This is a genomic window from Halalkalibacter sp. AB-rgal2 (assembly GCF_041821005.1).
Lineage (GTDB): Bacteria > Bacillota > Bacilli > Bacillales > Bacillaceae_D > Halalkalibacter.
This window is the reverse complement of the sequence record NZ_JBGUAV010000019.1, coordinates 1-57671: the sequence shown is the minus strand read 5'-3', so window position 1 is coordinate 57671 and position 57671 is coordinate 1. Positions and strand designations below refer to the sequence as shown.

The 57671-nt window shown below is 38.0% G+C and carries 51 protein-coding genes (1 of these 51 running past the window's edge); 12 read left to right on the top strand and 39 right to left on the bottom strand.

What is annotated here, in order from left to right; translation table 11 throughout:
- From ggt to ACERJO_RS14570, 14 genes are all read right to left on the bottom strand, one after another.
- Positions 1 to 618: the 5' end (the start) of a gamma-glutamyltransferase gene (ggt, locus tag ACERJO_RS14635; protein WP_373647963.1), read on the bottom strand. Its footprint begins 1014 nt before the window's first position; only the first 618 of its 1632 coding nucleotides appear in the window; it begins with the start codon at positions 616 to 618; the stop codon falls past the left edge of the window.
- Positions 619 to 656: 38 nt separating this feature from the next.
- Positions 657 to 1511, bottom strand: a complete 855-nt coding sequence (locus tag ACERJO_RS14630; protein WP_373647962.1) for a fumarylacetoacetate hydrolase family protein — start codon at positions 1509 to 1511, stop codon at positions 657 to 659.
- On the bottom strand, positions 1477 to 2697 hold the full coding sequence (locus ACERJO_RS14625; RefSeq protein ID WP_247106380.1) for an amidase: 1221 nt from the start codon (positions 2695 to 2697) through the stop codon (positions 1477 to 1479). The genes ACERJO_RS14630 and ACERJO_RS14625 overlap by 35 nt, the downstream gene beginning before the upstream one ends.
- A 13-nt stretch (positions 2698 to 2710) precedes the next feature.
- On the bottom strand, positions 2711 to 4372 hold the full coding sequence (locus tag ACERJO_RS14620) for a PucR family transcriptional regulator (protein ID WP_247106379.1): 1662 nt from the start codon (positions 4370 to 4372) through the stop codon (positions 2711 to 2713).
- Between the two features lie 10 nt (positions 4373 to 4382).
- A complete protein-coding gene (locus ACERJO_RS14615; protein WP_373647961.1) occupies positions 4383 to 4883 on the bottom strand; it encodes a cysteine hydrolase family protein in 501 nt (166 codons plus the stop codon).
- A 91-nt stretch (positions 4884 to 4974) separates the two neighbouring features.
- Positions 4975 to 6045, bottom strand: a complete 1071-nt coding sequence (locus tag ACERJO_RS14610; protein WP_373647960.1) for an ABC transporter substrate-binding protein — start codon at positions 6043 to 6045, stop codon at positions 4975 to 4977.
- Positions 6046 to 6063: 18 nt separating this feature from the next.
- Entirely contained in the window at positions 6064 to 6858 is a 795-nt protein-coding gene (locus tag ACERJO_RS14605; RefSeq protein ID WP_247106375.1) for an ABC transporter ATP-binding protein, read from the bottom strand.
- Position 6859: 1 nt separating this feature from the next.
- Positions 6860 to 7684 carry an ABC transporter permease gene (locus ACERJO_RS14600; protein ID WP_247106374.1) on the bottom strand — a complete coding sequence of 275 codons (825 nt, stop codon included), beginning with the start codon at positions 7682 to 7684 and terminating at the stop codon, positions 6860 to 6862.
- A gap of 16 nt (positions 7685 to 7700) precedes the next feature.
- Positions 7701 to 8708 (bottom strand): amidohydrolase family protein, encoded by a 1008-nt coding sequence (locus ACERJO_RS14595; RefSeq protein ID WP_373647959.1) that lies wholly within the window; start codon positions 8706 to 8708, stop codon positions 7701 to 7703.
- Positions 8705 to 9751: a ring-opening amidohydrolase gene (locus ACERJO_RS14590; protein WP_373647958.1), complete on the bottom strand. Its 1047-nt coding sequence runs from the start codon at positions 9749 to 9751 to the stop codon at positions 8705 to 8707. Before ACERJO_RS14590 ends, ACERJO_RS14595 begins: the two co-directional genes overlap by 4 nt.
- A 340-nt stretch (positions 9752 to 10091) precedes the next feature.
- Positions 10092 to 11768, bottom strand: a complete 1677-nt coding sequence (locus ACERJO_RS14585) for an ABC1 kinase family protein (RefSeq protein WP_373647976.1) — start codon at positions 11766 to 11768, stop codon at positions 10092 to 10094.
- Between the two features lie 36 nt (positions 11769 to 11804).
- A complete protein-coding gene (locus ACERJO_RS14580) occupies positions 11805 to 12107 on the bottom strand; it encodes a phasin family protein (protein ID WP_247106370.1) in 303 nt (100 codons plus the stop codon).
- A 158-nt stretch (positions 12108 to 12265) separates the two neighbouring features.
- A complete protein-coding gene (locus ACERJO_RS14575) occupies positions 12266 to 12736 on the bottom strand; it encodes a thioredoxin family protein (protein ID WP_247106369.1) in 471 nt (156 codons plus the stop codon).
- A 1-nt stretch (position 12737) separates the two neighbouring features.
- Entirely contained in the window at positions 12738 to 13169 is a 432-nt protein-coding gene (locus ACERJO_RS14570; protein ID WP_247106367.1) for a disulfide oxidoreductase, read from the bottom strand.
- A 280-nt stretch (positions 13170 to 13449) separates the two neighbouring features.
- Between ACERJO_RS14570 and ACERJO_RS14565 the strand changes: the two genes are divergently transcribed.
- On the top strand, positions 13450 to 13770 hold the full coding sequence (locus ACERJO_RS14565; RefSeq protein ID WP_373647957.1) for an antibiotic biosynthesis monooxygenase: 321 nt from the start codon (positions 13450 to 13452) through the stop codon (positions 13768 to 13770).
- A 149-nt stretch (positions 13771 to 13919) separates the two neighbouring features.
- Here the strand turns inward: ACERJO_RS14565 and ACERJO_RS14560 are convergent, their stop codons facing one another.
- The 5 genes from ACERJO_RS14560 to ACERJO_RS14540 all read right to left on the bottom strand — a co-directional run bounded on the left by ACERJO_RS14560 (position 13920) and on the right by ACERJO_RS14540 (position 23392).
- A complete protein-coding gene (locus ACERJO_RS14560) occupies positions 13920 to 18071 on the bottom strand; it encodes a glycoside hydrolase family 3 C-terminal domain-containing protein (RefSeq protein WP_373647956.1) in 4152 nt (1383 codons plus the stop codon).
- A 366-nt stretch (positions 18072 to 18437) separates the two neighbouring features.
- Entirely contained in the window at positions 18438 to 20006 is a 1569-nt protein-coding gene (locus ACERJO_RS14555) for an alpha-L-rhamnosidase-related protein (RefSeq protein ID WP_247106363.1), read from the bottom strand.
- A 29-nt stretch (positions 20007 to 20035) separates the two neighbouring features.
- A complete protein-coding gene (locus ACERJO_RS14550; RefSeq protein WP_247106361.1) occupies positions 20036 to 20887 on the bottom strand; it encodes a carbohydrate ABC transporter permease in 852 nt (283 codons plus the stop codon).
- A 40-nt stretch (positions 20888 to 20927) separates the two neighbouring features.
- The gene (locus ACERJO_RS14545) at positions 20928 to 21809 is read right to left on the bottom strand and encodes a carbohydrate ABC transporter permease (protein ID WP_247106359.1); all 882 of its coding nucleotides are present in this window, start codon (positions 21807 to 21809) and stop codon (positions 20928 to 20930) included.
- A 266-nt stretch (positions 21810 to 22075) separates the two neighbouring features.
- Positions 22076 to 23392 (bottom strand): ABC transporter substrate-binding protein, encoded by a 1317-nt coding sequence (locus ACERJO_RS14540; RefSeq protein ID WP_373647955.1) that lies wholly within the window; start codon positions 23390 to 23392, stop codon positions 22076 to 22078.
- 357 nt (positions 23393 to 23749) lie between these two features.
- On the opposite strand from ACERJO_RS14540, the gene ACERJO_RS14535 reads away from it, so the two are divergent.
- Complete coding sequence (locus ACERJO_RS14535) at positions 23750 to 25477, top strand: sensor histidine kinase (RefSeq protein ID WP_373647954.1); 1728 nt, start codon at positions 23750 to 23752, stop codon at positions 25475 to 25477.
- Positions 25478 to 25480: 3 nt separating this feature from the next.
- Positions 25481 to 26965 (top strand): response regulator, encoded by a 1485-nt coding sequence (locus tag ACERJO_RS14530; RefSeq protein WP_247106355.1) that lies wholly within the window; start codon positions 25481 to 25483, stop codon positions 26963 to 26965.
- Positions 26966 to 27088: 123 nt separating this feature from the next.
- Here the strand turns inward: ACERJO_RS14530 and ACERJO_RS14525 are convergent, their stop codons facing one another.
- Both ACERJO_RS14525 and ACERJO_RS14520 read right to left on the bottom strand, forming a co-directional pair.
- Positions 27089 to 29704 carry a YhgE/Pip family protein gene (locus tag ACERJO_RS14525; RefSeq protein ID WP_373647953.1) on the bottom strand — a complete coding sequence of 872 codons (2616 nt, stop codon included), beginning with the start codon at positions 29702 to 29704 and terminating at the stop codon, positions 27089 to 27091.
- 179 nt (positions 29705 to 29883) lie between these two features.
- A complete protein-coding gene (locus ACERJO_RS14520) occupies positions 29884 to 30465 on the bottom strand; it encodes a TetR/AcrR family transcriptional regulator (protein WP_247106352.1) in 582 nt (193 codons plus the stop codon).
- 211 nt (positions 30466 to 30676) lie between these two features.
- On the opposite strand from ACERJO_RS14520, the gene ACERJO_RS14515 reads away from it, so the two are divergent.
- Together ACERJO_RS14515 and ACERJO_RS14510 are read left to right on the top strand one after the other, a co-directional pair.
- Complete coding sequence (locus tag ACERJO_RS14515; protein WP_247106351.1) at positions 30677 to 31585, top strand: ABC transporter ATP-binding protein; 909 nt, start codon at positions 30677 to 30679, stop codon at positions 31583 to 31585.
- 3 nt (positions 31586 to 31588) lie between these two features.
- Complete coding sequence (locus tag ACERJO_RS14510; RefSeq protein WP_373647952.1) at positions 31589 to 32545, top strand: ABC transporter permease; 957 nt, start codon at positions 31589 to 31591, stop codon at positions 32543 to 32545.
- Between the two features lie 142 nt (positions 32546 to 32687).
- On the opposite strand, the gene ACERJO_RS14505 is transcribed toward ACERJO_RS14510, so the two are convergent.
- Together ACERJO_RS14505 and ACERJO_RS14500 are read right to left on the bottom strand one after the other, a co-directional pair.
- Positions 32688 to 33455 carry a sugar phosphate isomerase/epimerase family protein gene (locus tag ACERJO_RS14505; RefSeq protein ID WP_373647951.1) on the bottom strand — a complete coding sequence of 256 codons (768 nt, stop codon included), beginning with the start codon at positions 33453 to 33455 and terminating at the stop codon, positions 32688 to 32690.
- Positions 33456 to 33670: 215 nt separating this feature from the next.
- Positions 33671 to 34603 carry a DMT family transporter gene (locus tag ACERJO_RS14500; RefSeq protein ID WP_247106346.1) on the bottom strand — a complete coding sequence of 311 codons (933 nt, stop codon included), beginning with the start codon at positions 34601 to 34603 and terminating at the stop codon, positions 33671 to 33673.
- Positions 34604 to 34746: 143 nt separating this feature from the next.
- On the opposite strand from ACERJO_RS14500, the gene ACERJO_RS14495 reads away from it, so the two are divergent.
- Positions 34747 to 35517 carry a helix-turn-helix domain-containing protein gene (locus ACERJO_RS14495; RefSeq protein ID WP_247106345.1) on the top strand — a complete coding sequence of 257 codons (771 nt, stop codon included), beginning with the start codon at positions 34747 to 34749 and terminating at the stop codon, positions 35515 to 35517.
- 120 nt (positions 35518 to 35637) lie between these two features.
- The gene (locus ACERJO_RS14490) at positions 35638 to 36432 is read left to right on the top strand and encodes an SDR family NAD(P)-dependent oxidoreductase (RefSeq protein WP_373647950.1); all 795 of its coding nucleotides are present in this window, start codon (positions 35638 to 35640) and stop codon (positions 36430 to 36432) included.
- A gap of 456 nt (positions 36433 to 36888) precedes the next feature.
- On the opposite strand, the gene ACERJO_RS14485 is transcribed toward ACERJO_RS14490, so the two are convergent.
- From ACERJO_RS14485 to ACERJO_RS14465, 5 genes are all read right to left on the bottom strand, one after another.
- Positions 36889 to 37563, bottom strand: coding sequence for a DUF1129 family protein (locus ACERJO_RS14485; RefSeq protein ID WP_373647949.1), 675 nt, complete (start codon positions 37561 to 37563; stop codon positions 36889 to 36891).
- Entirely contained in the window at positions 37563 to 37892 is a 330-nt protein-coding gene (locus ACERJO_RS14480; RefSeq protein WP_247106340.1) for a PadR family transcriptional regulator, read from the bottom strand. The genes ACERJO_RS14485 and ACERJO_RS14480 overlap by 1 nt, the downstream gene beginning before the upstream one ends.
- Before the next feature lie 206 nt (positions 37893 to 38098).
- A complete protein-coding gene (locus ACERJO_RS14475) occupies positions 38099 to 38281 on the bottom strand; it encodes a hypothetical protein (RefSeq protein ID WP_373647948.1) in 183 nt (60 codons plus the stop codon).
- 98 nt (positions 38282 to 38379) lie between these two features.
- A complete protein-coding gene (locus ACERJO_RS14470) occupies positions 38380 to 38544 on the bottom strand; it encodes a hypothetical protein (protein ID WP_373647947.1) in 165 nt (54 codons plus the stop codon).
- A gap of 230 nt (positions 38545 to 38774) precedes the next feature.
- A complete protein-coding gene (locus ACERJO_RS14465; RefSeq protein ID WP_373647946.1) occupies positions 38775 to 39764 on the bottom strand; it encodes an alpha/beta hydrolase family protein in 990 nt (329 codons plus the stop codon).
- Positions 39765 to 39925: 161 nt separating this feature from the next.
- Here ACERJO_RS14465 and ACERJO_RS14460 point away from each other — a divergent pair, with 161 nt between their 5' ends.
- Positions 39926 to 40822, top strand: coding sequence for a cupin domain-containing protein (locus ACERJO_RS14460; RefSeq protein WP_373647945.1), 897 nt, complete (start codon positions 39926 to 39928; stop codon positions 40820 to 40822).
- A 103-nt stretch (positions 40823 to 40925) separates the two neighbouring features.
- On the opposite strand, the gene ACERJO_RS14455 is transcribed toward ACERJO_RS14460, so the two are convergent.
- Positions 40926 to 41282: a hypothetical protein gene (locus ACERJO_RS14455; RefSeq protein ID WP_373647944.1), complete on the bottom strand. Its 357-nt coding sequence runs from the start codon at positions 41280 to 41282 to the stop codon at positions 40926 to 40928.
- A gap of 147 nt (positions 41283 to 41429) precedes the next feature.
- Entirely contained in the window at positions 41430 to 41660 is a 231-nt protein-coding gene (locus tag ACERJO_RS14450; RefSeq protein WP_247106333.1) for a helix-turn-helix domain-containing protein, read from the bottom strand.
- A gap of 163 nt (positions 41661 to 41823) precedes the next feature.
- On the opposite strand from ACERJO_RS14450, the gene ACERJO_RS14445 reads away from it, so the two are divergent.
- Both ACERJO_RS14445 and ACERJO_RS14440 read left to right on the top strand, forming a co-directional pair.
- Positions 41824 to 42156, top strand: coding sequence for a helix-turn-helix domain-containing protein (locus ACERJO_RS14445; RefSeq protein WP_247106331.1), 333 nt, complete (start codon positions 41824 to 41826; stop codon positions 42154 to 42156).
- Positions 42157 to 42194: 38 nt separating this feature from the next.
- Positions 42195 to 42665, top strand: coding sequence for an ImmA/IrrE family metallo-endopeptidase (locus tag ACERJO_RS14440; protein WP_247106330.1), 471 nt, complete (start codon positions 42195 to 42197; stop codon positions 42663 to 42665).
- Positions 42666 to 42749: 84 nt separating this feature from the next.
- On the opposite strand, the gene ACERJO_RS14435 is transcribed toward ACERJO_RS14440, so the two are convergent.
- The 4 genes from ACERJO_RS14435 to ACERJO_RS14420 all read right to left on the bottom strand — a co-directional run bounded on the left by ACERJO_RS14435 (position 42750) and on the right by ACERJO_RS14420 (position 47996).
- A complete protein-coding gene (locus ACERJO_RS14435) occupies positions 42750 to 43280 on the bottom strand; it encodes a hypothetical protein (RefSeq protein ID WP_247106329.1) in 531 nt (176 codons plus the stop codon).
- Between the two features lie 88 nt (positions 43281 to 43368).
- Positions 43369 to 44058: a hypothetical protein gene (locus ACERJO_RS14430; protein WP_373647943.1), complete on the bottom strand. Its 690-nt coding sequence runs from the start codon at positions 44056 to 44058 to the stop codon at positions 43369 to 43371.
- Positions 44059 to 44496, bottom strand: a complete 438-nt coding sequence (locus tag ACERJO_RS14425; protein ID WP_247106327.1) for a hypothetical protein — start codon at positions 44494 to 44496, stop codon at positions 44059 to 44061.
- Positions 44493 to 47996, bottom strand: coding sequence for an AAA family ATPase (locus tag ACERJO_RS14420; RefSeq protein WP_373647942.1), 3504 nt, complete (start codon positions 47994 to 47996; stop codon positions 44493 to 44495). The genes ACERJO_RS14425 and ACERJO_RS14420 overlap by 4 nt, the downstream gene beginning before the upstream one ends.
- A gap of 255 nt (positions 47997 to 48251) precedes the next feature.
- Between ACERJO_RS14420 and ACERJO_RS14415 the strand changes: the two genes are divergently transcribed.
- The gene (locus ACERJO_RS14415) at positions 48252 to 49154 is read left to right on the top strand and encodes a sensor domain-containing diguanylate cyclase (RefSeq protein ID WP_247106325.1); all 903 of its coding nucleotides are present in this window, start codon (positions 48252 to 48254) and stop codon (positions 49152 to 49154) included.
- A 137-nt stretch (positions 49155 to 49291) separates the two neighbouring features.
- On the opposite strand, the gene ACERJO_RS14410 is transcribed toward ACERJO_RS14415, so the two are convergent.
- The 5 genes from ACERJO_RS14410 to ACERJO_RS14390 all read right to left on the bottom strand — a co-directional run bounded on the left by ACERJO_RS14410 (position 49292) and on the right by ACERJO_RS14390 (position 56532).
- On the bottom strand, positions 49292 to 50383 hold the full coding sequence (locus ACERJO_RS14410; protein WP_373647941.1) for a glycoside hydrolase family 88/105 protein: 1092 nt from the start codon (positions 50381 to 50383) through the stop codon (positions 49292 to 49294).
- Between the two features lie 59 nt (positions 50384 to 50442).
- Positions 50443 to 52077: an extracellular solute-binding protein gene (locus tag ACERJO_RS14405; protein ID WP_373647940.1), complete on the bottom strand. Its 1635-nt coding sequence runs from the start codon at positions 52075 to 52077 to the stop codon at positions 50443 to 50445.
- Between the two features lie 32 nt (positions 52078 to 52109).
- A complete protein-coding gene (locus ACERJO_RS14400) occupies positions 52110 to 53009 on the bottom strand; it encodes a carbohydrate ABC transporter permease (protein ID WP_373647939.1) in 900 nt (299 codons plus the stop codon).
- A gap of 45 nt (positions 53010 to 53054) precedes the next feature.
- On the bottom strand, positions 53055 to 54026 hold the full coding sequence (locus tag ACERJO_RS14395) for an ABC transporter permease (protein WP_373647938.1): 972 nt from the start codon (positions 54024 to 54026) through the stop codon (positions 53055 to 53057).
- 244 nt (positions 54027 to 54270) lie between these two features.
- On the bottom strand, positions 54271 to 56532 hold the full coding sequence (locus ACERJO_RS14390) for an AraC family transcriptional regulator (protein WP_247106320.1): 2262 nt from the start codon (positions 56530 to 56532) through the stop codon (positions 54271 to 54273).
- 811 nt (positions 56533 to 57343) lie between these two features.
- Between ACERJO_RS14390 and ACERJO_RS14385 the strand changes: the two genes are divergently transcribed.
- A complete protein-coding gene (locus tag ACERJO_RS14385; RefSeq protein WP_373647937.1) occupies positions 57344 to 57544 on the top strand; it encodes a helix-turn-helix domain-containing protein in 201 nt (66 codons plus the stop codon).
- Positions 57545 to 57671 lie beyond the last annotated feature (127 nt).

The following is a 57671-nucleotide window of genomic DNA, read 5'->3' as shown; positions in this document are numbered from 1 at the left end:
GATTTCCTCCAGTGTGCTTCCTAGATCGTGTAACGTCATAACCTCACCCGTCTGAAAAGGCTGACAATAATCATTTAAAAACGTTTTCTTAAACTCACGATAGTTTTGTAGGTTCGTGCTTTCATTGTATACATTACACGTTGTCCAATAGTGTTGACTTGGTGTAACTGGAAATCCATTTTCTGCATACGAAATAGCCGTTTTAAATAAGTCGGACCAACGTGCTGTTCCTTGCAAGTGCTTCTGTGAATAATAAAAGACCTGTTCCCAGCCACTAACCGCACCAGGAACCGTATTAGCTGCTAAATAACCTCGTGTCGGTATATCTTGGTAGTTTCGTTCGTGATAAAATGGAATCGTTGCTTTTTCTCCAGAACGACCGCTTGCATTTAAACCACGCATGCATTTTGACTTCGCATCATACATAAGCCAAAAGCTATCACCACCGATTCCGTTCATATGCGGATAAACAACTGCTAGTGTCGAAGCAACAGCAATCGCTGCCTCCCATGCATTCCCTCCTTCATGTAGCACACGTACTCCTGCTTGTGATGCTAGGTAATGAGGACTTGTCACCATTACTTCCGGTGCCATCGTCGTCGGTCGGTATGCTTTCATCCTCGATGACCTCCTCTTTTTGGACTTTTTCAGTGCCCTTATAGCTGCTCAACAGTATTTACTAACGGCTTCGTTCCGGTCATATGAGCTTCAATCACATCACCATCTCTTATAACGACAGCACCTGGAGTCCCCGTTAAAATCACATCACCTGGCAATAGTGTCATCACCTTTGAATGAAAGGCGACGATGTATGCTGGATCATAACGCATTTGCTCCACTTTCCTTTCGTACGTAACATTGCCATTCAGTACAGTTGCTACACATAATTGTTTCACATCTTCCACTTCATTAACTAATAAAAACGAACCAAAACTAAAAAACGTATCAAAGCTTTTAGCACGTGTTAAATAACGGTGGTTCTCAGCATGGATATCTGCTTCCGTCATATCTAACGCAGAGGTGTATCCGAGTATATAATAGCTTGCTTCTGATTGATCAATTTCTTTACATTGCTTGCCAATGATAATGGCTAACTCTGCTTCGGCTGTTGTATTCGTTGACCCTTTTGGGATTTTAACTGCATCATCCATCCCAATAATCGTCGTATCCGGCTTCATAAAGCTAACAGGATCTGAATAGGTAGAAACATGCTTAGGCTTCTCATCTAAATAATTCATTCCGACTCCCCAAATCTTTCGAGGTCGCCGATAAAGCGGAGCAAGCTGTGCTTTATTGCCCTCAACCTTGTCATAACGCTCTAGCCTCTGACACCCTTCTTGCTCATACCAGCTAGTCAAATCATCAATCACTTCTGTAGTAATTAATTCAAACACCGTATTCGGCCATTGTAACTGTTCATATTGATTGATCGTCTCAATTAAGACATATCCATCCTCTACAGCAATCGCAGCTTGCTCATTTCCTTGATATAAAATGGTCGCTAATTTCAATGGTGGATGCTCCCTTCTGTACCTTTTCATGATATTCCTTTACCCAATGGAGTAAGCGTAAATCTTGATGTGTAGATCCAATAAAGGAAAGGCCAACCGGTAGTCCATCAATGCTCATAGCAGGAACTGATACTTGCGGCGCACCTATTAAGCCACTTACACATGTCATTAATAACGTTCGCTTCCTTTGTTCTTCTAACTTCTCTCCTTTTGCTCTTAGAAGAGGGGCAATCGATGGAGCTGTTGGCATCATAAGTAAGCTGTCCTCACCAAGAAGTCGAACAAATTGATCCTTTAATTTTCTCTGTTGCAATACTGCCTGATCATACTCTTCTTTCTTAATCGTCTTTGCCCATTTGAAACGTTGATCAATATCTGTACCAAAAGTAGGCTGATGCTCCTCAATCCATTGACCATGCTCACGCCATATTTGATAGCCTTGTAGCGTTCTAAATGTGTTTAACCAAATCTCCATTCCTTCAGAGGCCAAATTTATAGAATCTATCGTTTCAACGAATGGCTTCATCAGTTCTTTTTGCTTAGAAAATGCGTGCTGACATTCACTACTACATAGCTCAATGATATCCTCTGGTATGATAATACGTCTAAAGGAAGGCAAACTATAATCTTGATTCATTAAAATTGTACCGATTTTGTAAAGCAACTCTGGCTCCCTCGTCATCCATCCAACTGTATCAAAACGCTTCGCAAGTGGAATGACTCCTTCTACTGAAATGAGACCATGAGTTGGTCTGAAGCCGTACACACCGCAATAACTTGCCGGAATTCGAATCGAGCCACCTGTATCTGTTCCGAGAGCAAAATCGACTTCACTTGCCGCAACAGCGACAGCTGAACCACTTGATGATCCTCCAGGTATTCGATCGATGCTCGTTGGATTAAATGGGGTCCCATAATGAATGTTTTCTCCATTCAAGCTAAACATCAGTTCATCTGTATGTGTCGTTCCTTTTAACATCGCCCCCTCTTCTAACATGCGCTTTACTGCAAATGAATGCTCAATAGATGATGAATGTGTTCTTTCCCAATCTGGATTCCCCGCACCTGCAACGATTCCTTTTACTGCAAAGACATCTTTCACAGCAAACGTCATTCCTTTTAAAGAACCTTCTTCGGCTTCATACAAGTTCAAATAATTCTTTTTAAATGCATTCCATTTGTCCATCTCTTCTCCTCCTCTATGAATACATTCTCTGCGCAAGTGATTTCACTTTTTTCAATTGCGACTGATTCATTTTTCGTAGCTTAAGTGCCACCTGCAGTTCAAGGCTCACCTCAGGATCATCAATATCTACATTTAATAATGCAGATATCTTTTCCATCCGATAAACAACCGTATTATAATGCGTATAAAGTGTTTCAGCTGTCACACGAATGTTTCGATTCGCTTGGAAATAAGCCTCTAGTGTTTCAATATAGTTGACTGATTTCTTTGATGCCTGTTCAAGAACTCCGAGCATTTCTTCTGTATATTGAATCACCTCAGTCCCTTCCGGAATTAAATAGAGCAAGCGATACAAATGTAAATCTTGATAATGAATCACCTTTTTATCCGTTGTATATTGCTGACGAATCGTGTTCACTTTAACCGCTTTATGATAGCTTTCTTGAATATTCTTTATATCATTTACGTGGTCACCAACACATAACGTATAAGACTCCTGCATATTCTTATAACTTATAAATCGATCGACTTCCTTTTGAATAAGACCAAAGCTTCTTTCTAGTGATTTTTTCGTATGATCAATAAGTAAAAAAGTAAACTCTCCTAGTAAAATTGTTCCATATAACTGTCCCTTTATCGCTTTTGATAACGTCGACACCATGTATGAAAGTTCCTCTTTCATAGCTCCTTTATCTTTCCCATCCATGATAAACACTTGATACCACTTTCTCTCAAAGTCTAAATCAAGAGACTGTGTTCGAATTTCCATATCTACATCAGATGTCACCTCACCCAATAAGACATCTTTCAAAAATTGATCCATGTACCTCTTTTCAATCTGCTTCCTTGCCGCAATATTGGCAAGCTCCATATTTAACATCGTACTCATTTTTTCTATCGTTAAACAGTCCACTTCTGTTAATTCATAATTCGTTTCAATACATGCAATGAAAGCAGTATGACTAAGTGTCGTTTCCGACGTTAATGGGATCGATATACACGAAAATGGTTCATCACGAATTTTAATGCTTCTTATCCCACTACCCGTCTTCGCCTCTAAAGCTTGAACAGCTTTTCTTAACTCAAATTCTTCTAAAACATCCTCAAATAATGGTGCGATAATCGTTCGATCAAAATCATAAACAACGACTGGATTCCCCATCAATTCTTCTAAATGATAAATAACGTCCCTTATGTCCTTGCCTGCTGCCATTTGCTTCGTACATTCTTGAACACGATTGTATAATGTCATTAAATGCTCAGATTCTTGATAGAATACTTCCTCCATCGCGACTCTTACAATATCAGAAAATACTGCTGTAGGTAGAATTTCAACAACTGGAAAATGAAGCTCATTGGCCTTTTCGATAAAGCTTTGTGGGATTTCATCAATAAAGCGTTGTACCTTAATTCCGATCCCAGCCACATTCTTTCTCTTTAATTGAGATAATAAATCAACAAGCTCCTCCACATGATCTCGGAAAGGATACCCCGTTGTCATCATAAATTCTTGTGGTCGGACAAAATTCAACACATCCGGTGAACCAACAATATTGACACGACTTATGACTTGATTGACATTTGAATGCCCTGCGACAAGCCTGGCTCCTTCTAACGGCTCAAGCTCTAATAACCCTTTAATCGTTAGTCCTCTACGATTCATCACCTCTGACACTATTATCACCTCATCTATCGATTATCGAATGGCTATTTCCCCGAAAAAGACGAAGACACTTTTCACTTGACATGACTGAAACAAAATGCCTATCAATATTTCTCAATGAAGGTTCATATGCATCTGGGAAAGCATACACTGTTGCATCGCTTATAACGACTACATGGTAATCACGTTGATGAGCATCACGTGCTGTTGATTCCACGCATGTATTCGTATTAATCCCTGTCATAACCATTGTGTCAATATGTAACGATTGCAACAATTGATCAAATTGTTCATTCATATACGCACTATATCGATGCTTCCCAACGAAATAATCATCTTTATCGGATTGTAATAGATTGTAGAATTCACATCCCCACGTTCCTGCTCGATAGCTATTAGGATGCTGCTTTGCCTTTCTTCTCTGTATCCAAGCCCTGTTCCCATCGTTTTCTTTCGAATGAATCACTTTCAGAAAAATAATCGGAGTCTTTTCCTTTCTTGGTTGTTCAATAATGCTTGACACAAATCATACGGATAATAGGACACTGGGTTACCTCCTTCTTTATAGAGTAAATGGTTCAAAGGGCTTTTCCCCCTTTGAACCTTCTACCTCTTTACTGTTCAAAATATTCGTTAGTATAATAACGGTCAACCTCATAACGCTCAGAAATTAAATCACTCATTTCCAATATATCAAGTGTATCCTCCATATTCTCTTCTGACATCCATCCGTAAGGCTGTTCATCAAATAAAGCAATCTCTTCAAGTAATTCAAGCTGCATAAGTGCTGTTTCTTCATTCATAGCATCTGGGAATAGTTCCATGACAAGCTCTACCGCCTCGTCCTTGTTTGCTAATGTATACTCAAATGCCTCATCAATCGCCGCTAAAAAACGTTTAACTGTGTTAGGGTTTTCTTCTAAAAATGAATCATTTCCTATTAACGTTAAACCAACGAGGTCATAACCAAAGTCAGCTAAATAAAGTGGTGTTAACTCTACACCCAACTCCCGTTCAAATAGTGGATATTCATTTGTTGAGAAGATGGCAACAGCATCTACTTCTTTGTTTAAAAATAATCCATTACGCGCTGAGCTTTCTACTTGTACTGAATCAACTAAAGATTCATCAACATCGTTACTTTCTAAGAAAAATGGATATATATTTGTAAACGTAGATGCGATTGACATCCCAATACTTTTTCCTTCAAGATCTTGTGGACTTTCAACTGGTGTATCAGGATGTGATGCGATCATAATCGGTGAACGATTCATATAAGATGCAATCATTTTAATCGGCATACCTTCGACTAAACCTTGTGAAGGCTCGACTGTTGACGTAATACCAAAATCATCCTGTCCTTGAGCAACAGCTTGCATCGTACTTGTTGAACCATTTCCTTCTAACACATCAACATGTAAGCCATATTTTTCAAAAAATCCTTTTTCCTGAGCCACAAAAAATGGGGAAAATTCTCCTTTAAAGCGCCAATTCAATCGTAAGGTCACGTCTGTAACTTCCGGGTCACCAATTGTCATTCCATCTTCTAATTCTTCTTCATTCGTCCCCTCCCCTACTGTCTCTATCGCTTCCTCGGAATCATCCTGATTATTACCTTCTCCACAAGCTGCTAAAATAGCCATCATACACAATGATAATAGTAAGAATTTTGTGAATTTTCTCATTATAATTTCTCTCCTTTTTCAAGCTTCTGCTAGAATACCTTGCGATTGGAAGATTGAACGAATGTCATGAACATGCTGGTTAAAATGAGGATTGGAACGTGATTCACTACTTCTAGGTCGATTAAGTTCAACCGGTAATTCCTTCAAAATCGTTCCTGGCCTTCCTGACATGACAACGACTTTATCTGATAGAAAGACAGCCTCCTCAATACTATGGGTAATAAAGATCGTTGTAAATCCGTACTTATCTGAAAGCTTCAACAAATCATACATCATTTGCTCTCTCGTCAAGGCATCCAGTGCTCCAAACGGTTCATCCATTAAAAGAAGCTTAGGATCTTGAATAAGCGCACGGCAAATTGATACCCGTTGTCTCATCCCACCTGATAACTCATGTGGATATTTATCTTCAAATCCTTTTAAACCAACAGACTCTAGTAATTCTAACGCCTTTGCTCGATTCGTTTGCTTGTTCGGTCGATCAAACCATGTTATTCCTTTCAATTCAAGAGGGAATAACACATTATCTATAATCGACCTCCATGCTAGTAACACATCCTTTTGAAAGACGACCGCGACACCTCCAGCTATTTTTCCAAGTGGCTTCTCATTTAATAGTACATGTCCTGAAGTAGGTCGATCCAAGCCAGCAATAATTCTCATAATCGTGCTTTTTCCACAGCCACTTGGACCTACAACCGACAGAAAATCACCAGGTTCAACAGAGAGATAGATGTTTCTTAATGCTTCAACTCGTCCTGTTCTCGTTTGAAACACTTTGCCAACATTCGTTAGCTCTAGTTTTGTAGCCATATTACTTCCCACCCCCTGCCTTGTTCTCGTGATACCAAGGCATTAATATCCGTTCAAATAAGTGCACGATACAGAATAACAATATCCCGATAATTGCTAGTGTCAGAAGTGTCGCAAACACTAGCGTCGTATCTAACCGAGCATTCGCCGTTAATTGTAAATAGCCAAGACCGTGCTCTGATGCAACAAATTCTCCAACAATCGCCCCAACGACCGCTAACGTAATCCCAACTTTAAAGCCACCAAATAAATGTGGTAATGCGTTTGGCAAGCGGAGATAGAAAAAGATTTTCCATTCTGAAATACCGATCGATTTCCCTAAATCATGCATATCTTTATCCAAGGAACGAAATCCAACGACGGAATTAATCACAACGGGAAAAAATGAAATTAAGCAGGCAAGTAATATTTTGGTCGTTAACCCGTAGCCAAACCATATAACAAGAATTGGCGCAATTGATACCATTGGTATACATTGAATACCGATTAATATCGGATATAACGAATTTGCTAAATAGCGAGAATACACAATCGAGATCGCTAACGGTATACCGATCGCCAAGCTTAACCCAAACCCAAGTAATACCTCCGTCAACGTCGTCAATGAATGAGAAAACAATACTTGAAAGTCACTAACAAAGCGTGTCCCTATATCGATTGGTGACGGCAAAATATATCTGGGGATATCCATTACGATCGTTAGTAATTGCCAGATGCTCGCCATACCTAATAAGGTCAGTACTGCCCATACAAATTGTGGAATGACCAAAACTCGGTTACCTTTCTCTTGTTGTTTCATCATCGCCACTCCCGTTTTTGTTTCCATTTTTCACTTCCTCCTTTCATCGAATCATTTTCTCCATTAATTTAATAGGATTAGGAGCCTCAGCTAATAATTCACTTGGCCGTTTCAAATCATAGGCTGGTCGATAAGACAAGTGCTGGAGCTGTTTGTTCACTCTTTCTATTTCAGGAACAGTTGATAACCATTGAATGATATTCTCCACCTCCTCTGGTTCATAGAAGCGTAAGATATAGGCTAGTAATTGACCATATTGCAGCATATTCCCACTTCCAAGTGGATTAAAATGATCACGCAAATTATCGGAACCAATTTGAAGCTTTACACCAGCATTTGCTAAATCCTTTACTCTTGTTAATGACCTTGTCGCTATTGCAGTCGGACAAGTAGTTACCGTCATACCAGAATAAGCCACTGCCTTGATCGTTTCCATCGCTATTTTTTCTTCGACGTTTGCCAGTGAGCAGCAATGAATGGCTGTTACCTTTGAGCCTAATCCTTCTTCAGTCGTCACTTTTGCTAAATATGGAAGATTAAAATCATCGATCCTACCCGTTTCATCTGTATGAAATTCAATCCAATCTAAATCAGAATAAGTAGCGAGTTGGATAATCTTATCAATATGCTGCTTGCCGTCTTGATCCATACTCGTATGACCACCAATTCCTTGAACACCAAGATTTATTGCTTCCTTTAATAACACCTCTGTTTCCGGATAACGATCAAAACCTTCCTGATTAAAGGCAATCAAATCAAGGACGATTCGATTCTTCCACTCCTCTTGAACTTCCTTCAATGCTTCAACAGCTCGTAATTCAAACAACGGATCAACATCAACATGAGTGCGGACATAAACCGTTCCATATTGATGCATTTTCGTTAAAGCTTTCACGGCAGCTTCTTTGATTTCATTTTTCGTCATTAACACTTTAGCTTCTCGTGTCCACTCGGCACGAGTAGAAGCTGGAGCATCTTTATAACGAAAAGGTGGTGATAAAAACCCTTTATCAATATGCGCATGATAATTCATCCAACCGACAAAACTCATAACTCACCGCCCGTAACTCGTACGACCGGAGCAATTAAGTTCGAACCTTGTGGACCTTGATGCTCAGAACCTGCAGAACATAAAATTCTCGTTTCACCAACATAACTGCCAACGACTGCATTCGCTACTGCCTTCGCCAAGATGCCTGAGTGCATCGCTAATGCATCAGTATGCATCGTATGTCGCCTTCCGCGAACAGTTGAAAGAGCATCTGCTCCAGCATTGACAAACACTTGAACAATATCTTCCATTTTATCTTCCGACAATGTCGATCCAGCTTGTATCCCTGCGTTCTCAAACGATTTCCTAAGCCCAACTAAATCTAGCGCATCCTCCATCACCCCTGATCCTATATACAGGTCACTAGAAGAAGCGGTCGAATTACCCATCACAATAACCCGTGCTGATACTTGCTCATGTCCTGCTGATACGGATGTTTTAACTGAATAAAGAGAATGGTCTCGATTCAAGCTTTCTTGTGATATGCAATCTCGTTCAACCTCTTCTAATGCTACAGCAGAGCCTAATGCCGAAGCTGCCTTCGATAAACTTCCTCCAACACCCCAAGGACACTTCACCTCTACACATTTCACATCGTCAATGGAATCAATATCGGCCTCTTCCATCGCTCGCTTCACTGCTTCAGTCACGTAATCAACTTGCTTTAACGTACCAATTTCATTCTCATCGAGAATCGGTGTCGATGCGACACCAAAAGCAAAACGCTTCTCATTAGATTGATTCACTTTGTCGCCTTCTTCTTGAATAAACAACGTATAATGTGGAGTCATTAGCCCTCCAGTCTTGCCAATCATCATCATCGGAATTTGCTCAATTACATCCTCGTGACTTATCGATAAAAACGATGATAATAATCCTTGAAAAGCCAAAGTGGCATATCCTCTTGAATACCCATCTCCTTCTGTTTGCGCAATAATCGCCTTAATCGTCTCTGCTTTGATTTTCTCTTCTTTTAATAACGTTTGTAATGCGGAAACATCTCCTGGATGCTCCATATCACAACGAATTAATTGATAGTTCATTTGCTCCACCTCTGTTTTTGTGAATTGTTTTTTTGTTATGACACCATGTTAGCACCCCAAAATAACAGAGTAATTGGTGTATTCTCACAGCAACAAATTTATATTTTGTGGATTATCGATAATTTTAAAGTTTTTCGTCAGATTATTTCTACCTTGTTGTTAGTTTATCTACCTGAACAAGTGATTTTTGCTTAAAATACCCTGACCTTTAGACACAAAAAAAAGACTACTAATATTACATAGTAGTCTTATATATATCGTGTCACTTATCGACAAAGAAAAGGAACTATATGAGCTAATTTGCTTTTTAGTTCCTCATAATTAGAATCTAGCAACTTATTCAAAAACGACCAGATCGAAAAATGGAAAACAATAACCAAACAAACATTAAAATGGCTACTATAAATCCAATTTCCACTGCAGGTACATTCCATAACAGGGAAGCTTGCCCGCCTAATGCGGACCCAATTATAAGACCAACCATGATAATGCTAAAGGATAGGAGAACAATACTAAAAGAGAGACGATTACTAATTCGATCCATCTTCTTCAAGAACATATCCAACTTTGGCATCGTCACTTCGATAGGAATATGTCCTTTTTTTGTTATTGATGTAAGCTGTTCGACATTTTGTGGAATGTTCGACATGGCTTTCCTAAAATCCTGCCACTGATCATACACTTGCTCTGCCATTTGCTTCGGATGGTAGCGTTGCTTTAACAACTCGCGACCAAATGGTTCGGCAACCTTTACGATACTTAATTCAGGATCAAGCTTTTCAATCATTCCTTCTAACGTCAGCAACGCTTTACCTACAAGCGTTAAGTTTGTTGGTATTTGGATCCGGTGAGCATGTGCAATTCGAAAGAGCTTATGAACAGCTTCACCTAAATGAATCTGACTAAATGGAACATCATAATACTCATCACGTAATTCTTCGACATCCGCTCGTAATTCTTCCATATCAATATGATCAGGAACAATCCCCATTTCAGTGATCGCTTTAATGACCCCATCCGTTCGTTGCCTCATCATTGCAATCATTAACGTTGCAAAATGCTGTTTCATCTCCGACGTTAGTCTCCCAACCATGCCAAAATCCATAAATGCCACAACATTATCATGCAACGCATAAATATTCCCTGGATGAGGGTCACCATGGAAGAATCCTTCTAGTAAGATTTGCTGTAAAATGGAACGTGTCACCCGTTCGGCTAATAGCTTTGTATCATAGCCATGCTCACGTAACGCCTCTAAGTGATTAAGTTTGACTCCTTCTACAAACTCCATCGTTAAAACCTTTTTCGTCGTATAATCCCAATAGACACATGGAATATGTACCGTATGATCACCTTCAAACTGTCGGGCAATGCGCTCTCCATTTCTCCCTTCACGTCGATAATCTAACTCAGCAATTAATGCTTGTGAAAATTCTTCCACAACCTCTTTTAAGCGATATTTCGCCGCCCACCCCAAACGATGATCAGCGATTTCAACAAGTTCGTGTAAGATTTCCAAATCCGTATGCACTAATTGATTAATATGAGGTCGCTGTACTTTAACGGCTACTCGTTCACCTGTATGTAAAAGCGCTTCATGAACTTGACCAATTGATGCAGAACCTAATGGCTCGGAATGAAACTCTCTAAATAACTCCGACATCGAACTTCCTAACTCAGATTCAATTATTTCGTATACTTCCTCTGATGAAAAAGGAGGTACCTCATCTTGAAGCTTCGTTAATTCGCGAATGATATCAGTCGGAATTAAGTCTGGCCTCGTACTAGCAAGCTGCCCCATCTTCACAAAAGTTGGACCAAGCTCTTCCAAAAATTTTCGAATTCGCTCTCCTGTAGAATGCGTACCTTCCTTTTTGTCTTTCATTGACAACCGTTTTGGCAATGAAACGAGATCATGAAGGCCTAAATCCTTTACGATGAAGCCAAATCCATTTCTTGAAAAGGCTGCAGCAATTTCTCGATAGCGTTTTAAATGCCTGACTCGTTTCTCAAAAATCAGAACCCCCTCCTTTCATCCACATTTCTATTATGCTCAACCCTGTGTATTTATCTTTTCTTCTAATTCCCGAATACGTTGCTCAAGCACTTTTACTTCAGCCTTTGTCGCCACATTTAAATCAGCCAAAACATGCTTAATTTTTTCCTGGAGTTTCGCATCTAACTCCCCTTTCGTCTCTTCAGCCTTCTTCCAGAGCTCATCCATATATTCCTTTGATTCCTGCTGACTCAATTCCCCTTTCTTCACTAATTCATCAACTGTTTTTTCGATTTGCTCCTTACTAGCAACAGCCAATCCAATTCCTAGTGCTAAACCTTTCTTTAATCGATCTCTCATAATAGTCCCTCCTACAAAATCAAGTGAATTTTTTCACAATATTAAAATGGATTGTTTAATTCTTTTACCCAATATTGCCTTCTTTCAAACCTTTTATTTACGTGATATGAAGAAAAAAGGCTACTAATAAATTGTTCACTCATTAGTAGCCTTTTTCATTATTGAGTTTGGGCAATTTGATCAAACCACATTTCATATTGCTCATCTTCTAATAGCCCAACCCGTCCTACTTCTTCTCCATTTTCAAAGTGAACAATAGTAGGTGTTGACGAAATGTCATACTCGGCCCAGCCAGACTCAAATTCAACAAGATTGTATAGCTTCATATCAATTCCCATTTCATCAGCCATCGGTACGATAACAGGAGATATCTCCACACATGCTGGGCAAGTCGGTTGATAAAAATAAATTGTCAGATTCTCCTCTGAATTTAATGACGCTTCAAGCTCTTCAGGAAGGATAATATTTTGATAGTTCGGATCATCCAATTGTTTCACCGTAGCAGGGTTCAAGCTTGATTTCCCAAATGGATTCCCTTCTACTTTTTGACTTGTTGAGAAATGGTTAACAATCGCTAATGCACCGAATAAAACAATGATGACGACAAAGAAAATAATAACTTTTTTCATTTTATTTAGATCTCCTTACTCGAATTAAAATCGTGATACTTATGACAAAAATTAAAATGAACGCAATAAGCGCTAAAAACGGAATCGTTACAAAACCAAACCAATTTATATACTGTGCTGAACAAGGCACTATACCGCATGAATCTAACTCATTCATTGAAGGAACTTTTTGTAGCACATACTGATACAATGCCACAAACATCCCTATTCCTGAAAACAAAGCTGAACACAGTGCTTGGTTCAAGTCTCTCTTAATAACAGCTACACCTAAAATAATGACCATAGGATACATTAAAATCCGTTGATACCAGCATAGATCACAAGGGATGTAACCGACAATTTCAGAGAAATATAAACTACCAGCTGTAGCGATCAATGAAATCCCCCATGCACAAAACAGAAGATTCTCACTACTTATCGATATCCTTTTCATCGTTCACCTCATCTATTATGGTAATCGTCAATCTATAGATATTACTATATCAAAATGACATGAAAAAAGAAAAGAAGTTTACTGCCGTTCACGAAATAAACATACTTGTGAAAAAATATTTCTTCTATAAACTCTTTTATTGAAACTGATTATCATTATTGATATAATGGGCATTGAGATGGTCACAATTAATGTAACTAATTAAATAGTAGTGGTCAGTCTAAATCATTTACAAGAATCTAGTTCGATCCATACAATAACCGCTGGGGAGGCAATACATATGTTTGTACAAGTTCGAAAATTAACGATAGCAGAAGGACACTCTCAAACGATCGTTGAGCAATTTAGAAAACCAGGAATAATTGAACAACAAGAAGGCTTCATTGACCTTAAAGTCATGGTCAAGAAAATAAGACGCGGCGAGGAAGAAGTGATGGTCCTCGTTCATTGGCAATCGGAAGAAGCTTGGAAAAACTGGGAAAAGAGCGATGCTCATATTGCTGGCCATAAAGCAAAAAAAGATCAACCAAAACCAGAATATATACTGGATGTTGAAGTTAATAAATATGAAATCAAAGCCGTAAAGACTTCCTCTAGTTAATCCCGCTACCTTAAATGTAGCTGCTTCCACTTATGTACAATCAAACAGATTCATATACAGACCGTCTGAATTTAAAAGCTATTTTAAGACAAAACAACGTAAAAAACACCTTTGAGAAATGACTCTCAAAGGTGTTTAATCGTTCTCCTTTATTTTTCTATTAACCTTTTTCTTCTTTGCCAAACAACAACTACTAATCCTATTACAAGTAATAGCATACCTGCTAATAAATAGTTATACAGACTTGAAAATGTACTTGGCAATGAACCTGATGTGTCATCATCTCCCTGTTTAGGAGGGGTCGTATCTTTTTCACTATCTTCTACTTCCTCTTCTTCACCACCAGAGCTTTGAGTATCTTCTAACTCAATGAAAACACCATAGGATGAGAAGTGAGGAACAGACAATGCGAGGACCTGATTAGTCTTATCTACGTCTCCTCCACGCTTCTGCCACTGTTCATCCTCTTCGTCGTAATAATAAATCGCTACTTCTTCACTATCGGTGCTCTCTTCATAGCCCATTGTTAGTGTGTAGTGCTCCGTAGTCTCAGTGGCGCCCTCTTCAAATTCAAAGATAAATGAGAAAATATCTCCTACAAGAGCTAATCCTTCATAGTTTGTCTCTTCTACGTCTTTTTCTAAAATCGTTAACATCGTACCAGTTGGTAAATCAACTGGCATTGTAAGTGTGACTTTACTGCCTTCAACTGTATACGTCTCCCCAGCCACAACACTGGTTTTTTGACCTATTTTTAATTCTAAATCCTTTTCATCATCTCCAGGACTATCTTCGTCGTCTGGTTTGTCTCCATCTCCAGGCTTATCCCCTTCATCCGGCTTGTCCCCATTTCCAGGCTTATCTCCGTTGTCATGAGAGTAAGTCCAAGATAATGAGTCGATCCTTAGATCTGCTTCATGAAACACGACATACAGGTCATGTATACCTGATATACTTTCAGAAACATCCGATGTGACATCGACATATCCTAACTCCACGACCTCAACTTCCGTATTTTCAGCTGTATAAGATACAGGATCTGTCATTGGTACATCCATTCTCGCAATTTCCTCACCGTTTTGCGAACCCGCATGTAACGTTATGGAACCACTATTTACATTCGAAGCAACACTTGCTGTCACTTCTTCAATTTGTGCCAAATCAACGTTTGGAATCGCCACCCAAGACCCTTCCTGTTTAGACCGTACAGCATGATAGCTACCTACGACTTTATTCTCCTTTAAATGCTTAGCTGTACGATCTTTTGATACTTCATGGTAAATAACTTCGTGTGCAGCAAAAGAATGATCAAATACGTTAAAATGATCTGCACCTAGAGTGGCTACTGAGTCTCCTTCAACTTGTACAGTTTGAGAGTCTTTTATGCTTTCTGAGGACTGACCAACCATTAATGTATATGAGCCTTTTTCCACAATAAAGTCGCCAATATTCACATCCCAAATAGCAAAATCTTTAGGATCTATCGTTAACGTCACTTGTGCTGTCTCACCAGGAGTTACTTCAACTTTTTCAAAAGCGACAAGCTGCTTTTGAGGTGCATAGTCACCATAAGCTGACTCATTATTTTTAATGTAAAGCTGAATCACCTCTGACGTTTTCACATCACCTGTATTTCGAACATTTACCGTTACATCGAATGGCTCTTCCCCACTCACTTGAGAGGGAACAGCAAAGTTACTATATTCAAACTCACTGTATGAGAGACCATAGCCAAACTCATATGTTAAAGGAGCATCCGTATACATATATGTTAGCTTTGATTCAATCGGATCAGCATTTGTCATATCAATCGAATACCGTGGATCAATTGTACTTAATGAATCGGTCGTATTCCCTTCAGGTATTGAATATTGGTTTAACTCTGGAAAAGAAGACATATCCTTATACCAAGTAGAGGCCAATCGTCCAGTCGGAGCGTAATCACCGTACAAAACATCCGCTAGAGCATAGGCATCATATTGCCCTCCATAAGGCTGATAGACAATTGCTGATACATTTGGATTATTCTGAATCTCATCCATATTAACAGGGAAGCTTGAATTCACAACAACAATCGTTTCTTTCCCTTCATCAGCAAATGCTGCAGACACTTTTTCAACTAACTCATAATCTACGTGCCCCATATTAAGAGTTGAGCGATCATAACCTTCTCCCGCACTATGGCGCGGAATCGCTCCTATGAAGACAATCGCATAATCATCTTCTGTTGCACGATCGACTGCTTTTTCTCCCGTTTCTTGTACAATTGTTTTTTCAAACTTAACGTTATCTCCTCGATTTGTAGCGTTTTCAGTATGACCTAATGTTTCAGATGCAACTAGAGTTTGATCATCAGATGTTGTAACAAAACGTCCATTTGCATAATACCAATTTGTGAAATCTCCCCCAAATCCTGTACGATAACCATTTGCAATCATTGAGAAAGTTTGATCATCATTTTCTTCAAGACGTAACCTAGGTGGAATGACACTCGTGTCCCCATCCATCTCAGCTAAATCCCAGTCATTATTAGTTAAATTAAGAAGTGTTCCATCTGTATTTTCTACAGCTTGTCCACTCTCATTTGGAGACGTCACCCAACGTCCATTAACTAATGACTGTAAACTGTACCCATCCTGTCCCCAATCATATAATTCAAATAAATGAGCATCTCCATCTTCATCTAGTTCTTCTTTTGTAATAAGCCCTCCGCCTTCAGAAAGGTCTTCTATATTCTCATCAACCATAACGTTCTGTCCATTTAAAGCCGAAGTGAAGCTTATAATAGGTGCTCCAGTCTCAAAAGATACTTGATCTCTACCTATTCTATTTATAATAGATAGCAATGGGGATTGACCAGAATGTTCAATTTCCGGAGTATGATTTACAGAATATGTCGTTTTAAACCTAGCATCTGCATAAACTCCAGAAACAGCTGCGTTGTCCTCTTTACTTAGTGGCAGAACACCGTCATTTTTCAATAATACAATACTTTCTCGTGCGGCTTTCAAAGCAACTTCTTGATGATAGGAATCATGATAATCAGAGATTGAATCTGAAACATCCTTAGCATCAGAAGCAAATGGATAATATTTTGGAATCCCGTTCTCATCTACTTCATTAAAAACGCCTACACGAACAAGCTGATTCATATGCGATCGCGCAGCTTCAATTAAATCCTCTTCTGTAAGTCCATATAACCCTTCTTCAACAGCATCAACAAGAGCAAGAACATCTTCCAAACCAGCTTCAACACTAGGACCAGGTCGACCTGCATTAGCTTGGGCTAATATAATGAGAGCGTTCCCATGTTTGCGATCAATTGCATATTTCGTATCATATCCATTCCCCATTGACCCTTCTCCAAATATATGAGCATCTCCATTGAAATCTGGTGAGCTATACATCCCATATTTTGCATAACTGTTCGCATGGATTTGATAAGGAGACAGTATATTCGGAATACCGTTCGTTCTTCCGAATGAAGTCATTGCACCTGAAATCGCACCTGAGCTAAGCGCTTTCAAAGGACTACGTGTTTGATATTCGAATATAGACCGTGCGCTCGCACTATTATTAGCAGTTTGTCGAAACCATTGCGCATTGTACACTGAGAAGTGCTTAGTCCCTACTGCTGCTCGCATCCAAAAGCCATCGTCACTTTCAGATAAGTCCGTTCCACCAAGACCAGCAGCCATATGATCGACCATCGCGGCTGCCATATAAGCATCTTCAGAAAACCCTTCATCAAAGCGGCCACTTAAAGGATTAATCGTCATATCACTCACGACGGTAAAGGCTACTGTCGGAGAAGCTTCCTCTCCACCATGAATATTTGACTTTCCTTGTTCAACCTTAAGAGTACTAATCTTTTCATTACCAATAACCTGCCCGATATCAGCTAATAAATCCTTATTCCATGTTTGTCCCATCGAAACAAGTGCGGGGAAGTCCGTTGAGACGCCTTGAACATTATCAGCAGCTGATAATGCACCAGGAATAACATTTCCAGCATTTTCACCACGCTGTAATGTATAATGATTTCGAGAACCTGTTGCATAGACAGCCGGTCCTTCAAGACCCGTATAATCAAAATAAGCATCTACAAACTCATCTAGATGATCTGGATTCCCATCAAATAGTGGCATCCCGTCAAAAACACCACCGTCTTGCGTTTTAAACGTAACGCCTCCCTCCTCGCTCGTAACAGCATGAGCAGCTGTTCCAAAGTCAAACGTCACTAATGCTATGACCAGTAGTAAAATGACACCATTCCTCATCCGTTTCTTTGCTCGTTGCATGAATTTCTCCCCTTTTTTAGTCATAGAATCTTATCGACTAACAACATTTCAGAGAATACACAAGCTGTTATTCTTTGATGTTTTCTTCTATATAAATGAATCACTCCTTTTCTTTTTCTCTGTGAAGCCTATGTATGATCTCACTTAAAATAGTAAACGCTTTCACTAATACTTGTAACCGCTTCATTTTCAATATTGATGTCTGATATTTTTTGTTTTTACAATAAATAGATTTTCTAACGCATATTCAAAAAACACCAAAAAAGTTAAAATCAAACTTTACCTTAAAACCAGATCTTTTTGAACAACCTTTTCTACAAAGTTAAGAATCCCCTAAAAGACTTTTATCCTTTAGGAGATTACCAATTATAGTTCATATTTTCTTATTAAATAAGTTGGCGTGCAGCTCCACGCATGACAGTAGCTATTAATCAAATGACTACCATATGGTGAGAACGTTTTATCATTAGGATTATACAGCTCCCAAAACGTATCTGCCCCATCTTCTAACATACCGCCCCAATACGCTTTTAATGTCTTGATCGCTTCTGTATTCATTCCGACTTTTAATAACGCTTCAACGAAATGATGGTACATATAGGGAGTGTTCATCGTTACAGGTGGCTTTTCGGTAATGACACGCTCCATTAATGCTCTACCTTCATCTTGCTTCAATACTCCAGCCAAAACCATCCACACTTGGGCTGCCCATGAGACTTGCTTATTCTTTCCACTAACAAAAAATTGCTTCGTTTCATCCCATAAATGAGCTTTTGTCGCTTTTTCAACATCAGCTAATTGTTTTTCTAAAAAGGCTAGTTCACATGCTCCAACTATTTGAGCCAAAGCAATTCCTTTCCGTAAAGCATAGATTAAAACTGCTTGAGAAGGTGCTTGTTTGTTCAATTTGTCATTCCAATCGATAAACGACCACCACGTTTCATCGTCTTGAACAATGTGGCGTTCATCTAATCTTGCTAACCCTAATTCTAACTGACGGTAAGCAGTTGGCCATAGCTCCTTTAACGTCTCTTCGTCTTTCGTCTCTTCATAATAATCATGTAGTGTTGTCGTAAAGAAAAGCGAATAATCATATAAATACGTATCATCTGCTATTAATGATGGCTGAATAAAAACATTAGCAGCTACTTGTCCTTTATCATTCGGTACAGCTGCAAATAAATATAAGCATCGTTTAACGAGGTCATTGGTTGCAAAGGTATTATAATTCGCTAACGCCTGCAAGCGTAGATCTCCTAGCCAAAGACGTCGATCTCGCTTCGGTCCATCTTCAAATATCTCCTGCATACAATCCTTCAATGTCTTTATACTCACTTGATCAATTTCCGCCAACACCGAATCTTCATGGGTATAACTGTAAACATCGGATAACTGTGCAGAACTAACAGCATCGCAATACGTATCGTCAATAATAACACGGTACTTCGGTGATGTATCAATGATATCAATTTTTACATATCGGAAGCTATATCGCCTCGTTAATGCAAGAATGTGTGGAAGAACATCGACATATACACTTTCCTCCTGTAACCATGAGCTACTTAACCAGCCATCATAGGATGAAAAGGGCTCTGCTACTTCAACAGGCATTTCACCAAAGGTTAGCTTCACATGAAGAGGAGCATCTGGTGGGCTGCCAGCTGATTTCAATTTAAGTGTGACATAACCAACCTCATGATCACCAAAATCAACGATGACAGAATCTCCTTTTCCAAACTCTATTTCTTGTAAATCCGACACCTCTCTAACTTGTTCTGTACGCCAGCCATGGATCACTTTCGAATCTTCCACTATCTCCACGATTTGTTTCGGTCTTATTCTCTCTTTATAAATAGTCGGTATAAGAGAATTTGCCTTTTTTGCAAAAGCATCATTAAACACAACTGTCTGTTGCTCTACCTTTTGAATATTCAATTTATTTACCTCCTTCAATCCATTCGTTATTAGCCTTTCACCGCTCCACTAGTTAGACCCTTCATAATCTTCTGGTTTAGGAACAAATAAATGAACAAAATCGGGATAACCGCAAGTGAAATCGATGCAAATGTCGGTCCCCACTGTCTTGAACCATACTGACCCGTAAAAGCAAGTAAACCAGTTTGAATCGTTCTAAGTTCAGAATCGTTAATAAATGTCATCGCGAAAATTAAATCATTCCAAACGAAAAAAAATTGAACAAGCGCAACCGTTACAATCGCGTTCATGAGCATAGGTGTCGCAATTTTGAAAAAGACTTGATAGATCGTGGCGCCATCGACGACCGCCGCCTCAATCAATTCATTTGGAATCGATTTAAAAAAGCCTGTAAACAGAAAGATCGTTAACGGTAATCCAAAGGCAATATACGTAATAATTAACGACCAATGTGTATTTAATAGCCCCACATTAAAGTAGATCGAAAACAATGGTAGGATGACGATTTGAACGGGAACCATTATTCCTGCCAAAAACAATAACATGACTGTGCTACTTAGCTTCCATTTCATCTTTTCAATCGCAAATGCTGTTGATGCCCCTAACAAAATGATAAACGCTAACGCAGGAAATGTGACGAGAATACTATTTTGAAAATAGGTTCCCATATTTCCAACTGTCCATGCATCAATATAGTTTTGAATATGCAATGTTTCTGGCAAAGCATACATTGGATTTAAATTGAATTCCGTTGGCCCTTTCACTGAGGACATTAACAACCAAGCAATTGGATATATCTGTATTATCACTACGATAAAAAGAAGTATTTTCATCGTATAAGAACTAAAAAGTGCCTTCACATTTCCATTTTTCTTACTCACTATGAATCCCTCCACTTAACACATTTTATGACTGACCTTCTTATACATCCTTACGTGCTAGTCGATACACTAACAGCGTCACTCCTAAACAGAACAGTAGAAGGAATACAGCAATCGTACTTCCATAGCCATATTGATTGTAGCTAAAAGCTGTATTGTACATGTACAACGTAAGCATTTGGGTACTATTCCCTGGGCCTCCATTGGTCAAGGCAACGACACTTTCGAACACTTTCAATGTACCATTTAAACTAAAAATAATCCCTGAAATTAAAATAGGTCGAATTAATGGCAGAACGACTTTTCCGATAAGTGTAAAGCCTGATGCACCATCGAGCTTTGCTGCTTCTAGTACGTCTTCGGGTACATCAATTAAGCCCGCATAGAAGATAACAGCGTAGAAGCCAACCGCTCTCCAAATATCCATGAGAACTATGACCCAAAAAGCCGTTTCCCCTTGTCCTAACCAAGCCTGTACGAGCATGTCTAAATGTAACGCATCGAAAATACTATTCACTAGCCCAAATTGCGGGGCAATTTCGAACAGCTTCGTGAAAAGCTGTGCAACCGCTACAGCCGGAATAATCATCGGAAAAAAAATAAGCGTACGAAATAAAGATGAAAAACGCTTAATATAAAAAACAAAAATCAATCCAAACAGTAATCCAAATACAATTTGGCCAGATGTAACAAAAAAGGCATAGCGAACGCTTAACCATAAGCTGTTCCAAAATGTTTGATCACGAAAGATTTCTACATAATTTGTGATTCCTACGAACTCAAACCCTCTAATCGGTGAACCTTCAAAAAAGGAATAACCAATTGACCAAGCAATCGGAACAAATAAAACAACTAAATAGATTAATAGTGCAGGACCAACAAAAGCCAATATCGCTTTGCGATCTCGTAAAACCGTATTCATAGACTCACGTCCTTGTCTGAAAGTTGATAAATTCATTAAGGTTATAACGTACAACCATTAACTCAAGGTCACTGCAAAAAGATTCGCTTTTTCTTTTTGTAGTGACCTCCAGCTATTAAAAGGCTTTTAAAAAATGTTAAGATGGCTCCGTTTGCTACAAGTTGAATTGCCTCTATTAGTTTATTTTTACAGCCTACTATGTACCGTACGTTCATAGTAGGCTGTAAACAATCAAGGTTTCATTGTAATTTATACAAACAGTCTATTTATTGAAGTGCTTCCATGTAATCTTGTGCTGACATATCACCATTTATTAACAATTGAGCATTTTGCTCAGCGGCATCCTTCGTTCTCGTGTCCATATTTGCCTCAAACCAAAGTGCGCCATCCTCAATTTCTTCAATAATTTCAAGCACCATTTGCGTTAATGGTTCAACATCTGCTGGCATTTCCTCAACATTGAATCCAGTAATCATTCCATGGTTTGCCAACGCACGATCACCAAAATTAGCGAATGTATATTCTAACCAATCAGCTACTTGCTCATCATATTTGTCTTTTGCAATCGAAATAGTCATACCTGAGTTCATCGAATATTCATCTAACGTTCCTACTCCACCTTCAACAAGTGGAATATTGAAGAACCCAATGTTATCTGTTCCAATTAAGTTCACATCTTCATTGTTAAACTGTCCAAGAGCCCAGCTTCCCATATAATACATGGCCGCATTTCCTTGTAAGAAAATATCAGAAGCTGTATCATAGTCAATTGTGTTCACACCTTGGCCGAAGTAACCACGATCACTCATTTCTTGAACGACTTCAGCCGCTTCAACAAAGCCATCATCGGTAATATCTAATTCTCCATTAGCCACTCGATCCATCGCATCAACACCATACGTACGAATAACATAACCATTAATAAGACGAGTAATTGGCCATCTTTCTTGACCTGCAACTGCAAATGGCTGAACACCATTTTCTAGCAATACATCACTAATCTCCATTAACTCATCCCATGTAGCCGGTATTTCTAAGCCATGCTCGTCAAAAATTTCTTGGTTGAACCAAAAACCTTCGATGTTTAATTCAACTGGAATCGCATACAATCCACGATCTCCACTAAGACGGTTTAATAGCTCTACTACACCAGTGTTCAATTGATCATAAATTCCGATATTAGTAAACGCTTCCTCAACATTTTGAACATAATCTTGATCAATTAAATCATGTAACGGTACACCTGATTCATATTTAAATAGCTCAGGTAAGTCATTACTTGATGTTAATAATTGAATACGTTGAATAATTTCCGTTTGCTCAAGGACGGATACTTCTAATTCAAGCTGAGCGTCCTGCCCCTCACGATATTCGTCAAACAATTCACGAATCACTTGCGTATCTCGTTCTGTATCATGATTCTCTGTTAACAATTGAAAGGTCCGATCCCCTACTGCGTCTATTGAACCGTTTTCATTTGTATCACCATCGTTTCCATCATTCGAATCATTGCCTCCACAAGCTGCAATGAAAACGAATACAACTACTATCATAAAACCTAAACCAAGCTTTTTCATTTTCATCATATTTCCCCCTACTCGTTTTATAATTTATGTGGATCTCACTGCCACACTTTTATTGTAAGCAGTTACAATCTATTTCTTAAGTGCTACAAAATTATGATTAATGTCTTATTTTTTTAGGCAACCTAAAAAAGGAGACTCTCTCTAAATCCTCTTTCATCTTCCTTGATTAGACTACTATGAAGGCTATACATTCTGAATATGATATAAAGCTTACAACATCAGCACTTCCTCTATCATTATTTATTGAATATGTTCTTTGAATCAAATAAAAAGATTGTGATTCAATCCCTTTCTATAGTAGACTAGCTCATAATTCATAAAAGATTACGTCTATACAAAAAGGAAGGATCCAGCATGAATGTACGAGCATTTCTCAAAAAAATACACTTTAAAAAAATGAGAACACGTCTGCTAACAGCATTTATCGTTTTATCAATTGCTCCAATTTCTGTATTAGGTATTATTTCCTATGAGCTATCGAAAAATGCTTTATTAAACAACCATATTCAAAGTAACGAACAACATTTAAGTACAGCAAGTTCAACGGCCGATTTATTATTTCAAAATATTATTAACCTTGAAAGAAGGATTCTTTCAAACGAAGGACTACGAAGAGAACTAATTGAAAGCGGTTTAACAGAAAACCAATCAACGACTCTCGGAACACAAACTTATTTACGCTTACGAAATATTCTTTCTGACATTCTAATCGACCAACAATACATTGATTCCGTATGTATAATGGACATCCATTTTAGGACAATTTGTTATGGACGTTCTCCAGGTGAAACATTTTATGGGCAAAACCCTTTAGACCAGAGCTGGTATCAAGAGGCTATCGAAGCACGTGGATACGAATTATTTTTAAATCATGATGTTTTATCAAACCGTCAAGATGTATTTTCATCCATTAAGTTCTTACTCGATCCTGAAGATTTTAGTCTTGAGCCACTTGGTTTTCTGATAGTCAATGTGAAAAAAACTCTATTTGAAGGGGCCATTAACAACCAAAAATATGGGGGCTTTTTAGTCATTGATTCGACCGGTGAAGAAACCCGAACGGTCTATGATCCTAGTGATTACCTTAGCGACATAGAATTTGATGATGATCTAACGAAAACGTTTAACCATTTACGTAATGATGGATATATTATGACAAGCTATCAAAACCGAACAACCGGTTGGACGTTCGCTCAAATGATTGAGGAAAGCAAATTATTAAGAGAATCAAACCAAATTGGACTCATTACAATTGCAATAGCATCGTCCTTGAGTTTAACGGTATTTCTCATTTCTTTGCTCTATTCCTCACGCTTCATTCAACCAATCCAGCAAGTTCGTCAAAAAATTAATGAGTGGACAAAGCAATCCTCAACTGAAATCATTAAAAAGGAGAGCAATGATGACTTTGAAATAATTGGGGAGTCCTTTGATCGAATTACGACAGAAAATGAGCAATTAAATGAACAATTAATCCACTCACAGCTGAAGGAACGAGAAAGTGAATTACGTGCGTTACAAACTCAAATTAAGCCACATTTTCTCTATAACACACTTGATTCAATTTATTGGATGGCTGTTTTAGAGAATCATGACAAAATTGCAAAAATTTCCGTTGCTCTTTCAGAAAGCTTTCGCCTTGTTTTAAATAATGGTCGCGATTTAATTCCATTAAGGCAAGAGCTTGAGCATATTAAGCATTATATGACAATTCAAAATTTACGCTTTGATGACCGCTTTACTTATATTGATGATGTTGATCATGAGCTTTGTGAATTAGAAATATTAAAGCTTACTCTACAGCCACTCGTTGAAAACGCAATTTATCACGGACTAGAACCAAAACAAGGACCCGGAATGATTACAGTAAGAGGGAAAAAGCTCCCTACTCATATTGAGCTCATTGTTGAGGATAACGGTGTCGGTATCGCTAACCTAGAGGAAACAGAAAAAGGGTATGGACTTAATAACGTACGTGAACGACTCCAGTTATTTTATGGAAAAAATGCGTCTTTGACCATTACTAGTGAAGTCAATCAAGGTACAAAAATCGCCATTAATATTCCAAACGAAAAGGAGTAATGAATGATGTTAAAAGCAGTCGTATGTGATGATGAATATATTGTTTTACAAGGATTAAAAAAAATGATTGATTGGGAAAAATACAACATCGAGCTTATTGGGATGGCACATGATGGCATAGAAGCTCTGTCTCTCATCCAAGCGACACAGCCAGATATTGTTTTCACTGACATTAGGATGCCTGGAATGGACGGACTTCGATTAATAGAGAAAATTACAGAGCAATTTCCAACGGTTATTTGTATTGTTTTTAGTGGATTTACCGAATTTACATATTTAAAGCAAGCGATCAAGCTCGGGGTTATTGATTATATAGAAAAGCCAGTAACGATCGAGAAAATTGAAGATGCGATCACCCGCACGATGAAACGATATAACGAACAAAGAGAGTTGAAACAATTAAAGGTCGAGCAGCTCGAAACACATGAGGAAAGACTAAAAAAGCAAACACTTGACCTTCTTCATGGACAACGGCCAGCTACCAATAACTGGACGCGCTTACTACCTTTTTCGATAGAAGACGTAATAGGAATGCTCGTACTAGCATACGATGGGAGCAGTCAACCCTTTCTCGAGGATGATCATTGCAAATATCTCATCTTAACAGAAGGGACAAGACAAATACTTGTTGTTTTTCTATACAGAGAAATGAATGCTAAGCTTTGGGACTCGCTCTTTTCCTGGGCTGAATCGATTGGTTTGACTGTCGGTTGTGGAAGTGTTGCCCCGACTCCAAGTGAACTATCAATAAGTTATGTACAAGCCGTTAAGGCACTCAAACACGGTCGTTATTTTAAAGAAACGGGTTTTATTCGATCAGAGGACATTGGTCAATATGATACACTTCCTGCTGACTTTTCTAAACAGGAAAAGAAACTCATTGATTGTTTTCGACGCGAGCAATTTGATATTTTCCTTCAAGAGCTTAACGATTATTTCAACACTCATCATTCAGCTATTCTTGACCCAGACGTATCAAAAGGCGCGTTCATTAAATTATACTACTATATTATCGACGAAACGAAAGCAATGCTAGGAGAGCTGTCGACAGCCAACCTGCATTTGCCTCATGTAGAAATACAACGTTTTGAAAGTATGGATGAATTAATTACGTGGTTAACTAGCCAATTTCATGAATTAATTGCACAAGCTCAAAAAATGAAAAAGCAAACCCGTCACAGTGCTATCGACACTGCCATCGCTCATATTAAACAGCACTTCGACAAAGATTTAACTTTGCAGCAAGTTGCCGAATTAGTTGACATGAATCCAACTTATTTTAGTTTTTTATTTAAAGAGGAAACAGGAGAATCGTATATTAAATACGTGACCAAACACCGTATCGAACGAGCAAAGGAGATGCTTATACAAGGTGAAACGGTTGCCGATGTGAGCGCAAGAGTAGGTTATCATACACCAAGACATTTCTCATCCGTTTTCAAAAAGCATACTGGTATTTCTCCAGGGAAATATAAAGAAAGCGAATAAAAAGTCACACTACCAAGGATAAGAGCATTGAAAAAGTCATAATTGACTTTCAATGCTCTTTTTTGATCATTTGATTTGAACATGCACGTAATTTATGCACAAATTTCATTGGCTTGTTACCACCTACTCAACTAATCGACTCGACTTTGATTTTTGTGATGTTTGTTCAATTCTCAAAGCCAACACCGGCTTCAACACAAAACCAATGATTAACGCTAACAGCCAGAATAAGTGTAATATCAAACTATTTTTCAAAACTAACAACGGAATGATTCCACCAACTGCCTCTCTTAATAAATTGATCGCATAAGAAAAAGGCATATACGGATGAATCGCTTGAAAAAATGGTGGTGCTACTTCAATCGGAAAAGTCCCTCCACCACTTGACAACTGCAATACAAGTAACACGATCGCTAACGCCTTTCCTATATTCCCAAGAATAGAAGCGAGCGTGTAGACGATCGTCATAAAAACAAGGGCAATAAACACTGAAAAAACGATAAGCCATACCGGATGTGCAGCATATATGCCTAGTAATAGCAAATTGCCTACGCTAACGATAATCCCCTGTAAGACAGCCACTAACAAAAAGAGAATCATCCTTCCTGCATAAATATCCCGTAACGAAAATTCGTTCCTACGATCAGCACCTTGTAGATTCGTCGTAATTAAGTTGGATAATAATAGAGCTCCTACCCATAAACTCAATGTCGTGTAAAATGGCACATTTGCTGAACCATAATTCGGAATTGAAAATAACTCCTCTTCTTCTAAAAATACAGGGCTAGCAAAAAACTCAGTTTCTTCATCTAAATCATTACGAAGCATCCTAATAATGTCATTAACATAACCATTCTCATCAATCTCTCGAATCTGATTAGCAACATCTGTTAATAACTGCTCTGTCTCTGGTAGCTGTTCACGACTGAATAAGGCTAACTTCCTCATCGCCTCTTCTACAGCTGGAATTTTCTCCTCTAACGTTTTGGTAAACGATGAATAGTTCTCTTCCACTTTCGGGGCTTCATAACGAATCCAGTTAGCAACTGACGTAACTTGTTGCTCTATATTCGGAAGCTCTTCCAGCCCAAAAGTACTTAACGCTTCAATCCGTTCGACAGCTACAGGGAGGTTGCTCTCAATTTGTTCGGTTAGATCATTCACTGTATCCTCAATCGACGGTAGCTTTTTGAGTAATTGCTCAAGCTTTTCCTCACTTGCTAGTGCCATATCTGAAGCAAGTGCAAATGCATCATGAATAGCATCCATTTGCTGCACAGATAAATCTTGTTCTATTTTTTCAAATGCTTCAAATAACCCTTCTTCATCTATTCGCTCCTGTATATCGGATGTCATGCTTTCAATTTGAATCGAAAGCTCTTGAATGTTTTGAACTTGCCCACTTGTTAGCCATTCTCCCTCTTCAACTTGAGCATTTGCTTCTTCAACTAACTCGTTCAATTGGTGAAGGGTTTCCCCCATTTGTTCATATCGCTCAACCATTTCTAAGAAACGTGGATCACCTGTCGTTTCATATAAAGTAGAATACATGTCCATTGTACGATCAATGGTTTGCTGGTGATAGGTTAATTCCCTCGAAAGAAAATCCAACATGTCGATTACATTCTCATTATTCTCTTCGGCTAACCAACTAGCCATCTCATTAATTGACTGTGCCGTCTGATTAATCAAGCGATTGTGCTGTTCAATCGTTTCAATTAATGGCCCTTCTAACTCTTTCCACGCTTGATAAAAGGATTCAATCGACTCCTCGAAATCAACTGACTTAGGCACGCGTTTTTCTATCTCGTCGATACTTTCTCTTGCTTCCTGTATAGCTAATAATACTTCCTCTACATACGCTTCCACATTCGAAAATGATTGATTCATCTCTGTAAGTTCCTCAACAGCTTTCTCAATTTCGGGAATGACTGCTTCTAAATCAACGATATGATCGGCAAGTTCATTCACACGAGGAAACTGCTCCTCTAAAAATAAAATATGATTTATTCCTTTATGAAATAATGAAAGTGAATCTTCTATTACTAAAATTGCTTCTTGCTCCTCGATTTGATACCAATTCTCATCTATTTCAATGATCCATTCACCTAACTCATTCACTTCTGGAAAGTGCTCCTCAATTTCATAGACAATGTTCTTTAATCGGCGAAAAGTAGGTAGCTCTTCTTCTAATCGAATCCCGAGCTTATCCAGTTCTTGAAACAATACTTTGGACGTCTCTTGAATGAACTGATCATTCATTTCATTGACAATCGTTGAAGCCCCTGTTGTAGTCATTTTGGGAGCAATCGCATTCACTTTTTCATTCACTTGATAATGAACCTTTGCTTGTCTCGGTTCACCTTCAACTATTTTGACTAGATCCTCTGAAAAGGTATCAGAGATGAAAATACTCGCATAATACTCACCATATTCCACCCCTCGCTCAGCCTCTGTCCTTGAAACAAACACCCAACCTAAATTTTCATTTGACTTAAGCGAATCAACTAGTTCCTCTCCAACATTAACATCTTTATTATAAATCGTTGTTCCTTGATCCTGATTAACAACAGCCACTTGAACTCCTTCTGTATTAGCATAAGGATCCCAAGCCGCACCTAGATTAAACCATGCATATAAGGAAGGTAAGATCGCCAACCCAATTAGTAATATTCCGACTAAAGGAACTCGTTGAATATTTTTAATATCTTGTTTAAAAATGTACCATGCATTTCTCATCATTCTCCCCCGAAACATTTTGACTATTATAGTTTTTTGGTCATTTATTAGCAAAAAAACGCCTAGTTTCATAGCGTCTTTTCTTGAATACGTGTGTACAATATCAGCCTCGCAACGAGTGAAGCCCTTGCTCAGCAAGTATGTTCATTTAGCCCTTTTCGTCATCTGGCTATATTTCATCATTTGGTAAGCGGAGCTAGTCCTTCCATAAAGTAAAAATTCATTAATTGAGCGACCTCTTCTTTTGATAATGAACCGTGACGTTCCTTCCAATCGCTTACAAGATTGATGTACATTTTAAACATTAAAAAGGCCGTCACTTTTGGATCACATTTTCGTAGCTGCCCTTGATCAATCGCTTTCTGAATACGTCCTTCAATATATTGACAAATATCATCCTCCATAGCTTGAAGAGCATCTCCAACTGCAGGCGTACCATACTCCCTCATTTCCTGAGAGAGCTTGACCGTTAGTTCATGCTTCTCGCGAAATTCAACAATTCCACTCAATGCAGCATTGAAATTGTCTACAAATGAGTCATCTGGATTAATCGACTTATTTGCAACCTCTCTCATTTCAAGAGCAAGATTCTCAATAATCTCCTTTAATAATTGTTCCTTTGTTGAAAAATACGTATAAATCGTCCCTTTCCCAACCTTGGCTATTTTAGCTACTTGATCCATCGTTGTCGCTTTATAACCAAAAAGAGTAAAAGACTTCGCCGCACCGTCTAAGATTAATTGTTTTTTATCACGCTGCATCTCATTCGTCCTCCGTTTTGACCAAAATACTATTTCAGTCATTTAGTCTATTATGAAGTTATCATACATCTACAATCGATGCAAGTATGCCCTTTACCATATATAAGTAATCATTTCTTTTTATTTACATATTGACACTCCTCTTGTATCAGTGTACTATTCTAATAGTTCACTAATACATATGTTTATATTACTAGTAGGAGGGATTTAAATGAGTGAGATTCTCACATTGAACAACGTCGATAAGACGATAAAAGGTAAAGCCATTATTAACAACTTAAGCTTCTCAGTTCAAGAAGGTGAAGTATTTGGATTGCTCGGTCCAAACGGTGCTGGTAAAACGACAACGATTCGAATGATTGTCGGGTTAATCAAAATGACAAAAGGTGACATTGCTATATGCGGACATAGCATAAAAACGAATTTTGAACAAGCCATTGAGCAAGTCGGAGCTATTGTCGAAAATCCTGAAATGTATAAGCATTTAACTGGCTATGAAAATTTGAAACAGTATGCACGTATGCATAAAGACGTTGATAAAAAGAGAATAGATGAAATGATTGAATTAATAGGATTAAAAGATCGCATCCATGACAAGGTCAAAACCTATTCATTAGGTATGCGTCAAAGACTTGGATTGGCTCAATGCTTACTACATCATCCAAAACTGCTCATCTTAGACGAACCAACAAATGGACTTGATCCAGCAGGCATTCGGGAAATTCGTGACCATTTACAGCATCTAACGAAGGAAAAAGGTATGAGTGTCATTGTTTCAAGCCACTTGCTTTCTGAAATGGAAATGATGTGTGATCGAATTGCGATCATTCAAAACGGAACATTAACCGATATTCAAGATGTTCGTAACTTTGTTAATGATGAAAAAAATGAATATATTTTTGAAACGAGCGCGATTGACAGCATTCAAGTGTGGCTAACGCAAGAGTGGAGTGTCACCTTAACAGAAACGGGCTTCTCAGTTATGACGACAAGAGAACATATTCCAACAATAATCAAAAAGCTTGTTGAGGAAAACATCTCAATTTATGAAGTGAAACAGCTTACGAAAACATTGGAAGATCGTTTTCTAGAAGTCACATCAGCTAACGGAGGTCAATAAAAAATGCTGAAATTAATATGGAATGAATGGATTAAGCTATTTAAAAAAACAGGCACCTATGTCATGATCGGACTACTCATCGTTGGGGTGATCGCCATGGGTGGCATTTTAAAATATGAAGATAGCAACTCGTCCTCATCAGTAAATGATAATTGGCAAGAAGAGCTTGAAACGATGGTCTCATCTGATCAAGAGGCTTTAGATAACATCGGCTCTAATAACGCCAATTTACGAATGTTTTATGAACGTCAAATTGCCTTAAATGAATATCACCTACAAAATGATCTCGCACCACCATCCGAAAAGCATATTTGGACATTTGTTTATGATGCCGTTGCTCTTACTAGTTTAGCTGGACTATTTACAATCATTGTCGCAGCAGGAATTGTCGCTTCTGAATTTTCTTCAGGAACCATCAAATTCCTTTTAATTCGGCCTATTAGTCGAACAAAGCTATTACTTTCAAAATATTTGACGGTCATTCTTTTTAGTTTAGGTTTGTTAGCCATTGTCTTTCTTTTATCAAGCTTGGTCGGTTCGATCTTATTCGGATTCCCAGCTGAACAGAGCTTTCATTTAGCATATCGTGATGGAGAAGTAATAGAACGGAATATTATCCTCCATTTGATTATGCAATATTTACTTTACTCAATCGATATTTTCATGATATCAACGATGGCTTTTATGATTTCTTCAGTATTCCGTAATAGTTCATTAGCCATTGGATTCTCACTATTTTTATTATTTATGGGTTCAACCGTCACATTACTACTTGCATCAAGATTCGAATGGGCGAAATATATCTTATTTTCCAATACCGATTTGAACGTCTACTTTGATGGTGTTCCACCTGTTGATAGTATGACATTAGGCTTTTCAATCGTTATGTTGCTAGTTTATTTCTTGATTTTTCACGTATTAGCATTTACCGTATTTGCTAAACGAGACGTCTCAGCATAGTTTGTTCGAGTAAGACTATGTTAGAACCTATTGATCGTAATCAAAACACCTCCGTAGTCACTTATTAAGCGACTTTTGGAGGTGTTTTTTTGACAATGAAAGAAGCCTATGCATCATTCGCACAGACTTCTCCATGTTACACTTACTTCACTAAATAAGGTAGCTTCTTTTTCAAATAGTTAATACTTATTTCAATACTTTCAAACGGTGTTTTTCGACTAACATCTTGCTCAACAACCCACCACTCAACATTTGCCTCTTCTCCTTTGGCAAGTACAGCTTCAATATCGACACCACCTGTACCTAGCTCAGCAAAGAATCGCTCATCATCTGTTGTCATATCCTTCAAATGGACGAGAGGCGTTCTTCCTTTGTAACGATCAATCCATTTAGTTGGTGTCTCTCCTGCTTTTGTTAACCAGTAGATATCAAGCTCTGTTTGTACATTTTCTTCACTTGTATCATCGAAAATAGCCTCAAGTGCCATTCTTCCATCCTCTAGACGTTCAAGCTCAAAGTCGTGGTTATGATAGCAAAGTGTTATACCTTCCGACTGACATTTCACGCCAGCCTCTTCTAAAAACGGGATAAGCGCTTGATAATGCTCCTCCGTACGTTGGTCCGGCATTAAAAATGGGCAAACGACATATTTACTTCCAAGTGTTTTCTGATCCTCTATCACTTGATCAAGGTTATTTTGCAATTGATCAAGTGGAACATGGCTTGACGCTGCTTTTAACCCTAATTCATCTAATAGCGCTTTCACTTCTTGCGCAGACATACCACCATAGCCAGCAAATTCAACACCATTAAAGCCAAGCTCGGCTACTTTTTTTAATGTTCCGGCAAAATCCTTTTCACATTCTTCACGTAATGTAAACAGTTGTACTGCTACTGGTATCGTTCTCATATATTCTCCTCTTTTCTAACATGAATTTTCTAGCTGATGCCAAAGATCATCTATTTGCTTCATCTTAACGAATATTTATTTTTTTGTACATATAGAATCTCCTTGAAACCTATACTATTTTGCTCTTTTCTAAATAGTGTTTATTCAAAAAGCGAGGGCTTTCCCACTAATGAAGAGCACTGAAATAATTAAAGATCATTCTTTTTCAATACCTTTTAATTTGCTACCTTCATACTACTTGAAGGGTGGTCATTCTCTAGTTTCTTCCGTTCCATCCCAATCCATACTAAACCAAACATAATAATAAATGCACCAATAATTTGGGTTAATTTAATTGCTTCACCAAAGAACATAGCTCCAGTAATAGCAGCGGCAGCAGGAACAACATAACGAAAGAAATTCGATTTTGTTGCACCTACACGCTTCATCGATATATTCCAAACAACAAAAGCAGCAATTGTACATAAAATGACATTATAAAAAATGGCACTATAAATTGGTAGCGTTAAGCCTGACCAATCGACGTCACTCCATCCTCCAATCGTAAATGGAATTAACAGTACGGAACCAAACAACACATACCATGTCGTTACCCGCATCGCTGAATATTTCTGCATAAGTGGCATACAAGCTAAATTAAATAAAGCACCCAATAAACTAACAAGCAATGCAAGTACATTTCCTAGCATATATTGCGACGATAAGTCAAAACCCTCTCCTCCACCTAAAATGATAAGTGAAACCCCAACAAAAGCAATTGCCCCACCGACAACCATTCGTTTCGTTAAAATCTCCTTAGTAAAAAGTGGTGCAAACAATGCCACAAAAATCGGCCATGGTGCGACATTTAAAAGTGAAGCGTTCGCAAGTGTCGTGAATTTAATTGAATACATAACGAGAATTTCCAATATTGTCACGCCGACAAACCCAATAATCGCAAGCTTTACTAAGTCACGACGGTCTACCTTAATACTACCTTCCAGCTTGTAGAGAAGTAAGAATAAGAGTGGAACCGCAAGTCCAAATCGTAAAAAAACGAAGATCTCAGCCGAGAACACGTCCATCGCCCAGCGTGAAATACCAAAATTAGCCCCCCAGATAATCGAAACTAAAATTAACCCGATATAAAATAATGAATTTGATTTCATGGTGTACAGCTCCATTTCCTTTTTTCAAACACATACGCATAAATAACCTATTTGATCATACATGTATATGTTTCCGTCTGAACATCCATGATATAATGAAAACCTCAACTATTTTGCTATTATTAAAAGGCAGGGGAACAACGGTGCTAACCATTGGATTATGCGATTTTTCATATCATACAAAACAATTTTATTCATTTCATGACGCTGTTCTTAGTGATTATTTATTTCGACTTCAAACAGAGGGTAGCTGTGAAGTGAAGGTTAACCAACAATCACTAACGGTCGAAAAAGGAGACCTACTCCTTATTAAGCCCGGTGATCATTATGAACTTCGTATCGAAGAGGGACAAAATAGTGGAGATTATTATTTATTTTGTCATGGGAAATGGATCGACCAATGGTGGAATCGCTCAGAAAAGCCGACGATCACAAGGATTGAATTAGATGATAAGCTTCTAAGCTTATGGCGCCATATTATCATCGAAGACAGACGACCCCACTTAGAACAAAACCGTGAGCTGACGGATTATTTATTACAAGCACTTTGTGTTTGTTTAGAACGTGCAGTGAACGAAACATCTGCTACATATAGCCGACCTTATGCCGTTACGAAAATGATGCGTTTCATTGAAGAGCATGCATTATCAACGTTTAAAATTGAAGAAGCGGCCAACCACGCCGGCCTAAGTGTGTCACGAGCTGTCCATCTTTTCAAAAGTAGCGTCGGCAAAACGATGATTGAATACGCACAGGATATTCGTCTTTCCGCTGCAGTTGATCAAATGAAATATACACATATGACACTTGATCAAATTGCTGAGAACTGTGGTTTCAGTGGTTATCCTTACTTTCATAAAGTGTTTAAAAAGAAGTTCGGGGTAGCTCCAGGATCTTACCGAAAAAATGAGTAAAAACATTATCAAGTCATGTTGTAACGGAGTATACATCACGTAAATCAACTTCCAGTTCCATATTAACACAACCAAAATTCTATACATTCTTCTTAAATTCAAATGAAAGGAATGGAGCATATGCTATTTTCAAAAACAGCATTCGAAGGAACACACATATTAATAACGGGAGCAACAGGAGGAATTGGAGCTCAAACGGCAAAGCAAGCCGCAGAATGTGGTGCGTCCATTTCCATTACCGGTAGAAATGAAGAAAAGCTCGCTTCACTAGTAGAAGAATTAACCAAGCGTATGAATTCAGCAAAACTTACGGCCTTCCCTGCAGATATTAGTCAAGAAGACGATCGCCTACAGTTAATTGAACATTGTGAAAGGAAATTAGGTGCCATTACGGGATTAGTGAATGGAGCAGCCATTGCTGAGCCCATGACACTTGACGAGCTCCAGGAGGAGAAACTTACGCAAATCATGAATGTCAATCACACCGCAACAGTTATGCTCACTCAACACGTGTATCAAAAAATGAAGCAAGAACAACGAGGCTCCATCGTAAACGTTGCCTCTCTATCAGGACTTAGAGGGACCTACGGTGGAACAGCGTATGCATCAAGCAAATTTGCTCTTATTGGCTTCACACAATCTCTAGCACTTGAAGCCATCCAATCAAACATTAACGTTAACGCCATTTGTCCTGGCTTTGTCGACACTGATATGGCACATAAAATCATCGAAAGAAAAGCGAAAGAAGCTCGCATTTCCTACGATGCACAGTTAAAAAAGATTGAAGCAGGGTTCCCATCAGGTAAAATCACATCACCTGATGAGGTTGCTACTACAATCTTATTCTTGCTTTCAGGAGCCGTTCGAAATATCGTAGGAGAATCGATCAAAATTTCTGGTGGAGTCGTTGTATAGCTTCAAATCTACTACTTAGGGCTGGGGCAAAAAAATTAATAAATGAGAACTTGATACAAATAAACCACTCCTTAGAATACTTCACTAGATTCGTGCATGTTATAATTCTGAGCTAAACACTTTCGTTATGTCCCAGCCTCACCCATCTACCTATTGTTATATCGATATAAATTACAATCGTTCAATGAGAGTTCATTTCCACCGAACCTTCTCATAACACTCCTTCGAATGATGTTTTTTGAAATTAATAAAGAATAGAGCCCTCAATTTCCGAGGAAATAAGTTATTTTAATGTAACCCTTAACAGTGAATTTAATTAAAATCATTTTAAAATTAACTAATTCCCCCCTGTTTACATACTACAAATTTCCATAGTCATTTTTTCTCAACCTCTTTCATTTTATACACGTTAAAACAACCTATATGAGTATATGAAAGTCTCATTCATTCCCTATGTTAGATTGCTTTTCTAATTCGATCAGCGAATACATACAGCACAGCTCCTAGTACGAACACTACATATACTGGAATTGACACGACTGGGCCAAAATTAGGAACAAAGATAAAAGCTAGGACAAAAATACCGAATGAAAGAACACCACCTAACCAAGTCATCATAAATTCTTTAACTTTGTTAATCTTTTTAAAGCATGCCCAGCGAATATATTGTACAATTCCGAATAATAATACAAATGCAATTGGAATAGAGATCATTGTTTTCACTAGTACAGTGCCGATGTAATAGTCTTTCGTAAGTCCGTCTATATTTAAAAAGAAATGCCCGATCAGCTGATAGATTCCAGAAAATAGTATGCTCGCTGATAAAAAGTAAAAAAGTGCCATCACCCCAAAAAGGATTCGTTCTCTTGTGACCATTTTTGGCAGTTCACCAATAATTTCATTCGCATATTCCTTTGGATTATGACCAAAAACGTCTTCTGCCGTCCTGCCTTCATTTTGTGCCTCAAGAAGATGATCCAATAATTCAGTTAATATGACTTCCGTTTCTTCCTCTGATTTATTATACGATAAACGTATATAGATCAGCATATCTTCATAATAGTTACGATTTTCTTCCGTTAATTCCTTGCGTTTCTCATTATTTTGCTTCACTAAATCTTTTGCATTCATTATGAGTCCTCCTTATTCATTAGAAGATCAACTGGTTTCTTAATTGCTTCCCAGTTCACTCGAAAATCCTTCAATGCCTCTTGCCCCTCTGTTGTTAAAAAGTAATACTTACGATTTGGTCCACTCGGAGATTTTCTCATTTCTCCAGTAATGAGCTTTTCCTTCTGCAGACGTAGAAGAATAGGGTAAATAGAGCCCTCACTCACTTCAAGTCCGTAATCCTGTAGTTTCATTGATAATTCATAACCGTACACCTTTTGTTGTGAAATAACGGCTAAAATACATCCCTCCAATATCCCTTTTAACAATTGGCTACGAATGGACGACACCTTTCCTCACCTACCTTGTTATACAATATAGACGCTTAAAAGAATAATTGGCTTCATTTGAAACCAATCGACTCTCTTGTTATACAAAGTAGCATATCAAAAATCCAACTATATTGCAATACAACATAGCTATTTTTTTGCTGTTTCAGTTTGTCGAAAATCATCCATAGCATAGACACTCTTCACCTGTTCAAAAAGCTCATTTTCTAGTTCACGTCATCATATTTTTTAGTGTCTACTAAAACACTTTGATTTTGAACTTTCAATCGTTCATTTTCTCCCTTTCTATACTCTAAAACTAAATAGCCTACTGTCTGTTTATTATATGAAACAGCACTCCATAAAAATACTTGGACACCTAACTTCACAACATCTAAAAAGTAAGCCATTGATGTTCTCATACTAGCACTTGGTGTTCCTTATAATGATAGGTTCCTTCATTTTCTTCATAAAGAGCCACTATATACTGAACATCGTGATCGGACTTTTACCAGTAAACCATTGCAGAGTTCACTTCATCAACTAATTTAAGTGAAACATCCATGCTTGTTTTGTCATAATAATATCTCTCCAATGCATCTTCATTACTTTCATAGTAATTACAGCCTACTAATACAGAACATAGGAACAATAAAATGATAGCTTCTTTCATCTTAACTAGCTTCCATTTTGTTACTGAGACCAATGAAAAAGTGTAATTTTCATTTTTAGTGGTCTTTCTGTGCCCATGCGGCTCTTCCGAGCTATATCTCTTTATCAGAAAAAATTAAGTTTAAATTTAACTTCTATACAGGCGTACAATCAACGATGTAGCAAATGTTTATTTATTTTCTATCAATTACATGTTTCGTTTATTCCTCTTTTCTTCTATTTCTGCCCTCCTCAAAGATTAGAAGTAAGCCAATCATACGCACTTCTTCCACTCACTTCATGTCCCCCATCAAATAAGTCAAACATAAACTGCTCTTTTAAATCAAGCCGATCATATATTTCTTTAAGTTCTTCAATTGCCTTCTTTGTCGTTTCAACAGGAAAGATCGGGTCTCTCAATCCGCTTTCCACAAATAAAGCCCGAGGGCAAATTAAGCTTATATAATCTGGCAATTCCCCATACCTAAGTATTCCTGGCACATAATTATCAATACAATGATTTGTATGTAAGATACTCCCTTTAAACGTATTTGTAAACCCTGTTAATACGGTTGCTTTCACTCTTCGATCAAGAGCGGATGCATAAGCTGCCACAAGAGCTCCACCAGAAAACCCCATCAATCCAATCCTGTCACAATCCACATCTGAAAATTCTTTTAGTTGATCCAGTAGATGCCTCGTTTCTGCTACTCGAAGTCCAGCAAGCGTTTTCCCACTCATTAACAGCAACGTTGCCAATGAATAACAGGAATTTGCCATATTATTTGCTAGATCCTTAGAATGACGGCGTTCACCAAAGCCAATGACTTCAGGAGCAAAAACCTTCATCCCTCTTTTCACTAATTCGACAGCAAAATGCTGATGAATACCAGGTTCACCAGTATTCTCAGTTCCATCCTCACGTAACCCGACGATTTCTTTACTGCCATATCCATGACCGTGCAAAGCAATGACCGTTTCAAACGCTTTATTATTAGATTTTGGTGTTAGGACGTATGTTGGAATCATCAACCCCCTCAATGACGGTATAAGATATCGCTCACGTTTATATGAAGCAAATTCCTTTACTTCTATTCTACTTTGCTTTTTATCCGTTTGTGGAAATGAAAATGTTCCAAGAAGCTGTTGAAGCTTTTTCCTTAATTCCATTTGATCTCGTTTCATCACGTTTACTTCTTGTTGATAGTATAAATCCATAAAATTGTCTAATCGAATCGACATATCCTCACCTGCTTCTATAGCCTTTATCCCTTCTAGAAGGGATAACATACCTTTCTTTAAGTTAAAGGTTGCACAAATTTTTTAAAAACGACATCATTACGTACCTTCTCTGCCTATAGGCATATGATAACTGTGATTACCCTCTGAAAGGAATGAAGAACATGTACTATGACTCTAGTCGGTACCCTTATCCCTATTTCACACCTGTTCATCAAATGGATTCATCATTACATCGCAATGTCAATAATGATGAAACAAACATTCTATTAGCTAGTATACAGCAAGAAGCTTCAATGATGAATTTATATAAACAGTTAGCTGATGCCACTATCCACTCTGAAGAAAGACGTTCATTGTTAGAAGTAGTAGAAAATAAACAATATCACGTCAATCAATTAACGAACCACTATATGAGCCATACTGGAAAGAAGCCTGAGTATACAGTGGAGAATGTATCCTTTGAACGATACGAAGAAGGCTTGTTAACTGCATACAATAAAGAGAAAGCAAACGGTGAGCAATATGAAAGAAACGCATCCACCCTAACAAATAATAATCTAAAACAAACCTTGTTATCTATCTCTAAGAGAAATGAAGAAGTAGCGACTTATTTTCGAAATATCGAGCCGTCTACCTATGTACGCAGAACGGATTATGGATCTGAACCTTTCGTCATTGATATTGAAAAAGCAACAAAGCGAAACAACTATTTCCGCACGGCTCTTTGGACAGGTGAGTACTTGCAGCTTACGTTAATGAGCATTCAACCAGGTGACGATATCGGTCTTGAAATTCATCACGATCATGATCAATTTCTTAGAATTGAAGATGGCCGAGGACGAGTACAAATGGGTAGAAGACGTCAACAGCTAGACTTTGAACGCAATGTGAAAGATGACGATGCGATTTTTATCCCTGCTGGTACATGGCATAACGTAACAAACACTGGAAGAAAGCCTCTTAAACTCTATTCAATATATGCCCCACCAGAACACCCTCGAGGAACCGTACACGAGACGAAAGCAGTAGCTCTAGAAGCAGAAGCAAACCATTCTTAAACGGTCAAATGAGCGAACTTAAAAGGTTAAAAAAGAGGAGTCGCTCACATATGCTACACTCCTCTTTTTTTATCACGATTGAATTGCTAATTTTAAACATTCATCATACAGAATTGGAGCGATAGTCTTCATTTAACATATACGTTTTGTAAAATGTCTGCTGAAAGTGAATCCTTTTCTTTCTAATTTCTTGTGCCATTTTTGTAACTGCTTTTACTTCTATGTGACTACTTTCAGATTCACGTGCCATTTCATTCGATTTAACTAGTAAAGCGTAGTAAATATGCTCCATTCCCATACCATCTAATTGTACTTGATTGCCATTTTTCATGACCTTTATGTAATCTGTAAGAATGATTCTAGCAGCTGTCATTGGGACACTTCCCATATAGACCCTAAGTGCATCTTGAATAAGAGCGATTTCAGATTGATTATATGATTGCAGTGGCAATGCTTTCATTTTAAACTCCTTCCTATACAAACAGCTTCTAATTTCAAAATTTTAATCGAACTACTTGTTTAAATGAACACAAAAAGGGCAACCTACCATTTACATCAGATTCAAAAAGGGAATGATTATTTTTAGAGGAGAGTAAAAATGTGAAAGTTAGTTAATTTCGGTGTTATTCTCAATCGTTACATCATAGAGATCAGGGAATAAGCGTCTTTCGCTTACTTCGTAAAATTCAGCAAATTTCACCATCGTTTCGCGCCCAGGATTTCTTTCACCATTCTCAATTTTCCGGACATAAATGGTTGAAATTCCTAAAGCCTTGCCAACCTCATCTCTTGTTAATTGTCGCTTTCTTCTTTCATTTATTAAATCTATCCGTTTCATTCACTTCACCCCTTTTACACTTTTTGAAACTACTTTAACTATACATGATACAAAAAGTATCATCAATAGAAAACTTGATACTTTTTGAAGATTTTATGTTTATAGATACAATTTGTATCTATAATGAGGGAAGTTAACCATGTATGACTTGGAGGAATTGGTCATGTTATCGAAAAAGTTAAAAATGTTACGTGGAACGATGCGACAAGAGGATGTCGCTAAGGAAATTGGTGTTTCAAGAGCTACATATGGTCATTATGAAATAGGACGGACAGAGCCTGATAATGAAACATTGAAAAAGCTAGCTGACTATTATCATGTAAGTACTGACTATCTTTTAGGTCGTACCGATGACGAAAAACCCATTCATGTAGCTTTCTCTCATGGGTCGGATCCTCTTACAAAGGAAGAAGAGGAATTTCTAGAAAGACAGCTTGAAGAGTTTCGAAGCTGGCGGAAGAAATTCGCTCAAGAAAACAGAGAAAAGAATCAATAGGTTTATATTTATCTCGAACAGATTAGGAGGTGATACATGTGCCGGGTACGACGTTTCGAGAAGATCGAATTATGAAATTATACGAAATTCATAATATACGAACAGCTTCTGATCTAACAATATCTAACTTAAGCGCCTCTTTAAACTTTAACGTCACCTATTACAACTATCGCAGCAGGTGCATTTATGATGATCAATGTGCCTTTATTTATCTGAACCGAAACCAACCCATTGAATGGATTAGGTATGATTTTTTTCACGAGATGGCCCATTTCTTTGAGCATAGCAATGACCAGCGCTTCACCCATCCTCATTTTGTTCAATATCAAGAAAGACAAGCTCACACATTTGCCCTCTATGCCTCCATGCCCCGCTTTATTCTAAATCAATATCTTCCCTCTGTTGAATCGATTTCAGAGCTAGCCGAAATATTTCAGCTTCCTGAATCATTTGTTAGAAAACGTATGAAGTGGGTCCAATCATATGGAGCGATAAAACATCATTATTAATTCTATAGCCCTTATTTACTATTCTTTCAACAATTCTCCATCAAACAAAAAAAGCACCCCACAACGGAATGCTTTTCACTCAACTTATTCTTCTAGCGCATCTGGGAACGCAATCGTATCAAAAACCTCACCTGATTGCTCATCTTCTAATTGCACCGTTACTTCGTATTGTTCAGGGTCCACACCATCGAATAATTGATAGTACAACCCTCCAATAGCTAGACCTAAAATCGCGAAGCCATCAAAGCTATTTTCAAACATTTCCTGATCAACGACTACCGTAAATTCAGAAAAAGAACTGTTTGCTGAAACATCGGCGATCGAAACAAAGTCTTCACTCGTCTTCATCTCTTCGATGCTCTCTTGTAAAGATGCTTCAATCTCCTCCATCAGCTCATCATGAGTCGATTTTGACATAATGTACGTTAATGAACCATCTTCATTTTCTTCAATCTCTTCGATCCCATCAGCCTTCGCTTCTTCAATCGCACTCTCTAAATCTTCGCTTTCTAGAAACGTTGCTGGGATGGTGACCTCTACGTTCGCTTCTTGGCCACATGCCGCAATAATACTAACTAGCATAGCCATCATAAACAAGCTTACATATTTCTTCATTTTCTCTCCCCCTTTTTTTGGAACAGAAAATGATTATACTATGATTTGTCGTTAGAAACAATAGTATATTTTTATTCCAATTACCTACTTAAGGTAATACACTTGGTGTTAATGTATATGCATTAGCTCCTCCAGGAGACACCGCGTTGAAAATGGTGTACTTTCTTTCAGGAAACTTCACAGCATAATTAGCCTGATCGATTCCTTGTATGATAACCACGCTTGGCACTGGAACACTATATGCTGCCACATTAGACGTTAGAGTATGACTTTCTCTAATAATTTGACCATCGACTATAATTTGAATTTGGTCTTCACTATCTCCTGTAAAATCCCAAATAAGCATACGTGCCGTACCTCCATCAAAATCTCCAATCGCAAAGTCTTGTTCATTGAGTGCCAGCTCGCTCGTATCCTCGAGCACAAAACCAGACTCAATAATGGAGGACGTACGATTCATTACCTCATCAGCAGCTCTCTCCTGTGAAACAGAAGAAGAAGAGAAGAACATTCCAAAAATCATTAAAGTCAACGTCACAAGTCCTAAATTTCTTCTCATTAATTTCGCTGATGGTGTCAGCTCTGTTTCTCTCGATGATGCTGTCAGCTCTGTTTTTTTCGTTGATGGCATCAATTTTGTTTCTTTCGGTGCTTTCTTTCTTTTACCCAATTTTTGTAGTGGTGGTAGATTCTTGTTTCTAGTATCTTGATTAGGAAACTGATCTTGCGTGGATTGTTTAGTGTTATTGGGATTGTGCATATATGGTCGTTTATTCATTTATACATACCTCCTGTTGACGAAGGGTGAGGAGGCCGGATGGCGCGCAAACCACCAGGACATCACAATTCTCACAACGACAAAGCTAACAATTGCCAGCGTTATCGCTACCCCTTTTGATGGGAAATTGTGTTCAGCCCAATGATGTAAAAATGTAGCTCCTAATCCCGTAGCCATTAACATAAATAAACACATTTGTAGCACCGGCCATAAAATCGGTAACTTATAGTAAATCCACTGTAGCGTTTCAATCCGAATCGAGAGATAAAGAAAAAAGCTACAAAATCCGATCATAAACAAATAGTACGCTCCATGAGGTGTTCCATATTGCAATGTCGCTCGTATATCATCTATTGCCATAAATGGACCCAATACTAAACAAATAACCGCAAAGAAAAAAAGTGGATAAAATCCTACTCTACCTACAATTCTCATCATGCGATCTCCTCCCTTTTTGCTACATCCTCAGCCGTTATTGTAATAAGATCATCCATCGTAGCATCATGAAAATCATTTAGTCTAACGGCATGCTTACGAATAGATGCCTCAATTAAGTTACGAACGAATCGTCCATTTCCACTTTGGACGCTTGCAGCTTCAATCTCACATTGCTCTAATAAAACAACCTTAGCTGCTTCTTCTATTTGATATCCTTTGTGAGTTAGCATCACCTTACTAATTTGTAGCATCTCCTCACTCGTATAGTTTGGAAAAGGGATATGATGTGGAAAACGAGAGCGCAGACCTGAATTGGCACTCCAGAAATCATTCATTTCTTTCTCATAACCTGCGACTATGACAACGAGGTCTTCTTTTAAATCCTCCATCGCTTTCACAATCGTATCAATCGCTTCCTGTCCAAATTGATCTCCTGCAAGACTATACGCTTCATCGATGAACAAGACGCCTCCCCTTGCCTTATCAATGATCTCCTTTGTTTTTAAAGCTGTTTGACCGACATAACCTGCAACAAGTCCACTTCGGTCTGTTTCAACAATTCGATCTGTATGAATCACACCTAATTCATGCAAACGTTTCGCAACAACCCGAGCAATCGTCGTTTTTCCTGTTCCGGGGTTTCCAGTGAAAGACATGTGTAGACTCTGTCCACTAATTTCAGGTAAGCCCATCGCTTTCCGTCTTTCATTCATTGAAACTTGAGCGAAGAGGTTATTCATAAACTCCTTCACACTATTTAGACCAATAATGTCATTTAACTGTTCCTGTGCTTGGTCAACTTTCTCTGTGTCATGATGAACGTCAAAATCCTCCGCTAGCAATTCAATAAGCATTTCATTATCATCCACATCAGATTCCGCAACTCGAACTGATTGCTTTCGAATCGCTGCCTCTAGGACATTTCGTACCATACGTCCATTCCCTGTAGCTTCACGATTAGCTGCTTGTTTATTTCTAAATAGTTCCTCAAGTGTATGATCTAATTCTTGTGACAATAAGAACCCTCTTTGCTTCGTAGTTAAGTGGAGCATTTGTACAAGCTCATGCGCCGTGTAATCTGGAAAATGAACATGAAGAGGAAAGCGCGAGAACAATCCTGCGTTCGTTTCAAGCAACTTCTCCATATCTTCTTCATATCCAGCTAAAATGACAATGACATTATCCTTATGAATTTCCATTAATCGAACTAATTCATTAATCGCTTCTTTGCCAAAGCCGCCTTGACCATCGACTAATGCATAAGCCTCATCAATGAATAAAATCCCGCCTAAAGCAGACTCTACAACTTGCTTCGTCTTATCTGCCGTTTGTCCAGCATAGCCTGAGACAAGCTCACTCCTTCCTACCTCCACAAGATGACCTTTTTTTAATACGCCTAGCTCCTTCATCATTTTAGCTAAAGTACGAGCAATCGTCGTCTTCCCTGTTCCAGGGTTACCTGAGAACACCATATTTAATACTTGCTCTGTTCGAATAGATAAGCCCGCTTCCTTTCTCCTTTTATTCGCTAATAACTGCTTTTCTAACGTACGTATAATATCTTTCACAGACTCTAAGCCTATATAAGATGCAAGCTCTTCCTCTAAATCAAACGTATCAGTATGGATAAGACCGAAATCTTCTGCTGTTAATAATTGATAATTGCTATCCTCTTGCTCATTTACACGTACCGCTTGTTTTCTAATGGCTTCTTCCAAGACATTTCGTACTAGACGACCATTTCCACTATCATTTCGTCCCGGAATTTGTTTACGTTCAAATAAGTCAATGAACAATTTCTTCTCTTCAACTTGAAGCTGGTACTCTCTCTGCTGAGTCATTAATTGAAGCATTGTATAAAGTTCATCTGGCGAATAATCAGCAAACTCCACTTGGAATGGAAAACGTGATCGCAAGCCTGGGTTCGTCTTTAGAAAGCCTTCCATCTCTTGTGTATATCCTGCTAATATAACGACTAAATCTTCACGGTAATCCTCCATACCTTTTACTAAAGTATCGATCGCTTCCTGACCATACGTATCATGTTTGCTTCTAGATAGTGCATAAGCTTCGTCGATAAACAGAACCCCGCCTAAAGCTTCTTGTATTTTCGACATGGTCTTTGGTCCCGTTTGACCAACGTATTCTCCAACGAGGTCTTGCCGAGCCACTTCTACTAGCTGTCCTTTTGAAAGAATGCCTAATCCTTTTAAAATATATGAGATTAACCTGGCCACAGTTGTCTTACCTGTTCCAGGGTTTCCAGAAAAGATCATATGTAAAGTAAGTGTAGTAGTAGACAAACCTTGTTCTTTCCTTTTCAATTGCAGTTCAACGGTTTTCGTTAATTCATGCACAAACGCTTTAACCTCCGTTAACCCAATTAAGCTATTAAGCTCCTCAAACGCTTGATCAATCGATTGACCTATTTCATACGAAAGAGAGAAAAGAGATTGATGATGCCCAGCTAAATATAGTTGATCACTATCCACGATGAGCTGTTCCATCTCTCCTAATTCACCACGAGCTCGAACCGCGACAAGGCTCTCAATAAGTTGAATCGAAATCCATTTCTTTAATAGTCTTCCGTTCATTTCCGCTTCTAACGATCTTTGCGCTAAAAGGTCAACTACTGTTGAATCCCATGTGATTTGTTTATTCATTAATTGAATAACCTGTGCTCGAGCTCCCTCTAGCATATTAGCAGCCATTTTCTTTAAATGCTCAAGCTCCAAAGCAATCGTATCAAGCTCCTCTGAAATGTGATAACGAATCCGTTCAGGTATTTCAGCTTTTTTCTCAGTAATAAAGATCAAAATATGGTCAGCTGAATCGATCACAACTCCTGCTTCTGTACGGAAGTAACCGTTTTTCACTAGATTTTCTAAATTTGTTACGATCTGATCATTAGCTCGCTCAATGCCTCTTAGGATAATAGGTGTTCCCCCATATGAAAAAGCACTGGAGAAATCGCGAACAAAATTAGAATGAACATCTTTGTCCGTATAAATACTAACATCTAACGTGATGACTTGTTTATATCGAACGAGCTTATGCTGATGAAGAGTTTGAACAACTTCTGTTATCCCTAACTCCTTCCCACTCCCTTTTGGGCCTGTAACAGAAAGAGACGGTACTTTCCCTTCGAGCCCACCACCTAATAAATATTGTTTCTTAAAAAACAAAACAAGATTAGCTATGTATTCATCCTGACCATAGACTCTAGAACGAACGGACTCCTCTACCCGATTAAAGACTTCATCCAGTTCCCCCTTATGGCTTTTTGTATGAGAAGGTTTATTCTTTTGCTTAGCATCCGTTGAATGCAAAGACGAATTCTCAATTGGTGTCATTTGTCTTTGGGCTACTTCTTGTCCCCCAATAGACTGAGACGAATAGCGAATACTTTGATTTTCTACTTGATGACTATTTTCCTCCCTCTGTTTAAAATCTAATAGCTGTAATTCTGGAATAATAATTCGAGACCATTTCTTCCACATCTTCCAAACCTCCTCAATCTTTCATTTATTTTTACATTAGGATACACTCGTGAAATTCCATTTTTGAACAACAATGACAATGCTTTTATTTTATCATAAAACTAGTTAATTAGTATGAGGAATACTAGAGAGAGAGGATATAAACATTTCTCTTATTAAACTTATTCCTATCTGTCTCTTCTTCCTACTCTTTACAAGTTTTTTGGTCAGTGTTACTTTATATAGAAAGATGGAAAAGACATAGAGGGGATTTTTATGAATGTAAAAACGGCTAACGATTTACTAGAACTTGTCAATTCACTCATTGAAGGTAAAATGTATTTTTTATCAAGGATGACAGACGAGACATTCTCTATTTTAAAAATTTTAGACAAAGGGATGGGTAGCCAAATTGAAGACGGATTCACCATTAACATAAGTGAATCTTATTGCCAGCAAATCTTTTTAGGGAACCAGGAACCACTGCTTATTAATGATGCCCACCGACACCCATTCACTTGTCAACTCCCACTAACATCTGAACTGAACATTCAATCCTATGTCGGTGTTCCGATCTTCTATCGTAATGGAGAAATGTATGGAACATTATGTGCGTTAGATAATCAACAAGACCACTTTTCAGATGCTGATTTAAAATTACTAGAAAAGTGCTCTAATCTATTTTCTTATGTGATTGAATTAGAAAAGAAAAGCACCTTTGATACACTAACAAACCTCTATAATCGAAATTATTTATATGACCATTTCGATTCAACATTTAAAGCTGGGACATTACTATCATTGGATTTAGATGGGTTTAAAGAAGTCAATGACAGCTATGGTCATGACGTAGGCGACCTCGTATTAGCAGAAGTTGGTAGCCGTATTAAACAACAGCTTACTTCAGACGATATGGGCTTTCGATTAGGTGGAGACGAGTTTGCCATCATACTTGCTAACTTCCTTGATGAAGACACCATTCTAAATCGAACGAATGAACTTTTAGCATTATTAGCAAATTGGCGTGACTTTAAGTACGAAAACAACATTACTGTCAGTATCGGTATTGTCCGATTTCCAGAGGACGGTAATGACTTACAAACACTTCTCAAGAAAGCAGATGAGGCGATGTATGTGGCGAAGAAAAACGGTAAGAATCGATATTATGTATATGAGTAATATACTTAAACAGTGATTCGAATGTCGGGTTCGAATCACTGTTGTTTTTTGATGGTTATTTCAAATAAAAGCAAACTTACGGCGAAAGAAATGCCCTCAAAACGAGGAGAAACAAGTGCTCATGTTTGTACTATTAATCACTCTACCTTGATGTCACCTTCTTTTGCAAAATGTCGAACATCTAACTTATCTTCTTTCCATTTAATAAGTTCAATAACTGATGAGAGAAACGTAAGCGCTAATCCTTGTCCCCAGCCCTGGGCCCACTTTCGATCTATATCAAGATATCCTTGTATGTCATTCATGACAGCTGTGCCACCCGAAACATTTAATACTCTTCCGTTATCAGTAATATTATCTAAAATACTAGAAAATGCCTTCTGAACATACTTTCCATGAAGAGGATTATGTTGCATAATCATAGCAGCAGCAATACCCGATGTTGCCGAAACCTCACCATATGCCTCTGGGAAATCTAGAACGGTCCCCCAAAGTCCATCTTCCCTTTGCAACTTTTTGATTGCGGCAAGCTGGTCACGCAATGAGCAGACAATGTGCATAAATGGCGGATACAAATAAGCTTCTGGCAACACTCTCCCCACTCTTGACATAGTGTAAGCAGCCCAAGCGTTTGCACGAGCCCAAAAGATCCCCGACATATGATTCTGTTTAATATGGTTATAGCCGTGGTACCAAAGTGCCGACTTTTCATCCTGTAAATATTCAATATGCCATTTAAACTGGTGTAGCGCATCATCAATTAAAGCTTTTTTCTCTAACATCACACCGGTGCGAAGCTGGAAGTAAGCAGCCATAAACAGCGTATCAGCCCAGCACTGTTCACCAAAATCATTATTTGTTGACACAGTATGCTGTAGGACACGATCACCAAACCGTAGCGCTTTATGTTCCAAATAGTCGAGCTTACTTAAGATAATATCGAGATATTTCTGATCCTTTGTTTCTTTATAAAGGGCAAGCAGTATATGCCCCATTGCACACGTATTAACAGTCCAAGCTGGAAGTCCGACTTTCAAATACTCATCAACCCACTCTTTCGCCCGCTCCAAATATGCCCTTTCTCCTGTCACTTCGTAAGCTCGGCTCACTCCGTAAAAAGCAACTCCCCCCGGCCATTCCCACGTCAAATCCATATCGAACGTGTAATTAACGATACGATCTACAATTTGTTTCAACTCATCAACAGTATGTTCTATCATTAGATTCATATTTCCTCCTTTTTAGAGCTCCTAACTTCGAAAGTAGGAGCTCTAACCGTTTTTCTAATTTATTCAGAATAATTGTAATTACCTGCATCAATTGCTGCCTGTTTTTCGTCAAGTATCTCTTGGTAGCCAGCATTGAGATATTGTCGCTTAGCTGCTTCGTACTCCTCATCAAATTTGTCTTCTGATCCAAGGACAACTTTCAAATAAAGCTCCTGAAATAATGCATTCAAGTCTGATTGATATTCGTTTTGACTTTCAATGACAACTGTGAACAAGGCGTCTGGTGTAGAATATTCTTTTGTCTCATCTTGGTATTTGAATAAATCGTCTACAATTTCCTCATGACCTGGAGGAGACCAGAAATTCTTCATCGCTTTACGCGTTAACTCATCTGTTCCAAAATAAGGTGCCTCGGTTACCAATGCCCAATAATCCTTATTATTGTTCATCGCAAGTGCTGATTCACCATTAAAGTCATTATTCACTACAGGAAATCCTTCATCATCAAGAATATAGTTCTCACCTTCAACACCATTTTGTAAGAAGAATAAGTTATCTGGTTGACTCATCCATTCTAAATACAGCCAAACAGCAATTCGTTCCTCATCTGTGGCAGCTTCATTAATGCCCATAATTAACCCAAAAGGCCAATCGGCACGACCTTGAGGCACACGACCTTCTGGTGCATGTGGAGGAATAACAGCAAACTCAGCTTCTGGGTTGTTTTGTAGTGTCGCTTCAAAAAGATCCGTATTGCTAGAAATGTATTCCCCATACGTTCCAGTCCTACCTGCGACAAACTCTGTTTTAATTTGGTTACCATCCATGCGTAAATAAAACTCTTGGTCAATTAGACCATTATGATATTGATAACTTAAGTTACGAAGCCAACGTTCAGTGTCTTCGGTCGTAAAGTCTGCAACCATAAGGTCTGAATAAAGCGCTCGATATTCTGGATCAATTGGCCAATCACGGAAAGCATAGTTATAATTGTAAATGTTCGCTGTCAAACCACCGCCTAATGTACCCAGGCCAGCTTCCTTCCACTTCATAGCCATCTCATTAACCTTCTCAAGTGACGTTAAATCTTCTACTTTCATCCCAACCTCTTCTACCCAATCCTTTCGAATAACCGTCACAAAATTTGAGATATCTGGTCGTTCAGCAAAAAAGAAGATATTCTCTCCATCTACAACCCCGTATTGTTCAATCGTTTCACTTACATTTTCCCAATATGTTGGAGCATACTCTGCAACCTCATCCAAATCTAACGGTTGCATGACACCAGCACCATAATAAGCTAGTGCTTGAGGCATATCATAATGAATAATAATATCTGGCGCATTACCAGCAGCAAGCAATTGTTGGTAATCCGTCACTTCATTAGCTCGTGCTATTGGGACAAAATTCACATCCACGTTATATGTTTCACCGAACTCTTCTTGAATCCAACGTGTATAGAAATTGTCGGTTACATTCCAACCTTCAAAAGCACGATCATAAACTGGTATATCCAGGGTTACTGTTTCTTGGAACATCACACCATCTTCACTCATGTCGTTGTTATCCGTTTCGTTTGCAGTTGGTGTTTCATCCTCATGATCATTAGATGAAGTATCACTTGAACAAGCAGCTAAAAGACTTCCGAACATAAATAAAGCGGTTACAATTATAAAGAAATTCATTTTTTTCATAGGTATCCCCCATTTTTTTTAAAAATTCAACACTATTCCTTGACTGACCCTATCATCACGCCTCTAACAAAATACTTTTGTATAAATGGATACACACAAATAATCGGTAACGTCGCAAAGACAACAACAGCTGCTCTTAGTACTTCTGGACTACTCGTTTGCACAAACGTCATTTCAAGCTGAAAGCTCTCACTTGCTTGTACAACAAGATAATACAATTTTAACTGCAATGGTCGTAATGTCGTTTCATACTTAATATAAAACAAAGCGTCCTGATAGGCATTCCATCGACCAACCGCGTAGAACAGGGATAACGTTGCCAAGATTGGCTTTGTCAGTGGAAGGACAATACTCCATAAAATTCGGAAATGTCCTGCTCCATCTATACGTGCTGATTCCTCCAAGCTGACTGGAACTAAGCTCGTAATCGAGCTTCTTAAAATGAGTAGATTAAAAGCACTGAACGCGCCTGGCAGGACGAGCGACCAGATTGTATCAAGCATTCCTAAATTGTTAATAAGCAAATAATCAGGAATAATACCGCCCGTGAAATATAAAGTAATCATAAACATAATCGTTATGATTGTGCGCCCTTTCAATTGCTTACGAGATAATGGATAAGCAGCGCAAATGGTAACGATCATACCCAAAACCGTGAACAACACGGTAATAAGAATGGTTACATAAAGTGATTGGACGATGCTTTGATCAGAGAATATTTGAAAGTACGCATCAAACGATACTCCTCTAGGCCAAAGAAACACTCTGTTTGCCACTACATAAGCATCATCACTTAATGATTTAGCAACAACATGAACAAATGGCAGCAGGCACGTCAAAGATGCAACTATTAATATTAGACGAATAATAATATCCCATATGTCAAATCGCCCTAATCGCTTAACGGAAGTGCCCCTATCGGATGATTTCATTTTTTACCTCCTTTCTAATTCAAAATGCTTCAAGAAAATTTCTCACTAAAGCAATCCATCTTCACCTAATTTCTTTGCAATTCGATCGGCGATGATTACGAGGATAAGGCCGATGACAGCTTGAAACAACCCAAGCGCAGTTGCTCGGCTATAATCACCATTTTCAATTCCCCAACGGAATACTAAAATCGGAATTGTCGTTGTAAACTCCGTCGTGGCCATATTTTGTAATGCAAATACTCTCTCAAATGATCCCCCCATCACATGACCTAAACTCATAATCAATAGAACGACGATTGTCGGTCGGATACAGGGTAACGTGACATGCCACATTTTGCGCCAACGCCCCGCGCCATCAACGGTTGCCGCTTCATACAACTCAGGATTGACACCACTCATGGCCGCTAGATAAATGATCGTTCCCCACCCCATGCTTTGCCAGACACCGATAGCAAGGTAGCTAAACAGCCAATGGAGATCACTCTGAAGAAATGGAATACGATTTCCTCCAAGCTGCTCAATCAGATTGTTGATCATACCACTACCTAATCCTAATAATTGATAGGCTAGAGCTCCAATGATCACCCACGAGAGAAAGTGAGGCAGATAGAGTAGCGTTTGATTCACACGTTTGAACATGGTACCAGTAATTTCATTAATTAATAATGCGAGCATGATCGGAATCGTAAAACTAAGGATGAGATCGGACATATTAAGTAATAACGTATTGCGTACCGCTCTTCCGAAATCTGGTCTGGCGAATAAATCTTTGAATACTTCAAATCCGACCCATTCACTGGCCCAAAACCCTCGTAAAATATTGTAGTCTTGAAAAGCAATTAAGAGACCGGATAAGGGTAAATACTTAAATACGAATGCAAACATTATTGGTATGGTTAATAGAAAATAAAGCTGCCAATCACGGCGAAGGTAGTAGCTAATACCCTTCTTCTCATGTTCCAAAATTAAAGCGTTTTCATTTTTTTGATTTAAATTTGTATTGAGCTTTGCTTTCAAATTTTTTCACCTCCCTGTACGTAAGTTCCTCCGCTTGGCCTTTTAGTGACTCGTGAGGTTTGTCATAATCATATTCCGGATGAATGGTATCGTAAATCGTGAATATTGATTTCTTCCTTTTATAATTGATACTAACTGGAACTTTCGTGATTTTGTGTATCAAAAGTAATCACTATTTACATAGCATAATCAAAAATTAAAGCTGTCTTTATCGGTGAAAAACCGAAAAAAACAGCTCATAGTATTAGGACTTAACTTGCTTATAGTTGCTCGGGGTCATCCCTTCAAATTTCCGAAAGAATCTGTTAAAACTTTGTGCATTATTGTATCCAACTGTAGAAGCAATCTGTGCGATGGTCAAATTGGATTCCACTAGCATTTGTTTTGCTTTCTCAATTCTGCGAATATTAAGGTGTTCAATTAAGCTTCGTCCTGTCATCTCATAGACGATCCTTCTCATATAAGAGTAACTGATTCCGATATCCTCCGCCATTTCTTCAAAATCAATTTCTTCACAATAATGATGATCTAAATAACTTAAGATACTCTCCCCATAATCATTAGTCTGAACTGCTGGCTTCGTAAGATACTGCATAATATCTTCAAAAAAACGGACCAGACACTTTTCAATCTCATCCAATGTATCGACCAAAGTAAGAGATGTATAAATGTTATCTCTACCAGCAAAAATTCTCGTTGTACTAATATTGTTCTCTCTTAGATGTTTAATACAAATACCTACTAACTGATGGTAAATAAATAAGATATTGTCATAGGAAATATAGTCAGCTGAGCGTATCTCATTACTAATAACTCCTAATTCACTGATAATACTATCGAGGTCACCGTTATCCATAAAATTGAGGATTCGCCTTTCGCTATTAACAGGATATATGTATTTTTTATTATGCTCTTTTTTCTTACTCCAGTAAGTAATGCCACCACTTCCTTTGATCATGCGATGCTTTATAACTTCCATCGCTTCCGCAAAGCGAGCAGACACCAAATCCAATTTCTTTGTAGGACTACTGACACCAATCGTTACGGAATGACTTAAGAGTTCTTCCGCTTTATTCATAATGTTGAGAAGTGACATATGAATGTTAGAATCGAATTCGTCATCTTCAAGTTGTTCATAGTTTAATACGATGACAAAGCAACCATCTCCTTGATAAACGCACCGTGCCGTCACACTTTCCGGAAACAAGCGATTACATTCTGAGGTGAAATGGTAACAGTGGTAACTACGGGTCTCTGGATTATGTATGTTCACATAATCTCTATATTGATCTATCGAGACAACCACAAGAAGGAAGCAGGGAGCTGCAAACATTTCAATAGAATGAGAAGAAATTTCACCTCTTAATAGATTATGAATAGCAAGACTGTGGGAATCACGTTCTCGTATATTGAGCATCCGTTGAAGGTCTTCTTCCTTTTCCTGCATTTTATTGAACGCCACATCGAGAAAAGCTAGCTCATTCCTTCCATTTATCCCTAAATTAGTTCGTAAGCTCAAACTTTGAACTAAATCCCTTATTGGTTTGGATAACCATGTCGCTAAAAATACAGTTAAAATAACCCCTATTAAAATAATAAAAACAGTAAGCAAAATAATATTTCGTTGCAAGCTATGTGTCGTCATCATGAGTTCGTTAACCGAATACACACCCACGTTTATCCAATCGGATTTCTTAGTTCGAGACCATGTGTACAACATTCGCTCGCCTTCAAGTTCGCGAAACATGTAACCCTCCAACAGGTCATGTTCAAATATTTCTCGGATAAAAGGGTCATCTGTGCCCTTTTCTAACAACATACTCTTGTCACTATGAGAAATGATTGTTCCATTTGAATCCATAATGGCATATTCCTGTTTACTAGCATCTGATGAACGAAAATAATTCCCGAATTCAACTTCCGTTACATTAACAACAATCGTTCCATTCGTAATGGTTGAAAGTTGGTTGAGTGGTAATACATAAGATATGACATTCACTCCCGATTCAAGCTCGCGTGAATACCAAACACCTCTAATTCCCCTTCGCTCAACTAATGCTTCTTGTATCCAGTCGATAGGCTCGTATTTTTCCAAATTGGTAATTCCTTTATCAGTAGATACGACATAGTCTGAATCGCTTAAATAAAAGAAGACAGAATATACTCCATCTCCCCTACGCTTCAATTGCATTAGTTCGCCCAGTACCACGCGTGCTTCCAGAACGTGTTTTAAATTTGAGTTTAATTCTGTGAAATTCTTATAAGAATGGATTCGATCAAAAATGTTTGTACTCGTAAGAGCTACCGTGTTTTGAGCTATATGATTGAGCGCATTATTGGAGAGCATACGATTTGCGTTCAATTCAGCTAAAGAAGATTCCGCAATAGCGTATTCTGAATTTTGAACAATTTGTTCACCACTGTACCAAGTTAGAATAGCAATAGGAATAGCCATAATACAAAATAAAATAACGATCAATTGCAACATTAGTGGAAGTCGATTCATATTAACCCTCCTCCCCTCATTAAAGCGCTTACACTTAATTGCTGCAATTATTCTAATTTTCATAATTCTATTTATATAGTTAAAATCCTTTTTTTAGTCAGTTGTTTTTACTTTTTCATTAACTCTTATATCCGCCTATGCAACAATAATAATCATAGATTAACTAGATACCTTAGTAAATCACAAATATTGATCACTCTTGTTATATTTGATAAACTTTAGTCATTTTTCATACTAATGTCCCATAAATGATCAATTTTAAATGATTTAATCAAAAATTTAAGATCACTGAATTTATTACCAATATATCCTTTTACTTATGCTGAACGACTTTAACCATTCACTCATTCTTCACACAAAAACAACAAGTCAAAAAGTAATATTCTCGTAGCAACAACTAAAACATTGGCGATTATCTCAAGATAAATGATTATGAGTCAAATTAATTTTTGTGATATTGAGAAGATTTAAGTGTTTTTTAAGAAATTTTTATTATGATTATAAAGTCATGATTTCCAAAGGGATTTTCGATTAAACATTAAAATTTACCTATTAAAACACAATGAAGGGCTTGCGACGTATCCTTGCCCACTTGAGATGGATGCGTTACTTTTCCAAATCCATTATTTTCTCATTCCTTTCTATCATCCAACTACACCTTACTTATTTATAATGATACAAAAATGTAATACCTCTCTTTAGATATTAATCCAATAAACATTTCCACCGATATACTAAGTAACACAGTCTTTTAAGGATAACCTTAAAGTGAAAACCATTAATAAATTTAAAAAGAAAAGAAGGTCTTAATATGAAAGGAAAAATAAGGATGTTAATTGATTCTGACATTAAATCCTACATCATAAGTAAGGAGACAGGGATTCAGCAAAGTACCATTTCGAGGTTACGAAAAGGAAAAATTAAAATTGGACGACTTACCTTAGATACGGCATTGAAACTTGCTGAATTTTATGATCAAAATAAAGCTAGATTGAAGCCCCCACAAACGTGATAGTCTTTTTATTTACAAACAATCTGATCGGTGTAGGAAACAAATGATTCAACAAGGTTTTGTAAGGTTACGCTTCTCCAAACCGTCAGAAAATAAATCCAAGTAACTATCCGCCGGTAGAACCGGT

Bases quoted from the DNA above. Each gene is read 5' to 3' on its own strand.
- ACERJO_RS14625 (WP_247106380.1), bottom strand. From the start codon at position 2,697: ATGGACAAATGGAATGCATTTAAAAAGAATTATTTGAACTTGTATGAA.
- ACERJO_RS14610 (WP_373647960.1), bottom strand. From the start codon at position 6,045: ATGAGAAAATTCACAAAATTCTTACTATTATCATTGTGTATGATGGCT.
- ACERJO_RS14605 (WP_247106375.1), bottom strand. From the start codon at position 6,858: ATGGCTACAAAACTAGAGCTAACGAATGTTGGCAAAGTGTTTCAAACG.
- ACERJO_RS14600 (WP_247106374.1), bottom strand. From the start codon at position 7,684: ATGGAAACAAAAACGGGAGTGGCGATGATGAAACAACAAGAGAAAGGT.
- ACERJO_RS14595 (WP_373647959.1), bottom strand. From the start codon at position 8,708: ATGAGTTTTGTCGGTTGGATGAATTATCATGCGCATATTGATAAAGGG.
- ACERJO_RS14590 (WP_373647958.1), bottom strand. From the start codon at position 9,751: ATGAACTATCAATTAATTCGTTGTGATATGGAGCATCCAGGAGATGTT.
- ACERJO_RS14580 (WP_247106370.1), bottom strand. From the start codon at position 12,107: ATGAGAGATCGATTAAAGAAAGGTTTAGCACTAGGAATTGGATTGGCT.
- ACERJO_RS14575 (WP_247106369.1), bottom strand. From the start codon at position 12,736: ATGAAAAAAGTTATTATTTTCTTTGTCGTCATCATTGTTTTATTCGGT.
- ACERJO_RS14570 (WP_247106367.1), bottom strand. From the start codon at position 13,169: ATGAAAAGGATATCGATAAGTAGTGAGAATCTTCTGTTTTGTGCATGG.
- ACERJO_RS14565 (WP_373647957.1), top strand. From the start codon at position 13,450: ATGTTTGTACAAGTTCGAAAATTAACGATAGCAGAAGGACACTCTCAA.
- ACERJO_RS14560 (WP_373647956.1), bottom strand. From the start codon at position 18,071: ATGCAACGAGCAAAGAAACGGATGAGGAATGGTGTCATTTTACTACTG.
- ACERJO_RS14545 (WP_247106359.1), bottom strand. From the start codon at position 21,809: ATGAATACGGTTTTACGAGATCGCAAAGCGATATTGGCTTTTGTTGGT.
- ACERJO_RS14540 (WP_373647955.1), bottom strand. From the start codon at position 23,392: ATGAAAATGAAAAAGCTTGGTTTAGGTTTTATGATAGTAGTTGTATTC.
- ACERJO_RS14535 (WP_373647954.1), top strand. From the start codon at position 23,750: ATGAATGTACGAGCATTTCTCAAAAAAATACACTTTAAAAAAATGAGA.
- ACERJO_RS14530 (WP_247106355.1), top strand. From the start codon at position 25,481: ATGATGTTAAAAGCAGTCGTATGTGATGATGAATATATTGTTTTACAA.
- ACERJO_RS14525 (WP_373647953.1), bottom strand. From the start codon at position 29,704: ATGAGAAATGCATGGTACATTTTTAAACAAGATATTAAAAATATTCAA.
- ACERJO_RS14520 (WP_247106352.1), bottom strand. From the start codon at position 30,465: ATGCAGCGTGATAAAAAACAATTAATCTTAGACGGTGCGGCGAAGTCT.
- ACERJO_RS14515 (WP_247106351.1), top strand. From the start codon at position 30,677: ATGAGTGAGATTCTCACATTGAACAACGTCGATAAGACGATAAAAGGT.
- ACERJO_RS14510 (WP_373647952.1), top strand. From the start codon at position 31,589: ATGCTGAAATTAATATGGAATGAATGGATTAAGCTATTTAAAAAAACA.
- ACERJO_RS14505 (WP_373647951.1), bottom strand. From the start codon at position 33,455: ATGAGAACGATACCAGTAGCAGTACAACTGTTTACATTACGTGAAGAA.
- ACERJO_RS14500 (WP_247106346.1), bottom strand. From the start codon at position 34,603: ATGAAATCAAATTCATTATTTTATATCGGGTTAATTTTAGTTTCGATT.
- ACERJO_RS14490 (WP_373647950.1), top strand. From the start codon at position 35,638: ATGCTATTTTCAAAAACAGCATTCGAAGGAACACACATATTAATAACG.
- ACERJO_RS14485 (WP_373647949.1), bottom strand. From the start codon at position 37,563: ATGAATGCAAAAGATTTAGTGAAGCAAAATAATGAGAAACGCAAGGAA.
- ACERJO_RS14475 (WP_373647948.1), bottom strand. From the start codon at position 38,281: ATGGCTTACTTTTTAGATGTTGTGAAGTTAGGTGTCCAAGTATTTTTA.
- ACERJO_RS14470 (WP_373647947.1), bottom strand. From the start codon at position 38,544: ATGAAAGAAGCTATCATTTTATTGTTCCTATGTTCTGTATTAGTAGGC.
- ACERJO_RS14465 (WP_373647946.1), bottom strand. From the start codon at position 39,764: ATGTCGATTCGATTAGACAATTTTATGGATTTATACTATCAACAAGAA.
- ACERJO_RS14460 (WP_373647945.1), top strand. From the start codon at position 39,926: ATGTACTATGACTCTAGTCGGTACCCTTATCCCTATTTCACACCTGTT.
- ACERJO_RS14455 (WP_373647944.1), bottom strand. From the start codon at position 41,282: ATGAAAGCATTGCCACTGCAATCATATAATCAATCTGAAATCGCTCTT.
- ACERJO_RS14450 (WP_247106333.1), bottom strand. From the start codon at position 41,660: ATGAAACGGATAGATTTAATAAATGAAAGAAGAAAGCGACAATTAACA.
- ACERJO_RS14445 (WP_247106331.1), top strand. From the start codon at position 41,824: ATGTTATCGAAAAAGTTAAAAATGTTACGTGGAACGATGCGACAAGAG.
- ACERJO_RS14435 (WP_247106329.1), bottom strand. From the start codon at position 43,280: ATGAAGAAATATGTAAGCTTGTTTATGATGGCTATGCTAGTTAGTATT.
- ACERJO_RS14430 (WP_373647943.1), bottom strand. From the start codon at position 44,058: ATGAATAAACGACCATATATGCACAATCCCAATAACACTAAACAATCC.
- ACERJO_RS14425 (WP_247106327.1), bottom strand. From the start codon at position 44,496: ATGATGAGAATTGTAGGTAGAGTAGGATTTTATCCACTTTTTTTCTTT.
- ACERJO_RS14420 (WP_373647942.1), bottom strand. From the start codon at position 47,996: ATGTGGAAGAAATGGTCTCGAATTATTATTCCAGAATTACAGCTATTA.
- ACERJO_RS14415 (WP_247106325.1), top strand. From the start codon at position 48,252: ATGAATGTAAAAACGGCTAACGATTTACTAGAACTTGTCAATTCACTC.
- ACERJO_RS14410 (WP_373647941.1), bottom strand. From the start codon at position 50,383: ATGAATCTAATGATAGAACATACTGTTGATGAGTTGAAACAAATTGTA.
- ACERJO_RS14405 (WP_373647940.1), bottom strand. From the start codon at position 52,077: ATGAAAAAAATGAATTTCTTTATAATTGTAACCGCTTTATTTATGTTC.
- ACERJO_RS14400 (WP_373647939.1), bottom strand. From the start codon at position 53,009: ATGAAATCATCCGATAGGGGCACTTCCGTTAAGCGATTAGGGCGATTT.
- ACERJO_RS14390 (WP_247106320.1), bottom strand. From the start codon at position 56,532: ATGAATCGACTTCCACTAATGTTGCAATTGATCGTTATTTTATTTTGT.
- ACERJO_RS14385 (WP_373647937.1), top strand. From the start codon at position 57,344: ATGAAAGGAAAAATAAGGATGTTAATTGATTCTGACATTAAATCCTAC.